The organism is Cyanobium sp. Lug-B (assembly GCF_024345635.1).
Lineage (GTDB): Bacteria > Cyanobacteriota > Cyanobacteriia > PCC-6307 > Cyanobiaceae > Cyanobium > Cyanobium minutissimum.
Genome location: NZ_JAGQBM010000010.1, coordinates 1 through 52622, shown reverse-complemented (window position 1 = coordinate 52622; position 52622 = coordinate 1). Strand labels below are relative to the sequence as shown.

The window sequence follows — 52622 nt, the reverse complement described above, 5'->3', positions numbered from 1 at the left end:
CCTGAGGCTGGTCTGCAGTTGGGCGATCTCGGTGCTGTCGTAGCTATTCACGCCCCGGCAAATCTCAAGGTTGAGTTTGTCGCTGCATCGGGACGCACCCAATCGCTGTTGACGCTTTCAAGCAGCAGCCTCCGAGCAATTGGTGATCAGGATCTGATCGCTGTGCGTTCATTGGCAACGGCCAATCCCTGAGATTCGACATCGTTCAGCCTCTCGCTTGCCAGGATCCGCCGGGCCACGTCGTGCGCCGGGGCGGGACTGGCTGTTGCCTGGTAAATCAGAGGCCCAGCAGTCCCTGCAGCATGAGCGGTGGGTCGATGTGGCTCATGCGCATCTGCTCGGCGGTGGTCTCGCGCAGGCGCTGGCGGGTGTGACAGGGGGTGGCACTTGCGGAGGAGAAGCCCTGTCGCGATGCCATGCCCTCCATCACCCCCCTCGGCCAGACCTGGCAGGTTGCCTACGATGAATCCACTGAAAGAAGCAGAGGCTGTGCATACGTTCTCCGCCGCCATCGAGCGCTGCGCGGACACAGGAATGCTTGTGGGCTATGTCCAGGGCTTCCCCGGCGCCCACAGCCAGGGGGAGACCCTTGATGAGCTGCAGGCCAACCTCCAGGAGGTGATCGCCATGCTCCTGGAGGACGGCGAGCTGGTCCTGGAAAGCGACTTCGTGGGCCTGCAGCAGATCGTGGTGCCGGCATGACCCTGGAGGAATTCCTCAGCCACCGCTGAACCACGAACCTCAAGCGTCTGCCTTCGGCGATGGTCTGCCCCCATGCAGTCCCCCGACCAGGAAGCGCTGCCAGAGTGGGCGGGCTTGCGGCATTCCATGCCCCACCACGGCCCGCCCCTGGCCCCACTGGTCGACCTGGCCCGCCTCCTGCAGGCCGGCCTGGGGGGCGATCCGGCGGCAGCGGCGCTGCAGGATCTGGACCACAGCCTCAGCTGGGCCGAGCTCGATCACCAGGTGGAGCAGCTGGCCCGGGCTTACCAGCGGCTGGGCCTCCGGCGGGGTGACCGGCTCGCCTCCCTGATCCCCAACCGGGTGGAGCTGGTCGTCCATTACCTGGCCGGGCTGCGCAGCGGCCTGGTGCTCACCCCTCTCAACTACCGCTATGTGCCCCCGGAGATCGACCATGCGCTGACGGTGAGCGGCGCCGCGGCCCTGGTGTTCCACGGCGAACGGCTGGCCGATGTGCAGGCCAGCGCCGTGGCGGGCCAACTGCCCCTCGGCTGCCACCGCATCGATGATCCCTCCGGTTTCGAGCCCCTGCTGGCCGCGGCCCCTACCGCCGGCGACGATCCGCCCTGGCCTGGGCTGGCCGGCGAGGAACCTTCCTTCATTTATTTCACTTCCGGCAGCACCGGCCGGCCGAAGGGTGTCACCCACAGCCGGGCCAGCTTCGCCGCGGTGCTCACCTCCTTCATCCAGGCCAGCGAACTGCGGGCCGGGGAGGAGGTGCTGGCCGGCAGCTCCCTGGCCCACATCGCCTCTTCGGCCCTCGTGCTGGCGGCCCTGGCCGCCGGCGCCTCCGCCGCGATCGCCAGCCGCATCGATGCGGCCACCGTGGAAAGCCTGTTGCGGCGCCACCGGCCCTCGCTGCTGCTGATGCTGCCCGCCGCCCTGTTCGAGCTGCTGCGGGATGCACGGCTGCTTCCGACGGATCTGGGCTCGGTGCGTCTCTGCATCAGCGGCGGCGACAAGGTGCCCCATCAGCTGCAGGAGGAGTTCCGCCGGGCCGCGGGCTTCGGCATCGACGAATGCTTCGGCATGAGCGAGATCGGCTACACCACCCTGGCGCCCCCGTCGGGACCGAACCGGATCGGCTCCGTCGGCCGGCTCTGCCCGGGGTTCAGCGCCAGCCTGCGCCACGAGGACGGCACCGAGGTGGCCCCGGGAGAGCAGGGCCGCCTCTGGATCCAGGCGCCTTCGATGATGGTGGGCTACTGGGACAACCCCCAGGCCACCGCCGACACCATCCAGCAGGGCTGGCTCGACACCGGCGATGAGATGCGGGTCGACGCCGACGGCTTCTTCTGGTTCTGCGGCCGCCGCAAACAGATCATCGTCCACGACAGCTCCAACATCTGCCCCCAGGAGGTGGAGGAGGCGCTCTCTGAACATCCGGCCGTGGATCTGGTGGGGGTGATCGGCATCCAGGACCCGGTGCACGGCGAGAACGTGTGGGCCTACGTCACCCTGCGCCCGGACCAGCCCGCCCCCAGCGAAGCCGAACTGATCGCCTTTGCCCGGGCCCGGGTCGGCTACAAGGCGCCGGAGGAGATCCGCGTGCTCGAGGAGCTGCCCCTCACTCCGGTGGGCAAGACCGACCGGCTGGCCCTGCGGCAGCTGGCGGCCGATGCACGGCACGCCTCCTGAGCTTCTCCCCATGGGCCTCTTCTTCGCCGATCCCCTCTTCGAGCGCTTCGCGTTCCGCGCCCTGTCGCACGCCCCCTACGGCGGGGCGGATTTCGGCGAGTGCCTCGTCACGGCGTCGCAGATCACCCCCGGGGATGGGGACAGCTGGTTCCGGGCCTGGAGCGCGACGGCGGATCGGGTGAGCGAGATCGCCGACGCCTGTGCGGCGGCCGGCCACGCGGTGAGTGCCCGGGAGGCCTGGCTGCGGGCCAGCAACTACTACCGCACCGCCTGGCTGCCGCTCTTCGGGGCGCCCGTGGATCCCCGGCTGCTGGAGGCCTTCGACCGGGAGGCCGGGGCGTTCGCCCGGGCGGCCGCCCTGATGACGCCGGCCGTGGAGGCCGTGGAGATCCCCTACGAGGGCACCACCCTCCCCGGCTACTTCCACCGTGCCGATGACTCGGGCCTGCCGCGCCCCACCCTGATCGCCACCAACGGCTACGACGCCACCGTGCACGAGGCGCACTTCGCCCATGCCGTGGCCGCCGTCCGCCGCGGCTACCACTGCCTCACCTTCGACGGCCCCGGCCAGGGCCGGCCCCTCATCCACCAGGGCCTGGTGTTCCGCCCCGACTGGGAGGCCGTGGTGGGCCCGGTGGTCGACTATGCCCTCACCCGCCCGGAGGTGGATCCGCAGCGGATCGCGCTGATCGGCTGGAGTTTCGGCGGCTATCTGGCGCCCCGCGCGGCCAGCGGCGAACACCGCCTGGCGGCCTGCATCGCCGATCCCGGCCAATGGGACCTGCTCGAGGCGCTGCGCACGTTCCTGCCGCTGGACCCGGCCGCGCGTGAGCGGCTGCCCCAGATCACCCCCGCCGATCTCGAGGCCTTCGAGGCCCTGGTCCGCTCCGATCCCTACCTGCACTGGACCTTTCGGCGGGCCCTCTGGGTGCACGGCCTCGATTCCATCGCCGACTACCTCCGCATCGCCGGCGACTACAGCCTCCGGGGGCGCGCCGAGAAGATCCGCTGCCCCACCTTCGTGGCCTGGGCGGAGGCCGATCCGATCGCCCGCTTCGCGGAACAGCTGCATGCCGCGCTGCGCTGTCCCCGCACCCTGGTGCGCTTCACCACCGCCGAGGGCGCTGGCGGCCATTGCGAGGAGACGGCACGCTCCCTGTTCCACCAGCGGGCCTACGACTGGCTGGAGGCGGTGTTCGCGAGCCCCCGCACCTCTGACCCAGGCCGATGACCGAGGAAGCCGCCCTGCTCGACTGGATCGGCAACCGCGGGCGCCGCTGCAGCGTCGGCGAGGTGGCCGCCGGCACCGGCCTGTCCCTGCAGGAGGTCGAGCCGGGGCTGCTGGCCCTGGTGGCCGAAGTGTCCGGCCATCTGCAGGTGGCCGAGGACGGCACCCTGCTGTTCGTCTTCCCCCCCGCGCTTCGGATGCGGCTGCTGGCCCTCAGCGGCCGCCGCCGGCTGCAGGCCCGGCTGCAGGCGACCCTGCGCCTGGCCGCCCGCCTGATCCGGCTCAGCTTCGGGGTGGTGCTGCTGCTGGTCACCACCCTGGTGGTGCTGATCCTGTCGGTGCTGCTGGTCGTGCGGCTGTTCACCAGCGACGACGCCGACGATGCCGGCCTGGCGTTGCTGCAGGGGCTGGCCCAGGTGCCCCTCTCGATCCTGGATCTGCTCGCCTCCGGCCTCCGGGCCCCGGCGCGCCAGGGCTCCGCCTCCGTCACGCCGCAGCAGCTGTGGAGCCTGCTCTGGGACCTGCCCGGTGAAGGCGCTGATCCGGCCTCCCTGGGCTTCCTCAGCGCCGTGTTCTCGATCCTGTTCGGCGATGGCGATCCCAATGCCCGCTTCGAGCCGCAGCGCTGGCGCCGCATCGGCGCCTTCCTGCGCAAGCGCGGTGGCGTGGTGATCGCCGAGGACCTCGCCCCTCTGCTCGATCTGCCCGACTGCCCCTCCGATCCCGACCGCCGCCGGGACCTCGCCGATGCCGCCATGCTGCCGGTGCTGCTGCGCTTCGACGGCCGCCCCGAGGTGAGTGAGGACGGGGACCTGATCTATGGCTTCCCCTCCCTTCCCGCCCGCGCCGCCGGCGGGGATGGGCCGGTGCCGCCCCTGCGCGAGCGGGCCTTTCGCTTCAGCCGGGCCGGAGCCGGGCAAAGGGTCGCCTATGGCGTCGCCGTCGGGGCCCTGCTGGTGCTCTCGCCGTGGCTGCTGGCGATCACCCCCGCCTGGCTGCCCCCGGTGGCCTGGCTGGCGCGCTTCGCCATCGGCTATGCCCTGTTGCTGCTGCTCCTGCCCCTGGCCCGCCTGCCGCTGCAGTACGGGCGCAACCGTGCCATCGCCGCCCGCAATCGCCGCCGCCAGGCCTGGGCCAAGGCGGCCCGCAGCGCCGATCCCCAGCTGAAGCGCCGCCGGGCCGTCGCCCGCCGTCTCGGCGCCACCGAGTCCGGCCGGCCGGCGCCGCGCATCGTCTACGACAGCGGCCGCGATCTGCTGGAGCAGACCATCGACGACCTGGACCGGGGACCCCGGCCGACCGCCTGAGGCCCCATGCGGGTGCCACCACGGCGCAGACCAAGCCGCTGCAGGCGCGCCTCAGCCGAGGTCGTTGATCAGCACGATGCGGTAGCGGGCTTTGCCGGCGCGGAGGTGATCCAGGGCTTCATTGACCCGCGACATCGGGAAGAACTCCGTGGTGGGGGCGATGCCGTGGCGGCAGCTGAACTGCAGCATCTTGTCGGTGGTGGATGGGCTGCCCAGGGGCGAGCCGGAGAGGCTCTTCTGCCCGAGAATCATCGGGAAGGCCGCCAGGGCGATCGGTTCAGGCACGGCCCCCACGGTGTGCAGCCGGCCCTTGGGTTTGAGGGCGGCGATGTAGGTGTTCCAGTCGAGGTTGGCGTTGGTGGTGTTGAGGATGAAGTCGAAGCTGCTTGCCGCCTGGGCCAGTTCTTCGGCGTTGCGGGAGTTCAAGGTGCGATGGGCGCCCAGCTGGAGCGCTTCCTCCCGTTTCGAGTCGCTGGTGGTGAAGGCGGTGACGTCGCATCCCCAGGCCCGCAGAAACTTCAGGGCCATGTGACCCAGCCCGCCGATCCCGATCACCGCCACGCTGTCGGTGGGTTGGATGCCGAGCTCCACGATCGGGTTGAAGACGGTGATGCCGCCGCAGAGCAGCGGGCCGGCCTTCTCGGTGTCGAGACCCTCCGGCAGGGGGGCCACCCACGTCCACTGGGCCCGCACCCGCGTGGCGAAGCCACCGTGCCGCCCGACGATGGTGGCCTCGGCGTTGAGGCAGAGGTTCTGGTTGCCGGAGAGGCACTGATCGCAGGCACCGCAACTGCCGGAGAACCAGCCCAGCCCAACCCGGTCACCGATGCTCAGGCGCTTGGTGTGCTCCCCGAGGGCGACCACCCGCCCGATCACTTCGTGGCCGGGAACAAACGGATAGGCGGTCATGCCCCAGTCGTTGTCGAGCATGGAGAGATCGCTGTGGCAGATGCCGCAGCTCTCGACGGCGATCTCCACCTCCTCGCAGCCCAAGGGGCCTGGGGTGTAGCTGAAGGGCTCAAGCGGTTGCCCGGCGCCGGGGGCGGCGAGGGCCTGGATCGGTGCGGACATGGAAGTTGCCGGGCGGCCGTGCCGAGCCTAGGAAGCCCTGCCCAGCCCATGGCCGCACCCCCATGGCCCCCGCAGGCCTGCCGCCTGAGACAATCCTCCATCGCCTGTGCCCAGCGAAAGACATGAGCGTTCTCGGCAGAGAGGCGATCCTGCAGGCGATCGAAGCGGGCACGATCGGGGTCACCCCCTTCGCCCCCGAGCGGCTGGGCCCCGCCTCCCTCGACCTCACCCTCGCCCGCACCTTCCGCGTCTTCCGCAAGGTGCATCAGGTGATCGAGGTGGGCGAGAACACCGACTACCGCCAGCTCACCGAGAAGATCGAAGTGCCGGAGGGCCAGCACATCCTGATCATGCCGGGCGAGACGGTGCTCGGGATCACCCAGGAGCGGCTGCGCCTCGGCCCCGGCCTCTGCGGCTGGCTGGAGGGCCGCAGCCGTTTCGCGCGGCTGGGCCTGATGGTGCACATCAGCGCCCCCTTCATGGGGCCGGGGATCGACAGCCAGCAGGTGCTGGAGATGAGCAACTTCGGCCCCGCTCCCCTGGCGGTGCATCCCGGCACGGCGATCTGTCAGTTCGTGTTCCAGAAGCTGCAGGGCATCGAGAGCTACGCCGGCCGCTTCGCCGGCCAGACGGAAGACAGCTTCTAAGGGTTCTCGGTGAGCTGCAGCAACAGCCGGGCGTCGGCGCCGGCGGCCACGCTCAGCACGGGGGCGTCCCAGCTGCCGAGTTGGTGGTCCACGCACAGATCCATGGCCCCGGCCAGCACCCCGGCCGTGGAATCCGCCACCTCCCGCAGCAGACGGGAGAAGGAGCGGTTGGCCTCCGCAGCACTCATCACGTCCACCAGCAAGGATCAGAAGTAGTGATGAGCACGACCTTGGCCCGCCTTTGTCGTTGCGGCCTGGCCCCTCAGAAGATCCCCAGCGTCTTCTTCTTGCAGTAACCCGCCCCGATGTTCATCCAGCCCGAGAGGCAGGGCTTGCCGTAGGTGGGCCGCACCTCGTAGTAGATCGGCGAGTTGCAGTGCTGCTTGAGGTCGTTGACATACCCCAGCGGGCATTCGTTCTGGCCCGGCAGCTTGGGAATCCGCTTCTGGGCCAGCGCCGGGTCCGGAGTGAGCAGAGGAACGCTCAGCAGCGGCAGGGCCATGAGCCCGGCGGCCAGGGCGAGGGATGGCTTCGGCACGGGGCGGACTTGCAGTTGATCAACCCTAGGGAGGTTGGGCCGCCGTGATCCGCACGGGTCCGCCGTCGCTGGCGCCATTCGCTTCGCCTGGCCAGGATCGGCGGGAACGTCGATGGCCCGCGCATCGCACCCCGCCCGCGCCGCCGCCGATGCCCCATCCCTCCCTGCCGCCGATCGCCGGCCGTGAAGCCGAGATCCTGGCCCTGGTGCAGCAGAGCGGGCCCGTAGCGCTGCCCCGCACCAACCTGCGGCTCGAGGCGATCACCTCGGCCTTTGCCTGTGCACTGCACATGCACCAGCCCACGATCCCTGCGGGTGCCGATGGCGCGCTGATCTCGCACCTGCAGTACATGCTCGAGCACCCCGGCGAGGGCGACAACCACAACGCCGAACCCTTCGCCCACTGCTACCGGCGCCTGGCCGACCTGATCCCCCAGCTGATCGGCGAGGGCGCCAACCCGCGGATCATGCTCGATTACTCCGGCAATCTGCTTTGGGGGTTCCAGCAGATGGGCCGCGCCGACATCCTCGAGGCGCTCACCGTCCTGGCCTGTGATCCCGCCGTCGTGCCCCATGTGGAGTGGCTCGGCACGTTCTGGAGCCACGCCGTGGCGCCCTCCACGCCGATCCCCGATCTGAAGCTGCAGATCCTGGCCTGGCAGCACCACTTCGCAGCCCTCTTCGGCAGCGAGGCCCTGCAGCGGGTGAAGGGCTTTTCGCCCCCGGAGATGCACCTGCCCAACCACCCCGACACATTGTTCGCCTTCGTGAGCGCCCTGCGGGACTGCGGCTACCGCTGGCTGCTGGTGCAGGAGCACAGCGTCGAGAATCCCGATGGCAGCAGCCTCACCCGGGAGCAGACGCTGCTCCCCAACCGGCTGGTGGCCCGCAGCTCCAGCGGCGAGGAGGTGTCGATCACGGCGCTGATCAAGACCCAGGGCTCCGACACCAAGCTGGTGGGCCAGATGCAGCCCTGTTACGAGGCCCTGGGGCTGGGCCGGCTGCCCCTGGGTGGCACGGCGGTGCCGGCGCTGGTGGCCCAGATCGCCGACGGCGAGAACGGCGGCGTGATGATGAACGAGTTCCCGCCGGCCTTCCTCCAGGCCCACCGGCGCCTGGCGGCCCAGGACGGCGGCGGCAGCGGCGGCACGGTGGCGATCAACGGCAGCGAATATCTCGAGCTGCTCGAAGCGGCCGGGGTGGGCGACGCGGCCTTCCCGGTGATCCAGGCGGTGGGGCAGCACCGGCTGTGGCAGCACATCGGCGCCACCCCCACCCCCCAGACCGTGGAGACGGCCATCACCGGGCTCCAGGCCGGCGACCCCTCCTTCTCGATGGCCGGCGCCTCCTGGACCAATGACCTCAGCTGGGTGGAGGGCTACGCCAACGTGCTGGAGCCCATGAACCTGCTCAGCGCCCGCTTCCACCAGGTGTTCGATCCCCTGGTGGCGGAGGATCCCGCCGTGACGCGCACCCAGCCCTATCAGGAGGCCCTGCTCCACCTGCTGCTGCTGGAAACCAGCTGCTTCCGCTACTGGGGCCAGGGCACCTGGACCGACTACGCCCGTGAGATCCACCGGCGCGGGGAGGCGGCGATCGCGAGGGGGGCCTCAGCCCTGGGCGCCCTCGCCTGAATCCCCTTCCGGGAGCGGAGCCACTTCGGGGAAGTACCGGGCCATGCAGGCATTGCAGACGCCGTGGGAGAACTCGACGTTGTCGTGGCTCTTGATGAAGGACTCCACGGATTCCCAGTAGCCCTGGTCGTTGCGGATGCCCTTGCAGTAGGAGCAGATCGGAATCAGGGTCTCCATCACCTCGATGCGCTGCAGGGCGGCGGCCAGCTGGTCGGAGATCCGTCTCAGTTCCAGTTGCAGCACCACCTGGTGGGCCAGGGTTTCGAGGGAGCGGATCTGCAGGTCACTGAGCTCACGGGGCCGTTGATCGATGACGCACAGCGTGCCGATCTTGGCCCCGCCCGGTGTGCACAGGGGCACCCCCAGATAGAAGACGATGTTGGGTTCGCTGCAGACCAGCGGATTGTCCCGGAAGCGTTCATCCACACGGGCATCCTTCACCACGAGGGTCCGGTCGCCGAGAATCGCGTGGGCACAGAAGGACACATCCCGGCTCGTTTCGCTGGCCGACAGACCCACCCGGGACTTGAACCACTGACGATCCGCATCCACCAGGCTGACCAGGGCGATCGGCACGTCGCAGAGCTGGGCGGCCAGGAAGGTGATGTCGTCGTACGACTGCTCGCTTTCCGTATCCAGGATGCGGTAATCGTTCAGGGCCTCCAGCCGTGCCGCCTCGCGGGGAGCCACGTTCGCGCGCATGGAGAGCCCTTCACCTGCCCAAACGTAGGCAAGGCCTTTCGGGGGCCTGAGGGAGGTTCACATCTCCTTACCCCTCCGGACGCTGCGCACCTGGCCGCAACCGACAGGGGTTCCGACCGGGTAGACAAGGATGGTGCACGTGCTGAGGACTCCTGGCTGGCCCGCTCTCCCGTGTGTTCGGCGGCTTCCCGTGGTCTGAACGCCCCAGCGGCGATCCCGAGGCCGGATGGAGCCGCCAGCGGATTCGCCGCGAGAGCGTGCTGCTGGCCGCCACGATCTTCGCCGTCGCGGGGGTGGCCCTCAGCGCCAACTACTGGAGCGCCACCCGACTGCTGCGCAACCAGGTGCGCGACAGCCTCCACAACCTGGTGAGCATCGCCGCCCGTGAGATGGATCCGACCCTCGTCGCCACCATCACCAGGCCGGAGCAGACGGGTGATCCGGACTATCGCCGCGCCACTGCGCCCCTGCTGAAGCTCCGCAGGCTGGTGCCTGACATCTATTACGCCTACGTCTTCATCGCCACCCCGGACGGGCTCCGCTTCACGCTCGACAGCACGTACTACATCCAGAACCCCGGGGCCCCCGCCAGCCCCGTCAGCGTCGGCGACCTCTACGTCAATCCCTCTGGCGATGCCCTGCGCGCCGCCCGGAGCGGCATGGTCACCGTCAGCACCAGGCCCTACACCGATCACTTCGGGTCCTTCATGAGCGGCTTCGCCCCCATTCGCGACCGCGACGGGGCTCTGGTGGGTTTCGTCGGGATCGACATCTCGCTGGCCCAGCTGCGACGCAAGGAGCTGCCCCTGCAGCTCACCTACCTGCTGGGCCTGATCGGCAGTGCCGGGTTCTCGGTGCTGGCCGCCAACTTCCATCGCCGCTCCCTCAAGGCGAGGGCCCGCGCCTTCCAGGCCATGGCCTCCGCAGAACGGGCCAAGAGCACCTTTCTCGCCACCCTCAGCCACGAGATCCGCACCCCGCTCAACGGCGTCATCGGCATGACAGGACTGGTGCTGGCCACGGAGCTCTCGCCCCAGCAGCGGGAGTGCCTCGACATCGTCCACAGCTCGGGGGAGTCCCTGCTCACCCTGCTCAACGGCATCCTCGACTACACCAAGATCGAGGCCGGCCACCTGGAGCTGGAGCTGGCCCCCTGCCGGCTGCGTCCCCTGCTGGAGGAGACCATCGCCGCCTGCTCCAGCCTCGCCCGGGTCAAGGCGATCGACCTGGCCCTGGTGCTGCCGCCTGAGCTGCCCGAGGCGATCCTCACCGATGCCATCCGCCTGCGCCAGATCCTGCTCAACCTGATCGGCAATGCCATCAAGTTCACCGATGCCGGCAGCGTCGTGGTCTCCGTGGAGGCCGGCGCTCCGGTGGCCGCCGGGGCGAACCTGCCGGAGAACGCGACGATCCTGTTGGCGTTCGCCGTCGCCGACACCGGTGTGGGCATCGCCGCCGACCACCTGGAGCGCCTGTTCCAGCCCTTCTCCCAGCTGGGCGCCACCGCCAACGCCCCCCAGGCCGGCACCGGGCTGGGGCTGGCCATCAGCCGGCAGCTCGTCGTGGCCCTCGGCGGCACGATCCAGGTGGAGAGCACCCCTGGCCGGGGCAGTGTGTTCCGCTTCCGCCTGCCGGTGCAGGTGGTGGAGGCCCCTGCCGCCCCTGCTCCCGCCGCCCCCCGGGTGGCCACTCCCGCTGTGGCGGAGCCGCCGCCGGCGTCCGCCGAACCGTTCGCCGCGCGCCATCCCCTGCGCATCCTGCTGGTGGACGACAGTGCCGTGAACCGGCGGCTCTGCGAGCTCATGCTGCGGCGCCTCGGCTACGAGCCCGATTCCGCCGTCGACGGCCAGGAGGCGCTGGAGCGCCAGCGGCTCCTCGAGCCGGACCTGATCCTGATGGATGTGCAGATGCCCCGGCTCGATGGCCTCGAGGCCACCCGCCGCATCCGTTCCTGCGGCGGACGGTCCGACCGGCCGTGGATCGTGGCACTCACGGCCTTCACCACCGCCGAGGACCGGGAGGCGGCCCTGCAGGCCGGCATGAACGACGTTCTCGCCAAGCCGCTCCGCAGTGAGGCCCTCCTGGCCAGCCTTGTCACCGCCCACGCCCATGCCGGCGGCCGGCGGCCCCCTGTCTAGGCGATCAGCCTCAGGGCAGGGTGAAACCGGAGGTGTTCAGGTGCTTGAGGTCGAGCATGACCACCGTGACCCAGACCAGCAGGGCCAGGCCGGCCAGGGAGCCGATCACCAGCAGCAGGCCGGCGATCACCGACCGGGGGGTATCGCTGTCGTTGGCCACGGGCAGGGGGCGAACTGGGGCCACTGTCCCACGGCCGGACCCGGGCCGCATCCTGCCCTCAGCCGGACGTCTCAAGCCGTCGCCTCGGCTGTTTCTTCGGTGTCGGCCAGCACCAGCCGCAGCAGCACCGGCGCCAGGAAGGTGGTGCCCATCACCATCAGCAGGATCGCCGCCTCCAGCGACGGCCCCAGCACCCCGGTCTGGGTGCCCAGCCCCAGGAAGATCAGGCCCACCTCGCCCCGCGGCATCATCCCCAGCCCCACCGCCAGCCGGTTGGTGGGCCCGCTGCTGCGGTAGCTCCAGCCGGCCGCCACCTTGCTGACCACGGCGGCCGCCAGCAGGAAGCCCGCCATCACCAGGCCCTCGTGGTTGGCCGCATCGAAGGGATTGAGCACCGAGAGGTCCATGCCGCTGCCGATCAGCACGAAGAAGACGGTGGCGAACAGGGCCACCAGGGGCTTCACCGCCTCCTCGATCGCGTGCCGGTGGCGGGAGCCGCTGAGGATCAGGCCGCCGGCGAAGGCCCCCAGGGCCGCCTCCAGCCCGAAGGCCTGGGCGGCGAAGCAGGCCAGCGACATCACCAGGAAGGCCGCCACCACCACCTCGCCCGGGGCCTTGAGGCGATCGAGCAGCCCGTCGAAGGGAGGCGCGGCGGTGCGGCTGAGGAACAGGGCCACCACCACGAACACCGCGGCCGCGGCGATCAACTTCAGGATCGGGCCGAGGCTGAAGCCTTCGCCGCCGGCCAGGGCCACCACCACGGCCAGGATCACGATGCCGAGGATGTCGTCGAGCACGGCGGCGCCGATCACCGTCTGCCCCTCCCGGGTGCGCAGGAACTTCAGCTCCCCGAGCACGCTGGCGGTGATGCCGATGCTGGTGGCGGTCATGGCGGCACCGGCGAAGATCGCCGGCAGCAGCGGCACGCCGAACAGGAACTGCAGGCCGAAGGTGCCCAGGGCGAAGGGCAGCACCACCCCGGTGAGGGCCACCGTGATCGCCTGGCCCCCCACGGCCATGAGCTCGTCGAGTTCGCTTTCCAGGCCGGTGAGGAACAGCAGGGCCAGCAGGCCGATCTTCGCCACCGCCTGCAGATTGCTGAAGCCGTGGTCGTAGATCTCCTGCACCTGGTCGGGGCCCACGTGGGCGAGGGCGGCGATCGTGCCCTCGGCGAGGGCGTTGAGCTGGGCCCCCAGTTCCGGCGCCAGGATCAGGTGCAGCCCCGATACGCCGATCAGCACGCCCGCCACCAGCTCGCCAAGGATGGCCGGCAGGCGGAAGCGCACCATCAGCTCCGCCAGGGCCCGGGCGGCGAAGAGGATGACGATGAAGCGGCCCACCTCGATCAGGGTCTCGGCCGCCTCGATCTGGTGGCCTCCGGTCGCGAGCAGCAGGGTGGGAGCGTCCATGGCGGACCGGCAAAGGCGATGCCGAAATCCTTTCATCCCTGCACAGGCCGCGGGCCCGGGATCAGCGGACCGGGATCGCGGGCGCCGGTGGCACCCCCCGGCAGACTGAAGGACCAGCCGTCTCCGCCGCCCGCATCGATGGCCAGGTTCAGCCGCACCCCGCGACCGCCCCAGGGCGGGCCGCCGGTCCCCCTGGGGGTGGTCGTCGCCATCGGCCTGCTGCTGGCGGGACTGCCGCTGCTGCTGCTAAACCAACAGCACTCGGGTGATCCGTTCAAGATCCGCCGCGAACTGCGCAAGTTCTGAGGCCGCCGCCCCGTGACCCTGCCCTGCCGCCGCCGCTGGTTCCTGCTCCTGCTGGGGAGCCTGCTCGCCACGATCCTGCTGGCCACCGTTGCCGCCATGGCCGGCGGGGCCCAGTCCGCCGATCCGCTGCCCTCCTGGAATCCGGGGGCGGCCCGGGACGGCATCGTCCGCTTCGTCCGCCAGACCACGGACCCCGCCAGCCCAGCCTTCGTGCCGCCCGCCGAGCGCATCGCCACCTTCGACCAGGACGGCACCCTCTGGGTGGAGCAGCCGGTCTACCCGCAGGTCCGCTTCATCCTTGAGAAGGTGCCCGGGGCGGTGACCACCCGCCAGGAACTGGAGCGGCTGGCCGCCACCGCCCTCAGCGGCATGCCCTTGGACACCTTCAAGGCCGATGTGCGCCAGTGGCTGGCCACGGCCCGCCATCCCCGCTGGCAGCGCCCCTACACCGAGCTCACCTACCAGCCGATGCAGGAGCTGCTCCGCTACCTGCGCGCCCATGGCTTCAAGACCTACATCGTCACCGGCGGTGGTCAGGACTTCGTGCGCGTCTTCGCCGAGGAGGTCTATGGCATCCCGCCCGAGCAGGTGATCGGCAGCGCCGGCGCCACCCGTTACGGCTACGACGCCCAGGGCCGGCCCTTTCTGACCAAGGAGCCCCGGCTGCTGCTCAACGACAACGACGCCGGCAAGCCGGAGGGCATCCAGCTGATGATCGGCCGACGGCCCATCGCCGCCTTCGGCAACTCCACCGGCGACCGGCAGATGCTGGAGTACACCAAGGCCGGTGATGGCGCGCGTCTGTCGATGCTGGTGCTGCACGATGACGCCCGCCGCGAGTATGCCTACGGCCCGGCCCTGGGGCTGCCGGACAGCCGGGTGGGGCCGTTCACCCAGGGGCTGTACGACGAAGCGCGCCGGCAGGGCTGGATCGTGATCAGCATGAAGAACGATTGGGGGCGCCTGTTCGCCTTTGAGCCTTGAAGGCTGCCCCGCCCGCGGTGGCCGGCTTCGGCCGATAGCCTCCGGCGCCCGATGCGTTCTAGGGTCGTTGTCTCTTCATCCTTCACCATGAAAGTCCTGGCCCTCTCCCTGCTGGGCGCTTCGCTCGTCGTCGCTGTCGGCCCAGCGGCCCAGGCCCAGCAGCGCTGCACCTTCCTGCAGCCGATTGGTGGCGATGGCACCACCCCGATCGTCTCCAAGCGGGTCGGGGCCGCCAAGCTGATCGGCAAGGAGAACTGGAACACGGACTTCATCGTCAACCAGCCCTACAGCAGCTTCAAGTTCTTCTTCACGGCCAATTCCTCCGACGCCAATGCCAAATATCCGGTGAGTGGCTTTATGAAGTTCAGCGACGGCAGCAATCTGCAGGTGATCAACGAAGTCATGAACCCGCCCATGGGCACCGGACGCATGTTCGGCCCCTTCCCCGCCATTCCGGGCAAGCAGGCCAGCCAGATGAACTTCAAGGTGGGAGCCAGCAGCGATCCCGGCGCCCTGGGCTTCAGCTACCGGATCTCGGTTCAGGGCTGCCAGTAGGCCCACGCCGATGCTGCTGCCCCTGCTGCTGGCCCTCTCACCGGCACCCGGTCCGGTGATCACCAACGGCCCTGTGGTGGCCGTGCTGGAGAACCGTCGCCAGCCCAGGCCCGATGGCATGGATGAGGTCCAGCCCGTGGCCACCGTGCGGGTGGACGGGAAGGTGGTGGGTCAGTTGATGGGGGCGCTGCGGATCGGCCCCGGCAGCATCGATTCGGTGCTGCAGGTGGTGGAGATGGATCCCTCCAATCCCTACCCGGAGGTGCTGCTTTCCTCGTTCACGGGCGGCGCCCACTGCTGCAACGACACCCGGGTGCTCACGAGCAGCCCTGACGGCCGCCGCTGGTTTGAGGTGCGCCGCGATCCGGTGAACGGTGGCCCTAATGGCGCCAGCGACCCGCTGGGCAACGGCCGCTACCTGCTGGTGGACGTGGACAACCGCTTTCTCTACCAGTTCGCCAGCTACGCCGGCAGCAGCGCCCCCAGCCAGATCTGGCAGCTGGACGGCCCCCGCTTCGTCGACATCAGCCATCGCCGCCAGATGCTGCCGCTGCATCGCCGCCGGCTGCAGGAGATGGAGAGCTGGTTCCGCCAGCCGGCCGATGAGCGCCCCGAGGCCAACGGTTTCCTGGCCGCCTGGGTGGCCACCAAGGCGCTGGTGGGGGAGTTCGACAGCGGCTGGAAACGGATGCTGGGCCTCTACGACCGGAGCTCCGACTGGGGGCTGACCTCCTGTGAGGCGGGCTACAACGCCAAGGGCGACTGCCGGCGGCCGGAGAAGCGCTATGCCAGCTATCCCGACGCGCTGCGGGCTTTCCTGGGACGCACCGGTTACCTGCCGGCGGCGCCCTGATTCAACCCAGAAAGGTCATGGTCAGGCTCACCAGGGCCAGGCCGGTGAGGCCGGTGGCGGTCAGCAGTCCGATGGATCGGTGCACGGGGATCTCCCTCATGGGCAAAATCTAGAGCAATCCTTAAGACGCGCAATCGCTCCGCCCGGGGCCGCAGCAATCCGTCATGGAGCCGGGCCTCGCGGTCGCCGTCCCGGCCCTGCCAGGCTGACCGCCCCGGCGACGCACCATGGCGCGCGGCCCCACCATCGCCCTGGCCCTGGAGGGCCAGTTGCGCCTCGATGACCAGCCCGTGCTGCACCGGGCCGTGGCGCTGGCGCGCCAGAGCGGCGGGCGCCTGCTGGTGCTGGCCTGCCGGCCGCAGGGTCAGCGGCTGCGGGGGCCCCACCAGCGGCGCCTGGAGGCCCAGGCCCTCACCTCTTTGCACGCCCGCCTGGCGGCGGCGGGGATCCCCCTGCTGGCCTTCCCGCAGCACACCACGGCGGCCGCCCTCGCCGAGCTCCGCCCCCTGGTGCAGCCCGAGGCGGTGCTGCACGCCCAGGAGAGCCGCCTGTTCAACACCTGGCCGGTGGCGGCCGAGCGCTTCCCGCGGGTGTTCAGCCAGTTCCGCCGAGCCCTGGAATGCTCTCCGGAGCCGCCCCTGCCCCCACCGGATCTCGCCGGCCTGGGGGACCGCTGGGACGAGCTCCCCCGCGCCTGGCTGGAATCGCCCGCTCCCCCACCGGCCTCCGCTGGCCCCGATCCCCGCAGCGCCTTCCCCTTTCCCGGTGATGAACCCACGGCCCTGGCCCGGCTACAGCACTACCTGTTCGGCTCCAGCGGGCTGCGCGATTACAAGCTCACCCGCAACGGGCTGGTGGGGACGGAGTTCTCCGCCAAGTTCTCCCCTTTTCTGGGGGTGGGCTCGCTGTCGGTGCGGCGGATCTGGCGGGAGGTGCTCCGTTATCAGGAGCTCCACGGCGCCGACGAGGGTTCCGAATGGATGCAACAGGAGTTGCTGTGGCGGGAGTTCTTCCTCTGGTCGGAGCAGCGCCACGGGGACGCCTTCCACGCCCCTGGCGGTCTCCAGAACCGTCCGCCTGCCGCGCCGGCCGGTCCGCAGGAGGCCAGGGAGCGCTTCGCCCGCTGGACCCGAGGGGATAGCGGCCATCCCCTGATCGATGCCCAGCTGCGCGAACTGCTCACCACCGGCTACCTCTCCAACCGCGGCCGCCAGTGGGTGGCCTCCCACTTCGTCAACGAGCTCCAGCTGCCCTGGACCTGGGGGGCCCGCTTCTTCGAGTGGGCCCTGATTGACGCCCACCCGGCCCTGAACACGGGCAACTGGGCCTACCTGGCCGGTGTCGGCTCCGACCCGCGCAGCTTCGGCGGCAGCCCCCGCCGCTTCGATCTGGAACGCCAGGTGCGCCTCTACGACCCCGAGCAGACCCACCGCCGGCTCTGGGCCGCCCCGGCGCCCCTCCCCTTGTGACCCTCCCCCTGTGGCCCTGACCCTGATCCTGGGCGACCAGCTTCATCCCGACTGGACGCGACCCTCTCCCCTGCAGCTCGCCCCCGGCTCCCGGGTGCTGATGGTCGAGGACCTGGCCGTGGCCTCCACCTGGCGGTACCACCGCCTGCGGCTGCTGCACACCTTCGTGGCGATGCGCAGCTTCCGCGACGCGCTGCTGGAGCGCGGTGTGGCGGTTCGCTACTGGGAGCTGCCGGAGTCGGAGGGGGTGTCCTTCTGGCAGCGTCTGGGGGCTGAGCTGAACGGCGGCCGCGAGCCCCGGGGCCGCGAACTGGAGGGCCGCGAACTTCAGGTGGCCGAGGTCGCCGACCGCAGCTTCGAGGCCCGGCTGCAGCGCTTCTGCGCTGAGCAGGGCGTGCGTCTCAGCGTGCTGCCCTCGCCGGCGTTCCTGGAATCGGTGGCCGAAAGCCGGAGCTGGTTCGAGGGCCGCCGGCGCCCGTTCATGAAGACTTTCTATGAGCGCCAGCGGCGCCGTCTCGGCCTGCTGCTGGAGCCCGATGGTTCCCCCACCGGCGGCCGCTGGAGCTTCGACACCGAAAACCGCCGCAAGCTGCCCAAGGGCTATGTGGAGCCCCCCCTGCCGGCGCTGGCGGCCAGCCCCCACGAGCCGGAGGTGCGCGCCCTGATCGAGCGCCATTTCCCCGACCACCCCGGCGCGCTGGGGCCCCTGTGGATCCCCTTCGATCAGGCCGGCGCCGAGACCTGGCTGCGGTGCTTCCTGGCGGAGCGCCTCGATGGCTTCGGGCCGTTCGAGGACGCCCTCAGCCGTCACCACGCCACCCTGCACCACTCCCTGCTCTCGCCCCTGCTCAACATCGGCCTGCTCACCCCCGCGGCGGTGGTCGCGGCCACCCTGGAGCACGCGGCGGCACGGCAGGAGCGCGGCCAGCCCGTGCCGATCGCCTCGTTGGAGGGTTTCCTGCGCCAAGTGATCGGCTGGCGGGAGTTCGTGCGCGGCATCGACCGGGTGCACGGCGAGCGCCAGGCCGCCGCCAACTTCTGGAAGCACCAGCGCCGGCTGGCCCCCTGCTGGGACGACGGCAGCAGCGGCCTGCCCCCCCTGGATGCGGCGATCGAGCGGGTGAACCGCCTGGGCTACAACCACCACATCGAGCGGCTGATGGTGGTCAGCAACCTGATGCTGCTTTGTGAGATCCACCCCGGCGAGGTGCACCGCTGGTTCATGGAGCGATACCTGGATTCCTATGAGTGGGTGATGGGCCCGAACGTCTACGGCATGGGCCAGATGAGCGACGGCGGCCTGTTTGCCACCAAGCCCTACATCGGCGGCTCCAACTACATCCTCAAGATGGGCGATTACAGGAAGGGCCCCTGGTGCGAGGTCTGGGACGGCCTCTACTGGCGCTTCATCGACCGCCACCGCGCCTTCTTCCAGGCCAATCCCCGCCTTTCGATGATGGTACGGATATTGGAGAAGCTGGACCCCAAGCGACGCGAGGCCTTGGAGGCCGCCGCCGAAGGGTTCCTGGCGCGGGCCACCCGCTAAGGGGCCTTGGGAACGACGACGCGGGGGGGCAGGTTCAGGTGGCGGATGCGCTGGGCGAAGCCCCGGTCGTCGAAGGAGGCGAGCGTGTCGCAGCCACGGCAGCTCGCGTGGTGGAGGGCATCGGCGAAGTCGAGCCCGGCGCGCAGCCCGGCGACGGCCTGCTCGAGGGCCGGGCGATCTTCCGTGGTCAGGCCAGGGTGGGCCAGCAGGTGGTCGAACACCAGCAGCACCTGCTCAGCCGCGAAGCCGTAGTAGCCCCGCAGCACCCACTCCAGCTCCAGGGCCACGGTCTTGGGCAGGAACAGGGGCTGCCCCGATTCGATCAGCTGCCGTGCTGCCTGGCGCTGGCGTTCAGTGGCGGCATCGGCCCCGTCTTCGGCGACGAAGTAGCGAGCCAGCACGTTGGTGTCGAGGCCGATCACGGCGCCAGCAGGCTGGCCGGGTCGAAGTCAGCCGGCACAGGAGGACGAGCGCTCCTGAGCAGGCCGAAGCCGCTGGTCGGCAGCGGTTGCTCCGGCTTGCAGGAGCGCACTTCGATGTGATCGCCCACCAGCTGGAAGCTGACCCGACCGCCTCGGGCCAGGCCGAGCTGCTGCCGCAGGGCCTTGGGGATGGTGACCTGTCCCTTGCTGGTGATCGAGCTGGTGGCGGCGTCTTCGGCTGGCATCGACACAGCCTCACGACGCAGGGTCTTACCTGGTAAGGATACGTCGATCAGTGCGGATCGACGAGCATGGTCCCGCCCTGACCCGCTCCCTTTCCGTGACCGCCTCCGCCGCCGACGCTGCCCCCCGGCCGCCCGCCCCCGCCTTGCTGCTGGAGCGCCTGGCGGCGGTGGAGGGCATGGGGCCCGGCCGGCGGCGGCTGGTGCTGCTGCTCAGCCAGCTGGGCGACTTCGACAGCCTCGAGTACGCCCAGGCTTTGGTGCCGGTGCTGCCGCAGCTGGAGGCCGCCGGCATCGCCGTGCTGGCGATCGGCATCGGCGACGCGGCGGGCCGCGAACGCTTCTGCGCCTTCACCGGCTTCCCGAGCGAGAGGCTGCTGGTGGATGCCGCGCCGGATCTGCATCGGGACCTGGGGCTCTACGAGGGCCTGAAGCAGGCGGGCGGGCCCTGGCCCAACCTGCTGCTGATGTGCGCCGGCCTCGGCTCCCCCGGCACCCTGGCCGAGGTGCTGCGCGGCTACACCGGCGATCGCAGCGCCCCCCAGCGCATCGCCGACGACGAGACGATCCAGGCGGGCCCCTTGCCGCCGATCAAGGGGTCGTTCTTCGCACGGGCCGGCGGCCGCGGCTTCCAGCGCCCCTTCGAGCTGGCCACCGTGCGGCTGCGCAACATGGCCGAAGTGCTGGGCCACTGGCGCACCTACGTCCCCTGCGACGATTTCCTCACCCAGCGCGGCGGCACCTATCTGCTGGAGGCCGACGACACCCTGCTTTACAGCCACCGCGACCCCGGCATCCTCGGCTTCTCGGCCACCATGGCCCGGCCCCTGAGCTTCCTGGAGCCGTTTCTGGGTTGATGCCCCTGGAGGCGCCGGCGCCGCAGCGTCTCCCCGGTCGTCTGCGCCACCTGGGTCTCCTCAGTCAGCCCGACACCCTGCTGGAGCCCATGGCGCCCGATCAGCTCGCCGACTGGGAAGCAACCTCCGTGATTCCGGCGTCAGCCCTGCCGTAAGCAGCCCATCCGCCTACCTGCTCGACAGCCACGCCCTGCTCTGGTGGTGGTTCGATCCGGAGCGGCTCTCCGGTGCTGTCCAGGCGCTTCTGGTCGACCCCACCAGCCGAATTCTGGTCAGTGCCGCATCGGTCTGGGAGCTCAGCCTCAAGCACCATCAGGCCAAACTCCCCGAGCTGGAGCAGGCCATGGATGATCTCCCTGGCCTGCTCCAGGCCGATGGCTTCCAGCCCCTGCCGATCTCCCTGGCCCATGGCCTCAGGGCCGGCGGCTACAGCCAGCCCCGCCGCGATCCCTTGGGCCGGATGCTGGCGGCCCAGGCCGAACTGGAGCGGCTGATGCTGCTCACCGCTGATCCGCAGCTGTCCGCCTTCCCGTGCCAGACGTTCTGGTAGACGGCAAGGCCAGCCCGCACTACGGCGTCTCCAGCAGGGGCCGTAGAGCTTCCACCGGCCCGCGCCCGGGCTCGAACAGGGGGCTATCGCCCTCGATCACCCGGCCGTCTGTCAGGACGATCCGGAAGAGGCCATCCCCCATGGAATCCACCGCGGTGAAGTGGTGAGTCCGTTCGCCGAGGATCGGTAGAAACCGGGCGAACCACTCCATGGTGGCCTTGATACGGCGGGCAGCCCGCTCGTTGTCCTCGAAGAAGCCCCCGTAGGGCAGCCGCAAAAACAGGCTGCCCCAGGGCTCACGGCGCTGGTAGTGGAAGGCACCGCTGTGCATGCCGTGGCCCCAGAAGCCCACGCTGAACGTGCCGAGGGGAGCCTCACTCAGAAACGCGTCGACCGTGTACTGGAACTGGTCGGGCGGCTCCAGCGCCTGGGCCGTCCCGAACAGGGTCTGCCCCTGCCAGTGCAGCGGCCGATCGGGAGGCAACAGGCTCAGGGGGAAGGGGCCACCGATCCGCTCGGCGTAGTGGGTCAGAAGGCTGTCGAGCGTGGGCTCCATCGGTGGGTCTGCGGCGGGATCCATCCTCACCAGCACGGCCGGATCGAGGCCGGTTTCCCTGCGAAGGACCAGAGGCGATCGCAGGCCGTCGCCGTCACAGCACCCCCAGCCCCGCCTTCAACCCCTCGGTGACAGCCGCCAGAAAGGGCAGATCCAGCGTGTCGACCGTGTCGCTCATCCGGTGGTAGTGCGGGTTGCGCAGAAAGGAGGTGTCGGTGACCATCAACGCGTCGTAGCCCGCATCCCAGAAGGGGCTGTGGTCGCTGAGACGCACATCGGGCAGCGAGCGGCCGGCATCGGGCACCGGCAGCACCTTGGTGAGCACGTGCTTCCCCATGCGGCTGGCCAGGCCCGGCAACAGCGCGGCGGCGCCCAGATTGCCCACCACGGCGATGAAGTCGCCCCGGTCGCCGTAGATGGCCCGCATCGCCGGATGGGGATAGCTCTGGGTGGCGGCGGTGTAGGCGAGCATCTCCAGGCTCACCATCAGTTTCAGCTTCTGGCCTCTGGCCTTGAGCTCACCGGCCAGGGCCGTGCTGCCGACCATGCCCCATTCCTCCTGGTCGAAGGCCACGATCCACACCGGTCTCCGGGGCGGCTCGGTGGCCCAGTGCCGGGCCAGCTCGATCAGGGCCGCCAGGCCGGAGGCGTTGTCGTCGGCGCCGATCGAGTGCAGGGGGCCGTCGTAGTGGGCCGCCACCAGCAGGGGATCAAGCTCCGGGCGCTGGCCGGGGAGCCGCAGGATCAGGTTGGTGCCCGCATCGATGCCCTCCCGGAAGTGGTGCTCCTGCACCGGCCCCAGGGCGCCGAGCTGTTCGATCAGGTAGGCGCGCACCGCCATCAGGCCCATGGGATCCCAGCGGGCGTGGCGGGGGCGGGCCAGCTGCTGCAGATGTTCCAGCAGGGGCGCGGGGTCGGGAGCGGGGTGATCGATGGCGAGGCAGTCGATGGGGCACGAAGCTTAATCGCTTGACACCTGCACTGCAAGTGTGCATAATTAGGGGATGGTCAAGGTCTCCGCTCCCGCTGATGCGCTCTACGGCCTCGAGGACCTCCTCGTTGCTGCCGGCGACCTGCTGGGTGAGGAGATCTCGCCGCGCACCGTGCGTCTCTATGCCACCCAGGGGCTGATCGATCGCCCCGGCAAGGAGGGGCGCAGCGCGGTGTACGGCCACCGGCACCTGCTGCAACTGGTGCTGGTGCGCGCCCTGGCCCGGCGCGGCCTGAGCCTCTCCGCCATTGCTCCTTTCTGCGTTCTGGCCGACGCCGATCTGGAGCAGCAGCTGGAGCAGCTCGATGGCGAGGGGGCGGCGGCCACCGCCCCCTCCGTCGCCACCGGCAACGAGGCCCTGCGGTACCTGCGTGATCTTTCGGAGCCGGCCGACGACGCTGATGCTGCGGCAGGCGAATCTCCGTCCTTCGCACGAAAAGCCGCGGTCATGGGCTCCGTCCTTGGGATGCTCAACAAACCCCTGTCCTCCCGCTCCCGTTCCGACCGCACCCCCACCGGATCCCGCTCCAGCGACAACGGCAGCCGCTGGCTGCGTTTCACCCTCGCCCCCGGCATCGAAGTCCACGTCCGCGACTCCGTGTTGCCTCCTCCTGCCGGCCCTCGGCGCCAGCAATGGCTCCAGCACCTCCTGGACCGCCTCAACGCCCTGCTCGACGACGCCTCCCGCTGAACCCGTTCCCCCCTCCCACCGCTACCCCCCACCATGACCCGTCCCACCCTGCGCTTCCGGCCCCTGCGGCCGGCGGTGGCCTCCGATCGCCCCTCGTTCCTCGATCTGCTGCTCACGATCACCCCACCGCCGGCGGCCGCCGATGCCACCCGCCGCGAGCGGCCGCCGTTCAACCTGGCCCTGGTGATCGACCGCTCCGGCTCGATGGGCGGCACCAAGCTCAGCTGTGCCCGCAAGGCGGCCCGCTTCCTGGCCGGGGAACTCACCGGCCGCGACCGCCTCGCCATCGTCAGCTTTGACGACGAGGTGCAGATCGTGGTGCCCTCGAGCCCTGTGGCCGATCCCCAGCCCTTCATCGCCGCGATCAACACGATCCACAGCGGTGGCTGCACCGCCCTCTTCGATGGCTGGCGGGCGGGAGCCACCCAGGTGGCGGAGCATCTGGACCCCGCGGCGATGAACCGGGTGCTGCTGCTCTCCGATGGCCAGGCCAACGAGGGTCTCACCAACCAGGACCAGATCGCCACCAAGGTGGCGGGCCTCACCCAGCGGGGCATCAGCACCAGTGCCTTCGGCTTGGGCGACGACTTCGACGAGGACCTGATGGGGGCCATGGCCGCCGCGGGCGACGGCACCCTCGCCCACATCGAAACCCCCAGCCAGCTGGCGGATCTCTACGCCTCCGAGCTCCAGGGACTGACCAGCACCTTCGGGCGGCGGGTGAGCCTTGGCCTGCGGGGCAAGCACGGTGCGGAAGTGGTCGATCTCATCAACGACCTGACGCCCACCGGCGCTGGCAACCACCAGCTCCCCAACCTGCGCGCCGGCCAGGAGCTCAACGTGGGCCTGCAGCTGGAGCTGCCTGCCTGGATCCCGAATCAGGAGATCCTCAGCGTGCGGCTGGCCTGGGAGTCCCCCGGCAGCGGCGACCGCCAGAGCCTGATCGAGCACTTGCACCTGCCGGTGATGGCCTCCGATGAGATCCAGCAGCTGGATCCCGATGGGGCAGTGGCCGAGCAACTGGCATTGCTGCGGTCCAACCGGGAGCGCAGACGCGTCATCGCCGAACTTGATCGCGGCGACGTCGGCAGCGCCAGCGCCAGCCTGGGCAAGCTGTTCGGCGACCTCTCGGCGATGCCTGCCACCCCGAGGCTCAGCCGGGAACTCGACCTTCTCAGCGAGAAGCTGGCTTTGCTCAAGAGCGACCCGAAGCGCAGCCGCAAGAACCTGCGCCGGGAATCGCAGCGCTCCAGCCTCAACGTGTGGGAGAGCGACGATGAGCAGACCTGAGGTGGTGGCGATCGGGGATGTGCACGGCTGCGCCTCCCTGCTGGAGCAGGAACTCGCCCCACACCTGGATTCCGGCGCGGAGCTGATCTTCCTCGGCGACCTGATCGATCGGGCCCCCGAAGCCGATGGCGACCGTCGGGTGCTGGAGCGGGTGTGGCAGCTGCAGGAGAACCCCGCCGCCTACGGCCTGTCGGCGGTGACGGTGCTGCGGGGCAACCACGAGCAGATGCTGTTGAAGGCGATGGCACCGCGAGCGCCGGATGAGGACGTGGAGTTGTGGCTGTGCAACGGCGCCAACCCCGACCTGCTGCCCCTGGCCCGCGAGCGCCAGACCTGGTTCGAGCAGCTGCCCTACACGGCGGTCCGCGGCCGCTATCTGTTCGTCCATGCGGGCGTGCGCCCCGACATCCGCCTGGAGCACCAGGCCACAGACGATCTGATCTGGATCCGGAAGCCGTTTCTGAGCCGGCCCCATGGGTTGCCGTACACCGTGGTGCATGGACATACCTTTCGCCATGACTTCAAGGTGACCCGGTTGCCTCACCGGATTGGGATTGATACGGGGGCTTATTTGAGTGGGGTGTTGACGTGTCTGGCTCTGAACCCAGACTCTGAATGACATTTATGATATAGTAGTAATGAGCCCGATGAATTGGCGGCCTCAGTCGCAAAGCTTCTCTGAATCAAGTAAAATCCATATTTCTCAAGGCAAATTCTAGTCCAACTTTTTCTTCGTTCTCCATGACCGTTGATCTCAGTCTGATCACAAAAGTTCGCTACATCAAGCTTGGCAACAAAGGCGATCGAGAGTCGGATTGCATTGCGAAGAACCTTTGCTATATTGGGTTTTGCTCGTCGGACCCAGATTGCTTTCAGCTGATACTAGAAGCTCTGCGACCCAGTAACAATGAGACCAAGAAAGAGGCTTGGAAGAGGGTAAGGCAATTCCATAAAGATAGAGTGTCGGGGACTCCCCAAAAGTGCGAATCGGAAGCGACTAAGCAAGTAAACCAATTGAGAGAATTTTTTGAATCTGGAGAGAAAACACTTTGGGTGACTTTTCACGCGCGCAAGCTCTACTACGCAGTTCTTGATCCCGCTATTCAGCCGAGACGATCTGAGGAAGATGGCGGTAGTTATCGCTCAGTGGTCGACCAGTGGCGCTGTGTCGATATCGAAGGCAACGAGCTGTTGGAAGATAAGCTTTCTGGCCGAATAACTCAAACGAAGTCTTTTCGGGGCACTTCTTGTGCCGTCAAGGATGATGTAATGGATTATCTTAAAAGGAAGATCGGTTGTCAGCCGCACTCCTATCGGCTCGTGATTGACAACGCAATGGCGGCCCTTCAAAACGGTCTCTCCTCCGCCATCAAATCTCTTACGCCTGGCGACTTTGAGCTCCTTGTCGAACTCATCTTTTCGCGAACGCTTCGACGGATCAGCACAACTGGAAAGGTTCTGGAGTTCATTGATATTGCTTTTGAGAATCCCTTGAACGGAGACTTGGTAAGCGTTCAGGTTAAAGCGAGAACCAATCCAAGGGAGTTTAAGCGATACATGCAATCTGCTGATCGTGGTGTCTATGATGCCTTTTATTGGGTCTTCCATTCTTCTGGAAGTACTACCTTGGATGATTTTTATCGTGAGCTTGAGCCTGACGATTCCACTACCACCATTCTTGACATATCTAGAATTGCCTCCATGGCAATTGAGGCAGGCCTTGTCTCCTGGGTCATCGACAAAGCTGGCTGATCTAATCACATCTCGCGTTTATGACCTCTCGCCTGATCACCCCCAGCCAGCTCGCCCTCTTCAGCCGCAGCCCCCGGATCGGTGCCTGGTGGGAGGAGCTCAAGGCCAGAGGCCTGTTCACAGGCGAACAACCACCCCCCTCCTCCCTTGATGAGCAACTGTTCGCCGATGGCCTGCGCCTGGAGCAGGTGTTGCTCAACCAACTGGAAGCCGAGGGCTATCGCATCGCCCGCCTCTCGGGCCATCAACGTGAGGCCGATTACGCCGCCACCAGGGCCGCCATGGCCGATGGCTTCGACTTCATCCACCAGGCCTCGTTGAACAACGGAGAGATCCGCGGCTCGGCCGATGTCCTGCGCAGGATTCCCCAGCCCTCCGATCTCGGCGACTGGAGCTATATCCCGATCGAATGCAAGTTGGCCAGCAAGCCTCGCACCACCTTCCTGGTCCAGGCCTGTGCCTATTGCGAACTGCTCACTCCCCTGCTGGGACACCGGCCCGATCGCTTCGAGCTGTTTCTCGGTGGTGGCCGCTTCCAGTCTTTCGACACCGATCGTTTCTGGGCCTGGTACCAACAGCTCCGCAACCGCTACCGCGCTTTCCGCGCCGCCTTCGATCCCGCCTCACCGCCGGAGGATGAACCCGGTGATCACGGCAGCTGGGGCGCCTTCATCGAGGAGCGCCTGGCCGCCGAGCGGGATCTGGTGCTGGTGGCCAACCTGCGCCAGAGCCAGCGCCTCAAGCTCAAGGCCGCCGGCATCCACACGATCGAGCAACTGAGCGCTCTGCCTCCAGGCACCACCATTCCTGGCCTGGCCCATGAGGCGCTCCATGAACTGCAGCAACAGGCCGAACTGCAGCTCACCCCCGCCGATGCCGCCGGCAGACCGGCCTATCGGGTGCGGCCCCTGAGGCCGGGCAAGGGTCTGTCCGCCCTGCCCGCTGCCGACCATGGCGACATCTGGTTTGACATGGAGGGGGTGCACGATGCCGTCGCCGCCAGGAAGCTCGAATACCTCTTTGGTGCCTGCTATCGCGATGAACCCGGCGGCGCACCCCAGTTCAAAGCCTGGTGGGCCCACTCCCCACTGCAGGAAAAGAAGGCCTTCGAGGGATGGGTTGATTGGGTGGAGGACCGCCGTCGTCAGTTTCCTGGCCTGCGCATCTACCACTACGCCAGCTACGAAAAGACGGCCATGCGCCGGCTGGCCCAGCAGCACTCCACCCGGGAGGCGGTGATCGATGAATGGCTGCGCTCAGGGCTCCTGGTGGATCTGCTGCCGGTGGTCACCAACGCGATCGTGCTGGGTGAGGAGAGCTACTCGATCAAGAAGGTGGAGCACCTCTACATGGAGGCTCGCTCTGCGGATGTCACCAATGCCGGGGATTCGGTGGTGGCTTACACCAACTGGCAGGCATCGGGTGAACCTCCCCTGCCGGGCCCAGCCCCTGAGGCCAGCCCGCAGCTGCAGGCGATCGAGGACTACAACCGGGAGGACTGTGAATCCACCGTCTACCTCCATGACTGGCTGCTCCAGCTGCGCTCCGACCAGGGCCTGCCCGAGCAACCCCTCCAGCTGGAAGAGGCAGAAAGGCCCGAGAAAGAACCCTGGCCCCTGGAGGCCCTTGCCGCAGAGCTGATCGCCGAGCTGCCGGAAACGCTCCAGAGCGATCCCGCCGCCGATGCACCAGAAGCAGTGCTTCAGGAGCAGGAGCAACGCGGGCCCCGAGGCTTGAGCTGGCGGGTGCAGCGGCTGTTGGCCCAGTTGCTCCCCTTTCACCACCGGGAAGCCAAGGTGGCCTGGTGGGCGTACTTCGATCGCAGGCAGAAAGCGCTGGAGTCCCCAGGGGATCTGGAGAGCGACGGCGAGGCCATCGAAGGGGCCGTGTGGGAATCGATGGAGAGCCGCTCCAGCGCCCGCACCGGCGCCGACTACCACACCTTCCGATTTGACCCCAGTCAACCGCTGAAGTTGCGCGCCCAACCTGGACACAGCGGGCTGACCCTCGAGATCCCGGACGCAGGCCTGCAGCTGGCGGTGGACGACCTCGACGCGGAGCAGGGTCTGGTGACGCTCAAGTTTCCCTGGCGCAAGCGGGACCGACTTGTCGCCGAGGGGCTCCGTGTGGACCTCCCCCGCGCGCCGGTTGCTCTGATCAAGGTGCCCGCCGACATCAGCGAAAGCCTGCGCGCGCGTCTCGATGAACAAGCCCAGGGCTGGGTCCATGCGCTACAGCCCCTGCCCGAGTCGATCCGTCACCTGCTCGAGCGTGAACCTGTGGCTGAGTTGGTGGCGCTCAACGCCCTCGTCCGCGCCGAGCCCTCAGCGGTGGTGGAGCAACTGGCCTCTTTCCTGGAAGCTAGCAGCGGCAAAACCCTTGCCTTGCAAGGCCCGCCCGGCACCGGCAAGACCACGGTCACGGCCCAGGTGATCGCCGAACTGGTGCGCCGTGGTCAGCGCGTCGCGATCAGTTCCAACAGCCATGCGGCCATCAACAACCTGCTGCTCAAGACCCAGGCCCTCATCACCGAGCAAGGCCTGCCTGTGGCCGCGGTCAAGGGCACGAACGACAAGCAGGACCCAGGTCTGACGGGTACCGCCATTGCCCTGGTGAAACCCGATCAGCTCACCGCGGCCATGGCCGTGGTGGGCGGCACGACCTTCACCCTCTGCCGACCAGACGTGGCCGACGCCTTTGACCTGCTGGTGGTGGATGAAGCGGGCCAGGTCTCCCTGGCCAACCTGCTCGTGATGGCCCGCTGCGCCCGTTCGATCCTGCTGGTGGGGGACCAGCAGCAACTGGCCCAGCCCTCCCAGGCCGATCACCCTGGGGACAGTGGTGATTCCTGCCTCGCGTACCTGATGCAGGACGCCCATGTCGTCCCTGCCGATCGGGGCGTGTTTCTGGCCACCAGCTGGCGCATGGAGCCCTCCCTCACCGCCATGGTCTCGGAGTTGTTTTATGACGGCCGCCTCCAGGCCAGCCCCGCCAATGACATCAACCGCATCGACTGGCAGGAGCCCTTCACCGGCAGCCATGGTGGAATCCTGCCCGGCCAGGGGTTGGTGTTCGAGGCGGTGGAGCACTGCGGGCGCAGCGTCTGCTCGGAAGAGGAGATCGAGCGCATCGCCCAGATGGTGGAGGTGCTGCTCGGCTCCAGCTACCGCCATGCCTCCGGCAGTGGTGAACGCAGCGGGGTGTTGACCCCTGACGACATCCTGGTCACCGCTCCCTACAACGTGCAGGTGAACCATCTGCAGCAACGGCTGGGCAACCGGGCACGGGTGGGAACGGTGGACAAGTTCCAGGGCCAGGAGGCACCGGTGGCCATCCACTCCCTCACCGCCAGCGATGGTGATGCCGCTCCCCGGGGCCTGGGTTTTCTACTGGAACCCAACCGGCTGAACGTGGCGATCAGCCGTGCCCGTTGCCTCTCGATCGTGGTGGGTTCGCCCGGCCTGGTGAGCGGGATTGCCAATACGGTGGCGGAAGCGGAGCAGATCAATCGGTTATGCCGCTTGGTCCAAGCATCGATGGAAACTGATCGCTGAGATTGCAATTGAACTGAGTGGGATTGCCTTCCCAATGCATTCAGGAACAGCCCGTCCTGATCCATCGTGTCACTGACTTGCCCCCTCGGAGAAACCTATGTCGTTCAACGTTAAATCTCGGCTGGCTGATGCGGTGGTCGACTCTGTCCTGGCCAAGCCATCTGGCTCACGCCATGGAATCACTGGGTTCTGGCTCGCATCGCTGGACCGGGTACGCCATGAGCGCATCCTGAGGATCGGCACGCTCCATGGGCGTCACTTCATGCTTGCCGCTGAAATTGATCCGATGGCGACGCACGTGATGGACCGAAAGCGTTTTGATGAGTACGTCGAGCACGAGATGCTCAAACACTCCAAAGACAAGGACTCCTATTCCATAGAAGCTGCTCGCGCCCACGTACAGGAATGCGTCGAGAAAGGGCGTATCGTCGTCGCCTTCCGGAATGCTCGTGCCTTCACTGAAGCATTCAAGAGCAATGGGCGTAACTCAGTCTGGTATGAGGAAGATCAGTGATCTTGAAGCCCAACCCAACAGCCCAAGACCTCACTCCATGCCTGCACACCCCAAGGTACGCATGACACCCATCAGCCGTGCCCATTGCCTCTCGAACACAGTGGCGGAAGCGGAGTCGAACAATCGGTTGTGCTGGATCAGGCAGAAAAGCCTACGTGATAGCAGCCAGTGGATTGGTAGCGAATCCGCTGATTGATCGCGTCCATGCTGAAGTCAAACAGTTCACCATCCTTGAGATCGATGAACTGACCGGCAAGGAAGAGGCCGTGTTCGATCGTTTCCACCAGCTGGCCATCGTCGATCCGGTAGAGGTGTGCGTGATTCCCATAGGAGTCCTTGATGGCCGCGAACAACGCGGAAAGGTTCTCGCTGAATTCCTCATCGAATACCTCCTCGGAGGTCACACCCTTCGGCAGGTTGTAGGCCGTGGGGCGCAGCAAGGTAATCCCGTCCGGCACCACGATGTCCTCCTCCAGTGCGTAGACCATCGGGCAGCTGCCACGGGTTTCGAGCATCCATTCCAGAAGCCTGTCCAACCCCTCCGCGTCAACGGTCATCAGCGCCACGTCACCGTCCTCGTCCGGCCGGCTCTTCACCCAGTCGATCGCTTCGATGGCGGCCAGGCCCTGGCCCCCGTCCAGCCAGGGCAGGAGATCCAGCAGGGAACAACCCTGGAATCCCTCCGCCACGAGGCTGTCGATGTTGCGGGTGCTGGTGGTGAGCTGGTCGAGCCACCGCTGGGCCACTGGATGGAGATCGGTCATGGGGCGGCCTGGGGCGAGGGGGCGCGCATTCCAACCTGCCCTTACAGTTGCAGTGGCACTGTTGCTGCTTTGGTTGGAGAGGTTCGGGCTGGTCCCAGGGATTGATCAGATCAAGGCCCAGGCCGCTGAAGTCGATCACGTTGCGGGTGGCCAGTTGGGCGCCCTGGGCCAGGGCGGTGGCGGCGATCACCTCATCGGCTCGCCATACCAGTGGGCGGCCTCCCGGTGGAAGGCCAGCACGCGATCGCCAAGCAGGGCCGTCACCAACGCTTGCCAGCTCTCCAGCAGGGCCTGTTTGCGGCGACCCTCCGGCAGCCGGATGAGGCCGTGCAGGATCTCCGCTTCGTTCATCGCCGTGATGCCCACCTCCGCGGGAACGAGACCATCCGCCCAGGCCAGCACCGCCGGCTCCGGCTGGGGCCGCATCAGCTCGGCGATCACATGGGTGTCGAGAACGATCACGTTGGCTCCTCGGTGAACACGGCGGCCCCCGCCATGGAAACCCGCGCGGGCAGATCCAGTTCCACGCCACCGAGGTCGGCGAAGTGGGCGTGGATGCGGCTCCCCAGACCTGGGCTGTCAGAGCCAGCGGGTTGCGGCAGCACCGCCTGGCGAAGGATCCTCCTGGCCTCCTCTTCCATTGAGTGACCGTGGCGGGCGGCCTGCAGGCGCAGCCGGGCCTTGGTGGCGTCGTCGAGGTTGCGGATCGTGAGGCTTGACATCACGAGGTCCGCGCAGGCCATGCTGTCAGTGCTTGCAACGCTAGCTCTGGCGGTCAGCTTCGAGCGGTGGGTCTTGGCACAGCCTGAACGCGCCCCGTTCAGCGCAGCAGGACCACCGCCAGCAGTCCCCAGACCAGGCCGAGCACATGCATGGCGAGGGGGACGGGCTCGTGTGGCGGGTAGGACGCCAGCAGGCGCGTGCGGCAGAGTTCCTGCTGGGCCAGGAACAGGGCGCAGACCAGTCCCACCGCGTAAACCACCAGCACCCCGAGGTGTTCGAGGGTTTCCGCCATGGCGTCCTGCCCCTGCCCGCTCAGGTGCTGGGCCAGGTGGAAGATCTGGCTGGGCAGCTCGGCGCTGAGCATGAACACGAAGAACAGGGCCACCCCTTGGCGCCCCAGGCGAGCGATCTGCGCGACTGACGGGTGCGCCATCGTTTCGGAGCATGGGTTGTGAAGTCTGACCCTGACTGCCCCAGGCCTGTGCAGCGGTTCGTCCCCCGGTGGTGGCGAGGCGGAACACAGCGGGGGTACAGCAGCCTTCAGGACTTGGGTCCCAACAGCTCGGCCAGGTAGCTGGAAAGGCGGAACCCGGCCGGATGGGAGTAGACGATGTCGGCAATCTTCCAGGTGCCAGCAGGGCCGCGCACCAGCTGATAGCGCAGCTGCTGGGGCGCCTCCGAGGGGCGGTTGCGCAGGCCGGCCTGCACCGCCACCCGGGCTTCCAGCCCACCGCCGGATAGGGCGGTGCAGCCCAGCACCTTGGCGCCGAAGGTCGACACCTGGGTGCCGCTGAACAGATCGAAGTCGACAAATCGGCCGCTGGCCGGATCGAGCCCGTAGGCGCGCCGCAGCTTCTGGTACAGCCCAGGGGTGAAGCGGCCTTGCTGGCTCTTGATCTCGGTCGGACCGGGACGCTCCTGCCCTGCCACATGCCAGCGGTAGAGGCCATCCAGCTGGGCCTTCACGGGAGCCGGGCAGGGGGCGATCGCCCCGGCCAGCAACAGCGGCATCAGCTGGGGCAGGGGCATGACGGCGTGCCGGTGTTGCATTGAATCCTGGCAGTGGGGGGCGAGCAGGGGGAGGGCTTTGGGCCTCCGGCGCACGATGCGCAGCCGTGGGTTCCATGCTCCGCCACGCAGGTCTTGACGCGAGGATGGACCTCCCCGACCCCTCCCAGATCCGCCATGTCTGCCCTGGCCCTGCCGCCTACGACGGCCTATCCCAGCGATCCAAAGGCCCTGGAGCGGGACCGGCTGGATGAGATCTATCTGGAGCTGCGCGGCAACTACAAGAGCCTGATGATCAGCCGCGGCATCCACCGAAGTCGGGCTGAACGCCAGGGTGAGCAACTGCGCGAGCTGAGCCAGCGGCTGCGAGCCCTGGCAATGCGGGAGGCGAGCGTCAAGGCGGAGGCCTACGCGATGCTCGAGATCGTCACCGATGTGGTGGAGCATCTGGAGGACGCGGGCGATGAGGTGAGCGTCGCCTTCGGCGAGTATCAGCTGGGCCGGCGGGCGTACAGCGGCGGCGGCGGCATCGCCAGACTGGTCCAGGCGGTGATCCGTTTCCTGAACCGCTGGCGGCTCGGCAAGGAGCGGTTCGAAGAGCTGTCGGCCCGGCAGCAGGCCCTCCGGGGCGCCCTTGAGACCAACGCCGAGCAGGACGATGGGCAGGATCGCTGAGGCGTTGCGCAGCAATCTGCGCGAGCTGGCCCAGGCGGATGCCCGGTTGCTGCGGGAACTGGATGGGGCGCTGCCGGCCGATGGGCTGGAAGAGCTCACCATCAAGCAGCTCAAGGAGCACTGCCGCCAGCGGGGGATCAAGGGCACCAGTGGCCTGCGCAAGGCTGACCTGATCCGCCGGCTACGGGCAGGGCCATCGGCACCAGCCGCCCTGCGGGAAAGCAAACCGATGGGGCTGGAGGCCCGCCTGGATCGCATGGAGGCCCTGCTACTGCGCATCGCTGCCCACCTGGGGGTGGAGTGAAGCGTCATCGGAGGCGAGCCGCCTTGTTCGATGTCGATGGATTCCGAATGGCCGCGACTGAGGCACGCTGGAACGGCGAACGAGGAAGCGGGTGGCCATTCAGGCCAGAGCCAGTGAGACCACCAGCGCCATCAATGACATCGTCCTGCTGCGCAAGGTGCTGCAGCGCGCCGGTGAGAAGCTGGGACTGGCGGCCCAGGACATGGCCCAGGCGATCGGCAGGACCCGAACGTTCCTGATCCGGCACTGGCTGGAGACTGCCAACCGCCACCCCGGCTGGAAACCCTGCAGCAACTGCAACATCCGGAGCAGCAGGGGAACTGGTGCAGTCTCTCGATGGGATGCGCGGGCGGCCGTGAGCCGGGCGGGCGCCACAGGTTGATCCCACGGCCATCACCCGGCTGGACGAGGCGGTGGTGCCGTGCGGCGCGATCAGCGGCTACGTGTTCCCGAGCACCCCCTTGGATCAGGTGGATGTGTGGCTGGAAAGCCATGCCGAAGCCGTGGCCTTCCGATGCATGGATGACAACAGCGAAGGACAGTTCCAGCGGGCGCCATTTGATGTGAATGGCGACTTGCCGGAACCTTGTATCTCCATCCCTGGCCATGATCTGCGCTCAGCCCTGCCGCCCCATGTCCTTCCGCTTCCGCCGCAGCGCCCGCCTCGGCCCCCTGCGCTTCAACTTCGCCGGCAGCGGCCTCAGCTCCATCTCGGTGGGGGGCCGCGGGGCGTCGTTCAACATCCCGGTGGCCCGCTCCGGTGGCGCCCGCACCACCGTGGGACTGCCGGGCACCGGGCTGAGCTGGAGCGTCGAGCACGGCCCCGCTGCGGGCCTGCCCAACAGCCGCCGCCTGCGGCCCGGCCAGCTGGACGCCTTCCAGCAGGAGTGCCTGGGCCTGCTGCAGGAGCAGCTGTTCGCGGCCGGCACCCAAGGCCACCGGCTCTGGGAATACAACCTGATCACCCGCCTGCTGGCCGATCCCGCCATCGGCATCCGCACCCAGGGCCTGCTGGCCGTGATCGAAACGCCGGAAGCGCTGCAGGCCTACCTGCTCCGCGCCCGCAGCCAGGATGACGTCAAGCGCCGGTCCCATCGCTGCGTGGAGGCGGTGCAGGCGGCGGCGCGTCTGGCGAACGCCCGGGGCTGGCTCAGCGACCAAGCCGGCGGATAGATCACCCCCCCAGCACCCCCCGCACAAACCGATCACTCCATGCCACCGCCGTGGCCCAGTTCTCCGCCTCGCTCAGCCCCGAGCTGCGGGTGGGCTTGAAGCTGTGGTCGCCGCTAGGCAGCCACTCCACCTGCACCTGTGGCGAGAGGCTGTAGGTCTCCACCTCCTCGCGGCGGCCGAACGTGTCCCTCTCCCCCTGCAGGATCAGGGTGGGCGTGCGCAGGGCGGCCAGGTGCTCGGTGCGCAGCTGCAGCGGCTTGCCGGGCGGGTGGAAGGGATAGCCCAGGCACAGGCAGCCCCGCACCCCGTCGCTGGCGGCCAGTTCATCCACCAGCAGGCTGGCCACCCGCCCGCCCATTGACTTGCCGCCGATGAACAGGGGCCGCTGCGGGCGCTCGCCCGTCTCCAGCCGCACCTGCTGGCGGAACGCCTCCTGCAGCACCGGCATCCGCTCGGGCCCCTGGCGGCGGCCCGTTTCGCGCATCCGGGCCATGTAGCCGAACTCGAAGCGCACCACCCGCCAGCCCACCGCGGCCAGGCCGCCGGCGATCGCCGCCATGAACGGGCTGTCCATCGGTGCCCCGGCCCCATGGGCCAGCAGCACGGTGGCCGGCGCGTCGTCGGGGCCGTCGATCAGGCGGGGGTCGGAGCTGGCGCCCATACAGTCAGACCATGACACGCCGGATCGACCACGCGCTGCGTCGCGCTTCACGGCTGGGGGCCATGGGGGCCCTCCTGCTGTTGGCGCCCGGATCGGCGTTGGTGCCCGGATCGGCATGGGCCGATGGACGCGGATCCACCCCGTTGCTCCGCCTCGACGGCATCGGCCCGTTGCGTCTCGGCATGACCCGAGCCGAAGCCGTCGCCACCGGCTGGCTCTCCGATCCGGGCCCCGGTTGTGAGCTCGGCGGGCCGCCGCTGCCTGTCGTCTACAAGCTCAAAGGGCCCAAGGCGCCGGCAGGCATCGTCGGCACGGCCCAGTTCGAACGGGGCACGTTGCGGGTCTTCGCCTTCACGGCCGGGGTGCGGACGACGTTCGGCGTTGCCATTCCCGGCGGCACCGTGAACGATCTGCTCAAGCGCGCCCGCGCCGCCGGCCTGTCCGCCACCTCGGTCTACGACGAGACCTTCGCCGGGCGGTTCGTCACGGTGAACCGGGGCGGCAAGCAGGTGCTCGGTGCGTTTGCCGAAAAGAGCGCGATCGCCACGATCGCGGTGCCCTTCGTGCCTGTCTGCGAATAGGGGCGAACCTGCGGGCGGAGGGCAGGGGCGATTGGCGGCTTCAGGGAATCAACAGTTTCCTGTAATCGCCGCTCATGGTGGTCGCAACAGCAGCCCGGATGGCTTGCGTGGCCCGGCGAATCCTTGGCCAGCTGGTGGTGGTCAGGACCAGGATCGCGATGCTGCGGTCCTGGAGGTTCTGCTGATAACGAAGGTTGGTATCGGTCGTGATCAGCAGCTCGTAACCCTCCTGCTCCGCCAGCCGGATCAGTTCGCCATTGGTGACGGTGGACCAGCCCAGCTCGTAGGCCGTGGCCACGACGTGGCCTTCCAGATACCTGCGCAGGGGAACCGGTGTCCCCTGATCGAACAGGATCCGCATTCAGACCACCGTCGCCGCCGTGCTCCGGGCGACATGCTCCAGAACTAGACGGGCCTGCGCGACGCTGACGCCAGGAAAGAGCTCGACGAACTCCTCAAGGGAAACGCCGTCTTCCAGATTTTCGAACAGGGCCGCCACCGGAATCCGGGAGCCGCGAAACACCCAGGCACCACTAACGCGCAGTGGATCGTGCTCCACGGCTGAACAATCCGCCCAGTCCAGATCCGATCCAGTGGCCATGGGTCCAGCCGGCAGCCGACGTCTTCAGGGTAAACAGCTCGCCCGTGGGTGGTCGTGGCGCGGCTGTCTCTTCACGGCAGCTCCAGCCAATCGCGCAGGGTCAGATCCAGAGGGTCATGCCGTCCAGTCGTTCCCCCCTGGCACCAGAATCCGAGAGCCTGCCTTCCAACCATGGGCGCGATCCTGCTCACCGTTGTCACTGTGCTGCTCGGCTACGGCCTGGGTAAGGGCGTGCCCCGCCTGGTGCAGGGCTCGGGCCGCCTGGCGCGCCGCTCGCGCTTCAGCCAGCTGGCCTTCGGGTGCCTTCTGCTCGTTCCCTGGCTGGTGGGCATCGCCCTGGTGGTGCAGATCCCCCTGAACCTCGGGCTGCTGCTGCCGGCGATCGGCTATGCGGCCGGCATGGTCTGGGGCCGCCGCAAGGTGGGGTTGTAAGCGGGCGCCACCAGCCCCTCACTCCATCCCATGGCAATAGGCCATGGGCTTGTCCTATTGGTTCTTCCCTGTAGCGATGGCCATGCGTGCCGTGAGCGTCAGTGGCCTCAAGAACAATCCGTCTGAGGCCCTGCGCCAGGCCAAGACGGACATCGTCGTGGTGCTCAACCGCGACCATCCCGACGCGCTGCTGATGGGCCTCGACCAGCAAGGTCTCCTGCAGGCGCCGGGAGTCAGGCCAGCCCTGGCCACGGCCCTCATCCGCGAAGGCGAGCTCTCCCTGGCCAGGGCCGCCCGCGTGGCCGACATGGACACCGCCACCTTCATCGCCCATCTCTCGCGCCTCGGCATCGCGGCGATCCGCCTGACGGAAGCCGAAAGCCGCGCCGATCTCGACACCCTGGAGCAGTGGCTGCAATCGTCATCAGCGACGCCAGCCCCCTGATCGGCCTGGCCCAGGTCAACGGGATCGACTGGTTGCGCGAGCTGTTCGGAACCTTGCTCCTCCCCGCCACCGTGGCCGATGGGGTGCTCACCGGCAGGTTCACCGATCAGGAAGCCAGGATCACCGCCGCGGTTGAGGCCGGTTGGCTGACGATCACGCCGGACCCTGCTGGGGGTCCGGCGTTGCCCGACCTCGACGAAGGCGAAGCGGCCGGCATCCGCCTGGCCCTCTCCAGACCCGGACCGGTGCTGCTGTTGATCGATGAACGGGCCGGCAGGGCCGTTGCCCACGAGCTCGGCCTGAAGGTTGCCGGCACCGCCGCGGTCATCGGCTTGGCCCGTCTGCGGGGCCTGATTCCTTCGGCCCGGGAAGTGTTTGATGCGCTGCACAACAGTGATTTCCGCATCGCTCCGGCCGTGATCACCACCGTTCTGAAGCGCTGTGGCGAGATCGACGACGACTCCGTCAGCTGAACCCTCACCGCGGCAACTGCGATTCCAGCTCCCGCAGCCGCCCTTCGAGGGCCTCGATCCGCTCCAGGTAGGTGAGGGCCAGGGCCATCCCGGAGACGTTGAGGCCGAAGTCGTCGCGCAGGCGGGCGGCGCGGCGGGCCAGGCGCACCGTGCGCACATGGAAGGTCCAGACGGGCGCATGCTGGGCGCAGCGGAACACCCCGAACTGCACCAGTTCGATCACTTCCTCGTGGCCCAGCCCGGAGGCGGCCAGCAACTCCTCGAGGGCGACGGTGCACCCCTCGTCGTCGTCGGGAATCAGCAGGTCGTCAGCCATCGGTGGGGGGGGCTTCGAGGTGGTGGCGGGGGCTGAAGGCGGAGGCTTCGGCGAGTTCGCGGTACAGCGCCTGCTCCCGTTCGCCGATCGTTTCGGGCAGCACGATCTGAATCACACCGTAGAGATCGCCCGCCCCTTCGCGCCGGTGGGGCAGGCCCTTGCCGGCCAGGCGCAGCTTCTGGCCGCTGCGCATCCCCGGCTTCAGGGTCACCGCGACCGGGCCATCGAGGCTCGGCACGCTGATCTCGGCCCCCAGGGCGGCCTCCCAGGGGGCGATCGGCAGCTCCAGGTAGAGGTCGTGTCCCACGGCCCTGAAGCGGGGATGGGGCGCCAGCCGCACCTCCAGGTAGAGATCCCCGGGGGCGCCGCCGGCGATGCCGTCGCCGCCCTTGCCGGGTACCCGCAGCCGCTCCCCTTCCACCACGCCGCGGGGCACCCGGATCCGGCCGCTGCGGCTCTGCTTCTCCACCCGGCCATCAGCTCCCAGCACCGGAACGCTGAGCGAGAACGCCACCTCGGTGCCATGGGCGGCCTGCTCCAGGGTCAGCTCGGTGGCCACCTCCACGTCCTGGCCGCGGATCGGGAACGCGGCCCCCTGCCCCCGGGGGCCGCCGGCGCCACCAAAGCCCCCGCCACCGAAGCCGCCTGCGCCCCGGCCGAAGCCCATCTGCTCGAACAGGTCGGCCAGGTCCACCTCCTGCTGACGGCCGCCGCCGCGCGAGAAGCGGGTTTCCCACTCCGGCGAAGGATGGAACTCATCGCCGGGACGGTGGCGGCCGAGGTCGTCGTAGGCCTGGCGTTTCTCCGGATCCGAGAGGGTCTGATAGGCCTCGCTGATCTCCTTGAACGTCTCTTCGGCGCCCTCCTCCTTGGCCACGTCGGGGTGGTACTGGCGCGCCAGTTTTCGGTAGGCCTTCTTGATCTCCTCGGCGCTGGCGCCTCGCTCCACCCCCAGGCTGGCGTAGTAGTCCTTGAACTTCATCGCAGCGTCCCTGCCCGGTGCCCGGGATCGGGGCCATCCTCCTATGCCCCCGCTGATCGCCCCGGCGGCGATGGTCTTTCTCCATGCCTCGGTGGGCCACGCCAAGCGATCCGGGGGCGATGCGGGTGCCCCGCCGCCTGGAAGCGGCTGACGGCCGGTTCCAGGCGGCGACGAACCACGCCCTGACGCGTCCGGTGTTCCCTTGGCGAGGGTGAAAAAAAGGGGGCCCAGCCCCCTTTCTGATCTTCAGCACTCTTGCGGGATGGGGCTGGGGATCATTCCTTGATCTTTGCGATCTCGGCCTTGGCCCGCTCCAGCACCTCGCCTTTGATCGGCACGTAGCCCAGTTCGGCGGCTGTGGCCTGGGGTCCCTCCTGCAGGGCCCAGGTCAGGAACGTGCGCACGGCCTCCGCCTTTTCTTTCCCCTGTCCGCTCTGGTAGGCGAGGATCCAGGTGAAGGCGGCGATCGGGAAGCTGTCGGCACCGGCGGGATTGCATTCTTCCCCACCCAGACGCTCATCAAGCTTGATTCCGTTCAGGGCGGCAGCACCACTTTCCCCAGTGGCGAGCACAAAGTTGCCGGCCTTGTTCTGGAGCTTGGCGGGTTTGATCAAGCCTTGCACGTAGGCCTGGTTCAGGTAGCCGAGGGACCCTGGGGTGTTGCTGATCAAACCGGCTACGCCTTCATTACCCTTGCCACCCACGCCAACAGGCCACTGCACGGCTTTGCCCTTGCCGACTTTCTCTTCCCACTCCTTGGAAAAACAGGACAGGGAGTTGGTGAACACGTAGGTGGTGCCGGACCCGTCAGAGCGGTGGGCCACCGTGAGGGGCCTGTCAGGACAGCCAAGCTGCTTCCAGTTGGTGATCTTGCCGAGGAAGATGTCGGCGAGCTGGGCCTGCGTGAGCTTCAGATCGGGACAGTCAGGATTGTTGTAGGCCGGGGTCACCGTGCCGCCGAGCATGGGGATCTGAACGGCGCCACGCTCACCAGCGGCACCTTTCTTGAAATCCTCCTCGGAGAGCTGCTCATCCGTGGCGCCGAAATCAACAGACCCGGCCAGGAACTGGCGCACACCGGCGCCGGAACCCACCGACTGGTAATTCATCTTGTTTCCGGTTTCCGAGGCAAAATCGCCGCCCCAGCGTTGGTAGGCCGCGGCCGGGAAGGTGGCTCCCGCCCCACTGATGGAGGGCAGCGATTTGCTGCCGCCTCCCCCCCCGCCACCGCAGGATGTGGCCACCAGGCCAATCAGGGCGATGGAGGCCGGTGCGGCAAGGCGCACAGACCGGCTGCGCAGGGAGATCGAAACCATTCGGCGATGCATGGAAAGGCCTCCTGACAGCCTCCACTCCTAAGCGACGCGCTCAGGAATGTCTTTATGGAAACATTATGGTCACCACCCAGGCGGGGCTCGGTCGTCTTCCGGCAGGCGTCGACGGGGCCGTCAGGCTTACCTCCGCTGCCCTGGGGTATCCCTAGTCGGTCGCCTGCTCCTCCTCCTCCTCCTCCTGCGGCAGGGGCGGCAGGGGCGGGGGCGGCGGCAGCACCTCCAGCCCGGGTGGGTTGGGCGCGGTGTCGGGGCCGATCAGATCCACGGCGGTGCGCTGCATCACCAGCCGGAAGCGCAGGGGGGCCTGGGTGCGGTTGATGAACTCCTGCACGGCGGCCACCTGTTTGGGCGTGGGCAGCTCCGGATCGGTCACCCGCACCCGGGCCCGGATCAGCGGAGGGTTCCGCTGCCAGTCGATGTTCAGGCCCACCATGTCGATGGCCGGATCGCCGCCGAGGGTGATGGTGCTGCTGCGCAGACGCTGCTCGATGGCGGCCTCCAGCTGCTGGGCCTTGTTCTCCTGCCGGGTCTGGTTCACCAGCCGGAAGAAGCTGCTGCCCAGGGGGATCACCAGCAGGGCGGTGAGGGCGACGCTGGTGAGGCCCAGGCGGCTGTGGAACAGCCGGCGCCGGTACACCTTCTCAAGGGTTCCGAGGGACGCCATCGCCCCCACCATGATCCCGAGCAGGTTGGTGGCGAACAGCAGCAGCGCCCCGTAGGCCTGCGCCCAGTCGGCGGAGGACAGCAGGATCCCCACCACGCACATGGGGGGCACCAGGGCCACGGCGATGGCCAGGCCGGCCAGGGCCGAGATGGCGTCCTTGCGCAGCTTGGCGTACATCGCCACCGCCCCGGCCACCAGGGCCACCCCCAGATCCAGCAGGTTGGGGCTGGTGCGGTTCATCACCTCGCTGCCGAAGCTCGGAAACGCCACCAGATGGCCCACCGCCATCGCCAGCAGCACGCAGATCACCACCCCGAGCAGCAGGGTGCGCAGGGCCCGCAGGAACATCGGCAGGCGCCCCCGCAGGATCTCGAAGGCCATCGCCTGCAGCGGCATGATCCACGGGGCCACCACCATGGCGCCGATCACCACCCCGGGGCTGTTGGCCAGCAGGCCCAGGCTGGCGATCAGGGTGGCGCCCACGGTGAGCACCACGAACACCTGGCTGAAGCTGGCGTCGTGTTCGAACTCCTGCTGCAGGGCGGCCAGACGCTCGTCGGCCGCAGGGGCGGGGGGGGAGGTCATGGCCGTGGCGGACTGTCGCACCGGACCCCATCCTGATGGCCCGCCGAGATACGTTCCAGAGCCACGCCATCCCGTTCCCCTTTCGATGACACGGTGGAGGCCGGGACCGGCCACCCTCTGGCCGCTGGCCCTGGCGCTGCTTGTGCCCTCGGCGGCCCGGGCCGACAGCTGGCCCTACCAGCGGCTGGTCGAGGCCTTCGAGCAGCGCGGCTTCCGTGTGCTCGGCAGCCATCCCCGCTGCGCCGAGCGGGGCCTGTACGGGCTCTACCTGCGCGAGAGCCGCCGCATCGTGGTCTGTCCCCGCGGCAACCTCGCCGACACCCTGCTGCATGAGGGGTGGCACGGGGTCCAGTCCCGCTGTCTGCGGGGCGCCCCGTTCCTGGGCGAGGACGACCTGCGCCGGGGCCTGAGTCGGCGCGACCAGCGCGATCTGGCCAGGCTCTATGCAGGGGAGCGCTGGCAGCGGGAGGCCGAGGCCCGGGTGATGGCCCGCCGGGACCCGTCCGATTACTTTCGCCTCGTGGACGAGCTCTGCGGTTCAGCCGCTCCCCCACCGGCCGTCCCGCCGGCCCCGGTTTCTCCGGCCGGCGCGCCTCAGGGCCAGGCGGTGAAGCGCACTGGCTCATAGCGGGCGATCGACACCCCCCAGCCCCGGATCGCAAGGGCTCCCAGCTCGGTGTGGAACGCGGCGGTGCTGCCGCCGCCGACCCAGCGGGCCTTGAGCCGGGGCAGCTGCTCCTGCAGGGCCTCCAGCGGCAGCTCCACCAGCAGCAGGCTGCTGTCTCCGGCGGCGCGCCGCAGGGGTCCCTCCTCGCTGCGCTGCCAGAGGCGCAGCAGCAGTTCGAGCACCAGGGTGCGGCCGTCGTCGCCGGGATCCGGGGCCTCCGCCGCCGCCACGGCCAGCGACTTGCCGTTCAGGGGCAGGGCCCGGGTCCCCTCCTGCTCCAGCAGGGCCAGCGCCACCAGGTAGGGAGCCTCCGCCATGACCATCTCTCGTACAGAACCCCCAGCCTGCTGGATCTCCTGTAGGAATGGATTCAGATGGTGATCGGGCCTTGGGCCATGCCGACGTCACGGTGGTGGTCGTTCCGCGTGAACGGTTCAGCTATGCGCTGCGATCGCTGGATTCCATCGAACGGAACACCGACCCTCCGTATGAGCTGATCGTCATCGACGGGAACTCCCCCCCCGACCTGGCCGCGGCGTTGCAGCGGCGGGCGGCGGAGGGGAACGTCCGCCTGATCCGCAGCGAGCAGCACCTCTCCCCCAATGCCGCCCGCAACCTGGCCCTGCCCCACGTCACGACGCCCTATCTGGTCTTCATCGACAACGACGTGATCGTCAGGCCCGGCTGGCTGCAGGCTCTGGTGGCCTGCGCCGAGCGCCACGGCTGCACGGCCGTCTGCCCCCTGACGTTCGAAGATGAGGCCTTCAGCGTCGTCCACCACGCCGGCGGGCAGCTGGTCTGGAAGTCCATGCCCAACGGGCGCCGCTGGCTGACCGAACGGCGTCCCTGGAACCATCTGCCGCTGGCCAAGGTGAACCAGCCCCTGGTGGCCGGTCCGACCGAACTCAACGAATTCCACTGTGTCCTGGTGCGTACCGATTTCTTCACCCGGCACGGACCCCTGGACGAAGCCCTGCTGAGCATGGCCGAGGAGACGGATTTCTCGATTGCCGTTGCCAGCAGTGGAGGGTCGATGTTCTTCGAGCCCGCCAGCCAGGTCAGCTACATCCCGCCATCGCCCGACCAGCTGCTCCCCTCCGATCTGCCGTACTTCCAGCGGCGCTGGTCCAGCGACTGGGCCCGCCGGAGCGTGGCCCACATGGCGGAGAAGCACCAGCTGGATGCCACGGCCCCGGTGTGCCGGCACTGGCTGCGCTTCGTGTTCCAGCACCGCCATGTCTGCGCCACCGGATCCCGCACGATGCCGGCGCTGTCGATCCTCTTCGGCGACTACGGCACCACCCTCAACAGGCGGGAGAAGCTGGATCAGGTGCTCCGCCAGCTGTCCCCCGCTCCCGTCCGCGAACGCTGAGCGATCCGGCCAGCCCCCGGTGACCGTCGACAACCCCGGGACGGCCGGCGAGCATGGGTCTTCGTGGGCCCGTCCCACGCCCCCCGCCCCGGAGCCATGGACAGCGTCGACGGCAAGATCATCGTGGGCAGCGAGGAGTGGTGCAGCTTCCCGGACGCCGGGCTGCCGGCGATCAAGGCCCGGGTCGATTCCGGTGCGGCCACCTCCGCCCTCCACGCCATCAACATCGTTCCCTTCGAGCGGGACGGCCAGCCCTGGGTGAGCTTCGAGGTGCACCCCCTGCAGGGCGATCGGGTCGTGGTGGTGCGCCATGAGGCCCCCGTGGTGGCCCGGCGTGAGGTGCGCAACACCAGCGGCGTTCCGGAGAGCCGCTACGTGATCCGGGAGCGGCTGGTGCTCGGCGAGCAGAGCTGGGAAGTGGAGCTGACGCTCGCCAACCGGGATGCCATGGGCTACCGGATGCTGCTCGGCCGGCAGGCGATGGTGGGCCGGATCCTGGTGGATCCGGAGGGCAGCCAGCACCTGCGCAGCCTCAGCGCCGAGGAGAGCCGGGCCCTCTATGCCCACGTCCGCCCGCGCGATGCCGGCCTGCGGATCGTGCTGCTGGCCAGCAACCCCGATCTCTACAGCAACCGCCGCCTGATCGAGGCCGGCGAGGAACGGGGGCACCACATGCAGTTCCTCAACATTCGCCAGTGCTACATCCGCCTGGATCCCCGCAACCCGGAGGTCCACTACCGCGGCGGCGACGTGCTCGGCACGGTGGATGCGGTCATCCCCCGCATCCGCCCCAGCGTCACCTTCTACGGCTGCGCCGTGACGCGGCAGTTCGAGTCGATGGGGGTGCCGTCCCTCAACAGTGCCCAGGCGATCACGGCCTCCCGCGACAAGCTGTTCGCCTCCCAGGAATTCGTGCGCGCCGGACTCAACACCCCCGTGACGGGGTTCGCCGATTCCCCCCTCGACACCGTCGACCTGATCCGCATGGTGGGCGGCGCCCCCCTGATCGTGAAGCTGCTGGAGGGGGCCCAGGGCAAGGGCGTGGTGCTCGCCGAAACCCAGAAGGCGGCCGAGAGCGTCATCAATGCCCTCCAGAGCCTTGACGCCAACCTGCTGGTCCAGGAGTTCATCAAGGAGGCCGGCGGCACGGACCTGCGCTGCTTCGTGGTCGGCGGCAAGGTGGTGGCCGCCATCGAGCGCACGGCCGCCGAGGGGGAGTTCCGGGCCAACCTGCACCAGGGGGGAACGGCCCGGACCGTGCAGCTCGATGCCCCCGAGAAACAGATGGCCGTCAAGGCCTGCAAGGCCCTGGGGCTGGATGTGGCCGGTGTCGACATCCTGCGCTCCCACCGCGGTCCCCTGCTGCTGGAGGTGAACTCCAGCCCGGGGCTCGAGGGGATCGAGACCGCCACCGGCCTGGATCTGGCCGGCAAGATGATCCGCCAGCTGGAACGCAAGCTCGGCTGGGGCCGCTCCACGGGGCCGGAGGGCGTCAAAGAGGCCCAGCCCCTGGCCCCTGCATGAGCACCGTCCCATCGGCCTACCTGGAGCTGGAGGCCGTCGAGGCCTGGCTGGGGCCCCGCCGCGTCTTCGAGGACCTCTCCCTGCGGCTGCACCGCGGCGAGAACACCGTGGTGCTGGGCCCCAACGGCTCCGGCAAGAGCTCGCTGGTGAAGCTGCTCAGCCGCGAGCTCTACCCCGTGGTGAAGCCCGGCTCCTGCCTGCGGATCTTCGGCAGCGAAACGGTGAACCTCTGGCAGCTGCGCAGCCGCATCGGCCTGGTGTCCCAGGACCTCCACGCCGCCTACGTCGGCCGGGTTCCCGCCGACGATGTGGTGCTCTCCGGTTTCTTCGGCTCCGTGGGCATCGGCCGCAGCCAGGTGGCCACCGGTGCCCAGCGCCGGCGCGTGGCCGAGCTGATGGAGCAGCTGGGGCTGGCCGATCTGGCCGGGCACCCCTACGGCCAGCTCTCCGAGGGCCAGCGGCGCCGCCTGCTGCTGGCCCGGGCCCTGGTGCACGGCCCCGAGGTGCTGGTGCTGGATGAACCCACCAATGGTCTGGATCTGAAGGCGAAACACCAGTTGCTGGCGATCCTGCGCGGCCTGGCCCGCGCCGGCACCACCCTGCTGCTGGTGACCCACCAGATCGAGGCGGTGCTTCCCGAGATCCGCCGCTGCGTGCTGCTGCGGGAGGGCCGGGTGGTGGGCGACGGCCCCAGCGACGCTCTCCTGCAGGACGCCCCCCTCAGCGCCCTGTTCGCCACCCCCCTGCGGGTGTGCGAGGCGAACGGTTACCGCCAGGTGCTGCCGGCGGACTGAGCCGCCATCATGCGGGACATGTGCCGCGGCTTCCGGGTGCCCCTTCTGCTCCGACCGCTGCTGGCGTTCCTGATCGCCTGCCTGCTGCCGCTGCTGGGCCTGTCCCCGGCGGCGCTCTCCGCCGGCCAGGGGGCCCCCGCCGCCGGCGCGGGCCGGAACACCTATGTGCCCCTGGCCAGCCAGCCGTTCCACGGCCAGCTGCTGGAGCTGAAGCAGCAATGGACCGATGCCCCCCTCAACCAGGTGGTGGGGGACAGCCCCAGGGCCACCCTGCTCAACTTCTACGTGGTGATGGCCCAGGTGAGCCGCGACATCGCCCGGATCGAGGCCAGGGCGGCGGCCACACCCGGGCTGTTCTGGTCGAGCGCCGTGCGCCGGGAACTGGCGCTGATCAACAGCTACTTCGAGGAGGCGGTGAAGGCCCTGGATGTGTCGGAGATTCCCCAGAGCATCCGGGCGGATTTCGCCGATGAATATGCCCTCAAGCTCAAGGTGATCCTCGATTACGTCTTCACCCACAGCCGCAAGCCTTTCGAGATCCCTGATGCGGCCGGGATGAAGGCCCTGAACGGGGAACGGGTGAATCCCGGCGCCAGCTGGACCATCCCGGGCACCTCCATCACCCTCACGGACGAGGGGACGGAAGAGGGCCGTGATCGCGGCTACCGGTTCTCGGCGTCCACGGTGGCCCAGATCCCCGGTCTCTACGAGGAGATCAGGACGCAGCGAGCCCCCTCCGACGGCCCTGCCGGCCTGCTGACGCCGGCCATCTATGACGCCTTCAGCCTCAGACCCGGCCATATCCTGCCGCCCAAGTGGTACCTGAGCCTCCCCGAGGGCCTGCGCCGCAACGTGCTGGAGACCCATCTCTGGGACCAGACCGTGTTCCAGATCGGGCTGGGGCTGGCGGTGATGGCGGCCTTCGCCCTGGTGCAGTTCCGGCTGGTGCTGGCCCTGCTGGGCACCTATCGGATGACCGAACGGTCCGCCCGGAGGAGCCTCACCCCCATGGAGATCTGGCGACTGGACAACATCGCCTGGCACCGGGTGCTGCTGGCGGGGGTGGCCCTGCCCATCACCCGTCTGGTGGAACTGGTGCTCGATCAGGACGTCAACGTCACCGGCCTGCCGCTGCAGGTGCTGATGTATCTGCTCTACACGCTGTACTTCACCTGGGCCGGGTTGTTCAGCTTCTTCCTGATGGAAGCCCTGGGCCGCAGCCTGGCGGAGTGGATCACGATCCTGCGAGGACGGCGCAACGCCCTGCAGCTGAGCCGGGTCAGCAACCTGGTGATGCCCGTCTGCCGGGTGCTGGGCGCCGTCATCGGCATCTCCCTGATGTACCGGCTGCTGATCCTGCTGGGCCTGCCGGCCTCCACCGTGCTGGCCTTCTCCGCCGTGCCCGGGCTGGCCATCGGTCTCGGCGCCTCGAAGCTGCTGGGCAACCTGTTCGCCGGGCTGTCGATCCAGACCGACCGTCCCCTGCGGGTGGGGGAGTTCTGCCGCATCGGCAGCAACCTCGGCTATGTCACCAAGATCGGGCTGCGGTCCCTGGAACTGCAGACCCACGAGAGCCGCATCACCATCCCCAACTCGGTCGTCGATGAGGAGACGATCGTCAACTACTCCCTGCGCTCGGGTCAGGCGCAGGATGCGGTGCTGCACGTCTTCGAGCTGCACCTGCCCCTGCCGGCGCAGCTCACGCCCGATCAGCTGGACGACCTGGTGCATTTCGGCCGTCTCTATCTCACCGATCTGCCGGGACTGTCCGCCGCCCAGGTGTTCCTCGACCAGGCGACGGACGACGGGGACCTGCTGCTGCGCTGCTGCGGACAGATCCACGCCCCCAGCTGGACCGACTACCTCACCCTGCGGGAGGCGGTGCTGCTGCGACTGCGCCAGATCCTCGATCAGGTGATCCGCTCCCGCATGGTGATCGGCGTGGCCTACACCACCAGCCCCGAACAGCTCCAGCGCATCCCGGAGCTGATCGCCTCCCTGTTCGCGCGCGAGCCCCTGGCGGCCTTCCGGGCCTGTCGCCTGATGGCCATCAGCGACTTCAGCTACGACTTCACCTACGACTACCGCTCTGCCCAGCCCACCTACGCCGCGTTCAAGGACGAGGTGGCCCGCCTCAACCGGGCCCTGCTGGCCCTGTTCGCCGCCGAGGGGATCGAAATCCCCTACCCCACCCAGGCGGAGGTCCAGATCGATGCCTGAGCTGACGCTCCAGACCCAGGCGGGCTGCGGCCTGGCGATCGGCGCCTATCCCCGCTTCCGCTACGACGCCCGCGGCGGCGGCGGGCTGGGGGTGCTCGCCGCGCCGGATCCCGCCGGCACCGGCACCCTCCACTTTGCTCCCACCGGCCTGAGCATCCCGCCGCTCGACGGGCGCTCCACCCGCTTCCTGGGTCTGCCGTTGCCCCCCGGACTGGCGATCACGATCCACCCCGAGCGACTCGAGGGCCGCCTCGACGGCGCCACCGGGGCGATGGCGCTGGAGTTCGCCGCCCGCTTCCGCTTCGCCATCGGCAGCCTTTACCGCGCCCCCGACCTGATCGTCGCCACCACGCTCGTCACCGGCCCGGTGCAGGGCCGCCGCCACCGGGCCAGCGGCCAGCCCCTCGACGGCGACGGTCGGGCGGTGCTGGTGGGCGTGGCCACCATCGCCCCCAGCGGCGATCGCTGGCTGGACCGCTTTCTGGGGTTGCCGGATGAGGCCCTGGCCCTGCTGCGCTGCCGCCTGGTGCCGCTGGCGACGGACGTCCAGGACTTACCTTGACCCCCTCTCCCGTCCCGGTCCGCCATGCACCCCCTGCCGTTGCATCTCGGCCCGGGCAGTGACCTGCGCGCCAGCCTTGAGCAGCTGGCGATCAACGCCGGCGCCTCCGGGTTCGTGCTCGGCGTGGTGGGTGACCTCTCCCAGGCGGCCTTCCAGTGTCCGGGCCTGGAGGAACCCACCGTGCTGCAGGGACACCTGGAGATCATCACCCTGCAGGGCACCGTGGCGCCCCAGGGGGTGCATCTGCACCTGAGTCTCTCCGACGGCGACTGCCAGGTGTGGGGCGGCCACCTCGAGCACGGCAGCCTGGTGCTCAGGGGTGCCGACCTGCTGGTGGGGTTCCTGCCGGAGGCCGGAGCCCCCCGGGATCCCTCGGTGGCCGTGGCGGCCGCGGCGGCCCGCCCCAGCGCTCCCGCCGCCCCGTCCCATCCCCGGGTGGAGATCGCCGTCCGCAGCGGCTGCCCCTACTCGGCACGGGCCCTGCGCATGCTGCGCACCCTCGGCATCCCCCATGAGGTCCAGCTCGCCGATGATGCGGCGGCGCGGGCGGCGGTGGCCAAGCGCAGCGGCCTGGCCTCCATGCCCCAGGTGTTCATCGATGGCGAGCCCATCGGCGGCTACGACGCCCTGGCCGATCGTCACGGCCGCGGTGAGCTCGACCACCTGCGCTGAGGGGCTGACCCCCCGCCCCGGCCCGGCCTAGGTTCAACACCAGAGACGCGACTGTCATGGCTGCCCGCCTCGCCATCGGCCCGGTGGACGTGAGTCCGGAGGTGCGCGAGTGGGTGGATGCTGAAACCCTGCAGCGCCTGGTGTCCCGGCACCGCCGGGGCGACTGGGGCGTGGTGGATGCCCGCGACGCCCGTGACAACACCATCGCCGCCTACCGGCAGCAGGGATCCCTGCGCAGCGTCTTTGATCTCGGTCAGGGACTGCAGGTGTGGATCCTCACCCATGGTCTCGGCACCGACCAGCTCCATACCCTGGTGCTGCTGCCCAGCGACGAGTAGCCCCGGGGGGTTGGGGCGGTTCCAGGCGGATTTCAGCGTTTTCCCCGTGGTCATGTCTTCAGAATTTCTTTCGTCAGCTTGTGTTGCCTCCCCTCTGGACGCTGCCACCGGATGTTGTACAAGGGTCAGAAAGGTGGTGGGAAGACAGGTGACCATCGAGCTCCCGCAGCCCAGGCGCCAGAACCGCCCATCGGGGGAAGCACGACCGTCCGCCACGGGCTGGTCTCCGGCCGACGAGCTGGCCGCCCTTGAAACCGTCTGGGCCAGCCTCTGCCAGGACGCGGCGAGCCCCGCCCCGTCCCTGCAACTGCCGGTCCTTTCCCGCTCCAGCCTCAGCCGTGACGCGGATCGGCGGCCCCTGCGCCAGGTCCAGCGCCGCGGCAACGATGCCGACCGCAACGATGCCGACCGGATCGCCTCCTGAGGAGGGGCGTGCGCTGGCGCCTGCGTTTTCTTTCGCAATCTTTCGTGGTGCAGGCGTCATCCTTCGTGGTGAAGGAATGTATGGATCCTTTTCCTGGCACTGAGCGCTGTAACGATTCTGGCTGAATTCAGGGGAATCCGCTGAGAATCGCAGCTTGACATCGTCGGCGGGCACGGCCTTCCGGGGAACCACGTCCCGCTGTTCCCCCGCACCGGTTCCTGTCTGAATCCGCCAGGTGGGCCGCCCCCGGCGATGCTCCTCCCTCTGCCCTTTGCCCTGTTTCCCCCATGGCCCTGGTCCAAGCCCCGTCCCTTGGCATCGAGCGTTTCGCCGATGACCGCAACAAGGAGAACTGGTCAAAAGCCTCCCAGCAGGATCGTGACGCCATCATCCGCCTGGTGTATCAGCAGGTGCTGGGCCAGCAGTATGTGATGCAGAGCGAGCGCCTCACCGGTGCCGAATCCCTGTTCCGCAACGGTTATCTCACCGTGCAGGAATTCGTGCGCACCCTCGCCAGGAGCGGTCTGTATCGCTCCCGCTTCTTCGAGAACTGCAATCCCTACCGCTTCATCGAACTCAACCACAAGCATCTCCTCGGCCGGGCTCCCCACAACAAGGCGGAGATGCTGCACCACTTCACGATCCTGCAGGAGCAGGGCTACGACGCCGAGATCGATTCCTATATCGACAGCCCCGAGTACCAGGAGCGCTTCGGCTCCGACGTGGTGCCCTATCTGCACGGCTGGGACTACTCCGCCGGCCACCAGGGGCAGCAGTTCTCCTGGCTGATGCAGCTGGCCGGCGGGGCGGCGGCGTCGGTGAAGGGAGACAGCGCCGGCACCCGCTTCAAGCTGGGCCGGGCCCTGCACCAGGACCGGGCCGTGACGGTGACGGTCCTGCGTCCCCGCTTCAGCGGTGAATCCTTCTTCCAGGCCAACCTGGCCCAGGGCGGAGCCAGCGTCGATGGTCCGATCTCCCGCAGCGGCCAGAGCACCGATCCCGCCCGCGGCCACCGCGAGGAGGCCCTGGTGGTGTCGGCCGGGGTGCGTGGCACCAGCTCCCCCAGCGGCCGGGTGGCCACCATCACCGCCACCGGGCTGGTGAACAACGCCGTGGTGCGCAGCGGTGCCTATGTGATGCGGGTGCCCTACAGCCGCATGAACGAGGCCCTGCAGCGGGTGCAGCGTCTCGGCGGCCGGGTGGTGCGCGTCAGCGTCAACTGAGGTCCTGTGGCGGGGGGTCAGGGCCGCAGGTCCACCCCCCGCCCGGCCAGCAGCTGGCGGCAGGCCATCAGGGCCGAGAGGCTCACCCCGGCCGTGCCCTCGCCCGGGTGGATGGCATCGCCGCACAGCCACAGCCCCGTCAGGGGGGTGCGGCTGGCCAGGCCGAAGGGCCCGAAGCGGCTGGGGTGCTGGCCCAGGCCGCCCACATAGCCCCAGGGCCTGCCGGTCCAGCCGGCAAAGCCCCGGGGGGTGGCCAGCTCCCCGTGCAGCCAGTCGGCGGGCCCCACCCCCAGCAGCCGCTCCAGGCCCCCCTGGATGGCGGCCATCGCCTGCTGCTTCTGCGCCTGATAGGCGGCCTCGTCCCCGCCGAACCAGGGGCGGGCCGGGGTGAACACGCTGGCGATCACCGTGGCGCGCCCGGCGGGCGCCCGACCGTCCCCCTCCTGGCTGACCGACACGAACAGGGAGCCGGGGTCAGGGGCCTCCAGCTGCAGGTGGCTGGGGCACCCCGGCGGCAGCCGGTCCCGCTCGACGGCTCCGTAGAACACCAGGGCACCGCTGGGTTCGCTCAGGGCCTCGAGCCGCCGCCGGTAGCCGGCGGGGAGCGCATCCCCGAGCAGGGCCGGCAGGGTCTGGGGAGGCAGGCTGACGACCACCGCGGGGGCGCTGAGGTGGAACGCCTCCCCCGCTGGGTTCCTGGCGCCGGGGGGGCCACCGCCACGCCGGCCCGCGATCCGCCACTCGCCCCCGGGCCGCTCCT

General features: G+C 68.7%; 64 protein-coding genes and 2 pseudogenes (1 of these 66 running past the window's edge). 41 read left to right on the top strand and 25 right to left on the bottom strand.

All coding sequences use genetic code 11. From position 1 onward, the window contains the following. Nucleotides 1–192 carry the 3' portion of a DUF4926 domain-containing protein gene (locus KBY81_RS04270; RefSeq protein WP_254975727.1) on the top strand. It extends 42 nt beyond the left edge of the window, so 192 of the gene's 234 nt are visible here — the last part of the coding sequence; its start codon lies off the left edge, out of view; the stop codon is at nucleotides 190–192. Between the two features lie 85 nt (nucleotides 193–277). Here the strand turns inward: KBY81_RS04270 and KBY81_RS04265 are convergent, their stop codons facing one another. Next, on the bottom strand, nucleotides 278–418 hold the full coding sequence (locus tag KBY81_RS04265) for a hypothetical protein (RefSeq protein ID WP_254975726.1): 141 nt from the start codon (nucleotides 416–418) through the stop codon (nucleotides 278–280). 44 nt (nucleotides 419–462) lie between these two features. Here KBY81_RS04265 and KBY81_RS04260 point away from each other — a divergent pair, with 44 nt between their 5' ends. The 4 genes from KBY81_RS04260 (at nucleotide 463) to KBY81_RS04245 (ending at nucleotide 4914) form a co-directional block, all read left to right on the top strand. Beyond that, nucleotides 463–702 carry a type II toxin-antitoxin system HicB family antitoxin gene (locus KBY81_RS04260; RefSeq protein ID WP_106221760.1) on the top strand — a complete coding sequence of 80 codons (240 nt, stop codon included), beginning with the start codon at nucleotides 463–465 and terminating at the stop codon, nucleotides 700–702. Nucleotides 703–828: 126 nt separating this feature from the next. Beyond that, nucleotides 829–2379 (top strand): class I adenylate-forming enzyme family protein, encoded by a 1551-nt coding sequence (locus tag KBY81_RS04255; protein WP_254975725.1) that lies wholly within the window; start codon nucleotides 829–831, stop codon nucleotides 2377–2379. Nucleotides 2380–2389: 10 nt separating this feature from the next. Then, a complete protein-coding gene (locus KBY81_RS04250; RefSeq protein ID WP_254975724.1) occupies nucleotides 2390–3610 on the top strand; it encodes a S9 family peptidase in 1221 nt (406 codons plus the stop codon). Next, nucleotides 3607–4914, top strand: a complete 1308-nt coding sequence (locus KBY81_RS04245; protein WP_254975723.1) for a hypothetical protein — start codon at nucleotides 3607–3609, stop codon at nucleotides 4912–4914. Before KBY81_RS04250 ends, KBY81_RS04245 begins: the two co-directional genes overlap by 4 nt. A gap of 51 nt (nucleotides 4915–4965) precedes the next feature. On the opposite strand, the gene KBY81_RS04240 is transcribed toward KBY81_RS04245, so the two are convergent. Next, nucleotides 4966–5985: an NAD(P)-dependent alcohol dehydrogenase gene (locus tag KBY81_RS04240; RefSeq protein WP_254975722.1), complete on the bottom strand. Its 1020-nt coding sequence runs from the start codon at nucleotides 5983–5985 to the stop codon at nucleotides 4966–4968. A 122-nt stretch (nucleotides 5986–6107) separates the two neighbouring features. Here KBY81_RS04240 and dcd point away from each other — a divergent pair, with 122 nt between their 5' ends. Further along, the gene (gene dcd, locus KBY81_RS04235) at nucleotides 6108–6632 is read left to right on the top strand and encodes a dCTP deaminase (RefSeq protein ID WP_106221768.1); all 525 of its coding nucleotides are present in this window, start codon (nucleotides 6108–6110) and stop codon (nucleotides 6630–6632) included. Here the strand turns inward: dcd and KBY81_RS04230 are convergent. Together KBY81_RS04230 and KBY81_RS04225 are read right to left on the bottom strand one after the other, a co-directional pair. Next, the gene (locus tag KBY81_RS04230; protein ID WP_254975721.1) at nucleotides 6629–6820 is read right to left on the bottom strand and encodes a hypothetical protein; all 192 of its coding nucleotides are present in this window, start codon (nucleotides 6818–6820) and stop codon (nucleotides 6629–6631) included. The genes dcd and KBY81_RS04230 overlap by 4 nt on opposite strands. A 74-nt stretch (nucleotides 6821–6894) precedes the next feature. Next, a complete protein-coding gene (locus KBY81_RS04225; protein WP_106221772.1) occupies nucleotides 6895–7134 on the bottom strand; it encodes a hypothetical protein in 240 nt (79 codons plus the stop codon). A 185-nt stretch (nucleotides 7135–7319) separates the two neighbouring features. Here KBY81_RS04225 and KBY81_RS04220 point away from each other — a divergent pair, with 185 nt between their 5' ends. After that, complete coding sequence (locus KBY81_RS04220) at nucleotides 7320–8804, top strand: glycosyl hydrolase family 57 (RefSeq protein WP_254975720.1); 1485 nt, start codon at nucleotides 7320–7322, stop codon at nucleotides 8802–8804. Here KBY81_RS04220 and KBY81_RS04215 read toward each other — a convergent pair. Continuing rightward, entirely contained in the window at nucleotides 8781–9506 is a 726-nt protein-coding gene (locus KBY81_RS04215) for a GAF domain-containing protein (RefSeq protein WP_254975719.1), read from the bottom strand. The two genes, KBY81_RS04220 and KBY81_RS04215, sit on opposite strands and share 24 nt — an antisense overlap. 173 nt (nucleotides 9507–9679) lie before the next feature. Here KBY81_RS04215 and KBY81_RS16590 point away from each other — a divergent pair, with 173 nt between their 5' ends. Further along, the gene (locus KBY81_RS16590; RefSeq protein WP_254975718.1) at nucleotides 9680–11644 is read left to right on the top strand and encodes an ATP-binding protein; all 1965 of its coding nucleotides are present in this window, start codon (nucleotides 9680–9682) and stop codon (nucleotides 11642–11644) included. Between the two features lie 10 nt (nucleotides 11645–11654). Here KBY81_RS16590 and KBY81_RS04205 read toward each other — a convergent pair whose 3' ends face one another. Together KBY81_RS04205 and KBY81_RS04200 are read right to left on the bottom strand one after the other, a co-directional pair. Further along, the gene (locus tag KBY81_RS04205; protein WP_254975717.1) at nucleotides 11655–11828 is read right to left on the bottom strand and encodes a hypothetical protein; all 174 of its coding nucleotides are present in this window, start codon (nucleotides 11826–11828) and stop codon (nucleotides 11655–11657) included. Nucleotides 11829–11875: 47 nt separating this feature from the next. Further along, complete coding sequence (locus KBY81_RS04200) at nucleotides 11876–13213, bottom strand: cation:proton antiporter (protein ID WP_254975716.1); 1338 nt, start codon at nucleotides 13211–13213, stop codon at nucleotides 11876–11878. A gap of 138 nt (nucleotides 13214–13351) precedes the next feature. Here KBY81_RS04200 and KBY81_RS04195 point away from each other — a divergent pair, with 138 nt between their 5' ends. The 6 genes from KBY81_RS04195 to KBY81_RS04170 all read left to right on the top strand — a co-directional run bounded on the left by KBY81_RS04195 (nucleotide 13352) and on the right by KBY81_RS04170 (nucleotide 18926). Further along, entirely contained in the window at nucleotides 13352–13519 is a 168-nt protein-coding gene (locus KBY81_RS04195; protein WP_181280149.1) for a hypothetical protein, read from the top strand. Between the two features lie 12 nt (nucleotides 13520–13531). Continuing rightward, nucleotides 13532–14503 (top strand): HAD family phosphatase, encoded by a 972-nt coding sequence (locus tag KBY81_RS04190; RefSeq protein WP_254975715.1) that lies wholly within the window; start codon nucleotides 13532–13534, stop codon nucleotides 14501–14503. 87 nt (nucleotides 14504–14590) lie between these two features. After that, the gene (locus KBY81_RS04185; protein WP_254972429.1) at nucleotides 14591–15058 is read left to right on the top strand and encodes a hypothetical protein; all 468 of its coding nucleotides are present in this window, start codon (nucleotides 14591–14593) and stop codon (nucleotides 15056–15058) included. A gap of 10 nt (nucleotides 15059–15068) precedes the next feature. Next, nucleotides 15069–15911, top strand: a complete 843-nt coding sequence (locus KBY81_RS04180) for a hypothetical protein (protein WP_254975714.1) — start codon at nucleotides 15069–15071, stop codon at nucleotides 15909–15911. A gap of 227 nt (nucleotides 15912–16138) precedes the next feature. After that, the gene (locus tag KBY81_RS16475) at nucleotides 16139–17380 is read left to right on the top strand and encodes an FAD-binding domain-containing protein (protein ID WP_261357055.1); all 1242 of its coding nucleotides are present in this window, start codon (nucleotides 16139–16141) and stop codon (nucleotides 17378–17380) included. 10 nt (nucleotides 17381–17390) lie between these two features. Continuing rightward, nucleotides 17391–18926 (top strand): cryptochrome/photolyase family protein, encoded by a 1536-nt coding sequence (locus KBY81_RS04170; RefSeq protein WP_254975713.1) that lies wholly within the window; start codon nucleotides 17391–17393, stop codon nucleotides 18924–18926. On the opposite strand, the gene KBY81_RS04165 is transcribed toward KBY81_RS04170, so the two are convergent. Both KBY81_RS04165 and KBY81_RS04160 read right to left on the bottom strand, forming a co-directional pair. Further along, entirely contained in the window at nucleotides 18923–19348 is a 426-nt protein-coding gene (locus tag KBY81_RS04165; protein WP_254975712.1) for a type II toxin-antitoxin system VapC family toxin, read from the bottom strand. The genes KBY81_RS04170 and KBY81_RS04165 overlap by 4 nt on opposite strands. Further along, a complete protein-coding gene (locus tag KBY81_RS04160) occupies nucleotides 19345–19593 on the bottom strand; it encodes an AbrB/MazE/SpoVT family DNA-binding domain-containing protein (protein ID WP_254975711.1) in 249 nt (82 codons plus the stop codon). Before KBY81_RS04160 ends, KBY81_RS04165 begins: the two co-directional genes overlap by 4 nt. Before the next feature lie 176 nt (nucleotides 19594–19769). On the opposite strand from KBY81_RS04160, the gene KBY81_RS04155 reads away from it, so the two are divergent. Together KBY81_RS04155 and KBY81_RS04150 are read left to right on the top strand one after the other, a co-directional pair. Further along, nucleotides 19770–20447: a peroxiredoxin-like family protein gene (locus KBY81_RS04155; RefSeq protein ID WP_254975744.1), complete on the top strand. Its 678-nt coding sequence runs from the start codon at nucleotides 19770–19772 to the stop codon at nucleotides 20445–20447. 112 nt (nucleotides 20448–20559) lie between these two features. Continuing rightward, entirely contained in the window at nucleotides 20560–20997 is a 438-nt protein-coding gene (locus tag KBY81_RS04150; RefSeq protein WP_315858469.1) for a type II toxin-antitoxin system VapC family toxin, read from the top strand. Nucleotides 20998–21016: 19 nt separating this feature from the next. Here KBY81_RS04150 and KBY81_RS04145 read toward each other — a convergent pair whose 3' ends face one another. Then, a complete protein-coding gene (locus tag KBY81_RS04145; RefSeq protein ID WP_254975710.1) occupies nucleotides 21017–21553 on the bottom strand; it encodes a hypothetical protein in 537 nt (178 codons plus the stop codon). A 94-nt stretch (nucleotides 21554–21647) separates the two neighbouring features. Continuing rightward, nucleotides 21648–22403 carry a M20/M25/M40 family metallo-hydrolase gene (locus KBY81_RS04140; RefSeq protein ID WP_254975709.1) on the bottom strand — a complete coding sequence of 252 codons (756 nt, stop codon included), beginning with the start codon at nucleotides 22401–22403 and terminating at the stop codon, nucleotides 21648–21650. 154 nt (nucleotides 22404–22557) lie between these two features. On the opposite strand from KBY81_RS04140, the gene KBY81_RS04135 reads away from it, so the two are divergent. The 6 genes from KBY81_RS04135 (at nucleotide 22558) to KBY81_RS04110 (ending at nucleotide 30345) form a co-directional block, all read left to right on the top strand. Next, complete coding sequence (locus tag KBY81_RS04135; protein ID WP_254975708.1) at nucleotides 22558–23235, top strand: MerR family transcriptional regulator; 678 nt, start codon at nucleotides 22558–22560, stop codon at nucleotides 23233–23235. A gap of 33 nt (nucleotides 23236–23268) precedes the next feature. Beyond that, complete coding sequence (locus KBY81_RS04130) at nucleotides 23269–24525, top strand: VWA domain-containing protein (protein WP_254975707.1); 1257 nt, start codon at nucleotides 23269–23271, stop codon at nucleotides 24523–24525. Next, on the top strand, nucleotides 24512–25144 hold the full coding sequence (locus KBY81_RS04125; protein WP_254975706.1) for a metallophosphoesterase family protein: 633 nt from the start codon (nucleotides 24512–24514) through the stop codon (nucleotides 25142–25144). Before KBY81_RS04130 ends, KBY81_RS04125 begins: the two co-directional genes overlap by 14 nt. 122 nt (nucleotides 25145–25266) lie before the next feature. Beyond that, nucleotides 25267–26277: a restriction endonuclease gene (locus tag KBY81_RS04120; RefSeq protein WP_143594045.1), complete on the top strand. Its 1011-nt coding sequence runs from the start codon at nucleotides 25267–25269 to the stop codon at nucleotides 26275–26277. A 20-nt stretch (nucleotides 26278–26297) separates the two neighbouring features. Continuing rightward, entirely contained in the window at nucleotides 26298–29831 is a 3534-nt protein-coding gene (locus KBY81_RS04115; protein WP_254975705.1) for a TM0106 family RecB-like putative nuclease, read from the top strand. 97 nt (nucleotides 29832–29928) lie between these two features. Then, complete coding sequence (locus KBY81_RS04110) at nucleotides 29929–30345, top strand: hypothetical protein (protein ID WP_254975704.1); 417 nt, start codon at nucleotides 29929–29931, stop codon at nucleotides 30343–30345. A gap of 137 nt (nucleotides 30346–30482) precedes the next feature. On the opposite strand, the gene KBY81_RS04105 is transcribed toward KBY81_RS04110, so the two are convergent. From KBY81_RS04105 to KBY81_RS04085, 5 genes are all read right to left on the bottom strand, one after another. Further along, nucleotides 30483–31109, bottom strand: coding sequence for a hypothetical protein (locus KBY81_RS04105; RefSeq protein WP_254975703.1), 627 nt, complete (start codon nucleotides 31107–31109; stop codon nucleotides 30483–30485). A gap of 186 nt (nucleotides 31110–31295) precedes the next feature. Further along, entirely contained in the window at nucleotides 31296–31571 is a 276-nt protein-coding gene (locus tag KBY81_RS04100) for a PIN domain-containing protein (RefSeq protein WP_254975702.1), read from the bottom strand. Continuing rightward, the gene (locus KBY81_RS04095; protein ID WP_254975701.1) at nucleotides 31568–31852 is read right to left on the bottom strand and encodes a FitA-like ribbon-helix-helix domain-containing protein; all 285 of its coding nucleotides are present in this window, start codon (nucleotides 31850–31852) and stop codon (nucleotides 31568–31570) included. Before KBY81_RS04095 ends, KBY81_RS04100 begins: the two co-directional genes overlap by 4 nt. A gap of 77 nt (nucleotides 31853–31929) precedes the next feature. Then, nucleotides 31930–32265, bottom strand: coding sequence for a hypothetical protein (locus KBY81_RS04090; RefSeq protein ID WP_254975700.1), 336 nt, complete (start codon nucleotides 32263–32265; stop codon nucleotides 31930–31932). 107 nt (nucleotides 32266–32372) lie between these two features. Next, nucleotides 32373–32861 carry a hypothetical protein gene (locus KBY81_RS04085; protein WP_254975699.1) on the bottom strand — a complete coding sequence of 163 codons (489 nt, stop codon included), beginning with the start codon at nucleotides 32859–32861 and terminating at the stop codon, nucleotides 32373–32375. 156 nt (nucleotides 32862–33017) lie between these two features. Between KBY81_RS04085 and KBY81_RS04080 the strand changes: the two genes are divergently transcribed. The 4 genes from KBY81_RS04080 to KBY81_RS04065 all read left to right on the top strand — a co-directional run bounded on the left by KBY81_RS04080 (nucleotide 33018) and on the right by KBY81_RS04065 (nucleotide 34992). Further along, nucleotides 33018–33515: a hypothetical protein gene (locus KBY81_RS04080; protein ID WP_254975698.1), complete on the top strand. Its 498-nt coding sequence runs from the start codon at nucleotides 33018–33020 to the stop codon at nucleotides 33513–33515. Nucleotides 33516–33519: 4 nt separating this feature from the next. Further along, nucleotides 33520–33819 (top strand): Rho termination factor N-terminal domain-containing protein, encoded by a 300-nt coding sequence (locus KBY81_RS04075; protein WP_254975697.1) that lies wholly within the window; start codon nucleotides 33520–33522, stop codon nucleotides 33817–33819. A 91-nt stretch (nucleotides 33820–33910) separates the two neighbouring features. After that, a complete protein-coding gene (locus KBY81_RS04070; RefSeq protein WP_254975696.1) occupies nucleotides 33911–34201 on the top strand; it encodes a hypothetical protein in 291 nt (96 codons plus the stop codon). 251 nt (nucleotides 34202–34452) lie between these two features. Beyond that, the gene (locus tag KBY81_RS04065; RefSeq protein WP_254975695.1) at nucleotides 34453–34992 is read left to right on the top strand and encodes a DUF4236 domain-containing protein; all 540 of its coding nucleotides are present in this window, start codon (nucleotides 34453–34455) and stop codon (nucleotides 34990–34992) included. Between the two features lies 1 nt (nucleotide 34993). On the opposite strand, the gene KBY81_RS04060 is transcribed toward KBY81_RS04065, so the two are convergent. Then, on the bottom strand, nucleotides 34994–35653 hold the full coding sequence (locus tag KBY81_RS04060) for an alpha/beta family hydrolase (RefSeq protein ID WP_254975694.1): 660 nt from the start codon (nucleotides 35651–35653) through the stop codon (nucleotides 34994–34996). A 62-nt stretch (nucleotides 35654–35715) separates the two neighbouring features. Here KBY81_RS04060 and KBY81_RS04055 point away from each other — a divergent pair, with 62 nt between their 5' ends. Continuing rightward, nucleotides 35716–36234, top strand: coding sequence for a hypothetical protein (locus KBY81_RS04055; protein WP_254975693.1), 519 nt, complete (start codon nucleotides 35716–35718; stop codon nucleotides 36232–36234). 40 nt (nucleotides 36235–36274) lie between these two features. Here the strand turns inward: KBY81_RS04055 and KBY81_RS04050 are convergent, their stop codons facing one another. Beyond that, nucleotides 36275–36595 (bottom strand): DUF5615 family PIN-like protein, encoded by a 321-nt coding sequence (locus KBY81_RS04050; RefSeq protein WP_254975692.1) that lies wholly within the window; start codon nucleotides 36593–36595, stop codon nucleotides 36275–36277. Continuing rightward, nucleotides 36596–36835: a DUF433 domain-containing protein gene (locus KBY81_RS04045; RefSeq protein ID WP_094584985.1), complete on the bottom strand. Its 240-nt coding sequence runs from the start codon at nucleotides 36833–36835 to the stop codon at nucleotides 36596–36598. Between the two features lie 171 nt (nucleotides 36836–37006). On the opposite strand from KBY81_RS04045, the gene KBY81_RS04040 reads away from it, so the two are divergent. The 3 genes from KBY81_RS04040 (at nucleotide 37007) to KBY81_RS04030 (ending at nucleotide 38185) form a co-directional block, all read left to right on the top strand. Then, the gene (locus KBY81_RS04040) at nucleotides 37007–37267 is read left to right on the top strand and encodes a hypothetical protein (RefSeq protein ID WP_254975691.1); all 261 of its coding nucleotides are present in this window, start codon (nucleotides 37007–37009) and stop codon (nucleotides 37265–37267) included. Between the two features lie 76 nt (nucleotides 37268–37343). Then, nucleotides 37344–37712 carry a UPF0175 family protein gene (locus KBY81_RS04035; RefSeq protein WP_254975690.1) on the top strand — a complete coding sequence of 123 codons (369 nt, stop codon included), beginning with the start codon at nucleotides 37344–37346 and terminating at the stop codon, nucleotides 37710–37712. Then, nucleotides 37676–38185: a DUF3368 domain-containing protein gene (locus KBY81_RS04030; RefSeq protein WP_254975689.1), complete on the top strand. Its 510-nt coding sequence runs from the start codon at nucleotides 37676–37678 to the stop codon at nucleotides 38183–38185. Before KBY81_RS04035 ends, KBY81_RS04030 begins: the two co-directional genes overlap by 37 nt. A gap of 4 nt (nucleotides 38186–38189) precedes the next feature. On the opposite strand, the gene KBY81_RS04025 is transcribed toward KBY81_RS04030, so the two are convergent. From KBY81_RS04025 to KBY81_RS04010, 4 genes are all read right to left on the bottom strand, one after another. After that, nucleotides 38190–38501, bottom strand: a complete 312-nt coding sequence (locus KBY81_RS04025) for a chaperone modulator CbpM (protein ID WP_216910599.1) — start codon at nucleotides 38499–38501, stop codon at nucleotides 38190–38192. Continuing rightward, nucleotides 38494–39483, bottom strand: coding sequence for a DnaJ C-terminal domain-containing protein (locus KBY81_RS04020; RefSeq protein ID WP_254975688.1), 990 nt, complete (start codon nucleotides 39481–39483; stop codon nucleotides 38494–38496). Before KBY81_RS04020 ends, KBY81_RS04025 begins: the two co-directional genes overlap by 8 nt. 275 nt (nucleotides 39484–39758) lie before the next feature. Then, a complete protein-coding gene (gene pstS / locus KBY81_RS04015; RefSeq protein ID WP_254975687.1) occupies nucleotides 39759–40799 on the bottom strand; it encodes a phosphate ABC transporter substrate-binding protein PstS in 1041 nt (346 codons plus the stop codon). 163 nt (nucleotides 40800–40962) lie between these two features. Continuing rightward, complete coding sequence (locus KBY81_RS04010; protein WP_254975686.1) at nucleotides 40963–42066, bottom strand: DUF389 domain-containing protein; 1104 nt, start codon at nucleotides 42064–42066, stop codon at nucleotides 40963–40965. A gap of 85 nt (nucleotides 42067–42151) precedes the next feature. Between KBY81_RS04010 and KBY81_RS04005 the strand changes: the two genes are divergently transcribed. Continuing rightward, nucleotides 42152–42694: a hypothetical protein gene (locus KBY81_RS04005; RefSeq protein WP_254975685.1), complete on the top strand. Its 543-nt coding sequence runs from the start codon at nucleotides 42152–42154 to the stop codon at nucleotides 42692–42694. On the opposite strand, the gene KBY81_RS04000 is transcribed toward KBY81_RS04005, so the two are convergent. Beyond that, nucleotides 42661–43050, bottom strand: a complete 390-nt coding sequence (locus tag KBY81_RS04000; RefSeq protein WP_106221993.1) for a hypothetical protein — start codon at nucleotides 43048–43050, stop codon at nucleotides 42661–42663. The two genes, KBY81_RS04005 and KBY81_RS04000, sit on opposite strands and share 34 nt — an antisense overlap. Nucleotides 43051–43121: 71 nt before the next feature. Here KBY81_RS04000 and KBY81_RS03995 point away from each other — a divergent pair, with 71 nt between their 5' ends. The 10 genes and pseudogenes from KBY81_RS03995 (at nucleotide 43122) to KBY81_RS03955 (ending at nucleotide 51862) form a co-directional block, all read left to right on the top strand. Then, the gene (locus KBY81_RS03995) at nucleotides 43122–44105 is read left to right on the top strand and encodes a glycosyltransferase family 2 protein (RefSeq protein ID WP_181280153.1); all 984 of its coding nucleotides are present in this window, start codon (nucleotides 43122–43124) and stop codon (nucleotides 44103–44105) included. Nucleotides 44106–44201: 96 nt separating this feature from the next. Continuing rightward, a pseudogene (locus tag KBY81_RS16685) lies at nucleotides 44202–44603 on the top strand (ATP-dependent zinc protease); the annotation flags it as partial. Between the two features lie 90 nt (nucleotides 44604–44693). Beyond that, nucleotides 44694–45629, top strand: a complete 936-nt coding sequence (gene rimK, locus KBY81_RS03990) for a 30S ribosomal protein S6--L-glutamate ligase (RefSeq protein ID WP_396103655.1) — start codon at nucleotides 44694–44696, stop codon at nucleotides 45627–45629. After that, nucleotides 45626–46423, top strand: coding sequence for an ABC transporter ATP-binding protein (locus KBY81_RS03985; RefSeq protein ID WP_254975684.1), 798 nt, complete (start codon nucleotides 45626–45628; stop codon nucleotides 46421–46423). Before rimK ends, KBY81_RS03985 begins: the two co-directional genes overlap by 4 nt. A gap of 36 nt (nucleotides 46424–46459) precedes the next feature. Next, nucleotides 46460–48643, top strand: a complete 2184-nt coding sequence (locus KBY81_RS03980) for a mechanosensitive ion channel family protein (protein WP_254975683.1) — start codon at nucleotides 46460–46462, stop codon at nucleotides 48641–48643. After that, nucleotides 48636–49205: a hypothetical protein gene (locus KBY81_RS03975; protein ID WP_254975682.1), complete on the top strand. Its 570-nt coding sequence runs from the start codon at nucleotides 48636–48638 to the stop codon at nucleotides 49203–49205. Before KBY81_RS03980 ends, KBY81_RS03975 begins: the two co-directional genes overlap by 8 nt. A 24-nt stretch (nucleotides 49206–49229) precedes the next feature. Continuing rightward, nucleotides 49230–49877, top strand: a complete 648-nt coding sequence (locus KBY81_RS03970; protein ID WP_106221852.1) for a PCC domain-containing protein — start codon at nucleotides 49230–49232, stop codon at nucleotides 49875–49877. Between the two features lie 56 nt (nucleotides 49878–49933). Beyond that, entirely contained in the window at nucleotides 49934–50215 is a 282-nt protein-coding gene (locus KBY81_RS03965) for a hypothetical protein (protein ID WP_106221854.1), read from the top strand. Between the two features lie 148 nt (nucleotides 50216–50363). Continuing rightward, nucleotides 50364–50639, top strand: a complete 276-nt coding sequence (locus KBY81_RS03960; RefSeq protein ID WP_254975681.1) for a hypothetical protein — start codon at nucleotides 50364–50366, stop codon at nucleotides 50637–50639. A gap of 287 nt (nucleotides 50640–50926) precedes the next feature. Next, nucleotides 50927–51862: a phycobilisome rod-core linker polypeptide gene (locus tag KBY81_RS03955; RefSeq protein ID WP_106221858.1), complete on the top strand. Its 936-nt coding sequence runs from the start codon at nucleotides 50927–50929 to the stop codon at nucleotides 51860–51862. Between the two features lie 17 nt (nucleotides 51863–51879). On the opposite strand, the pseudogene KBY81_RS03950 reads toward KBY81_RS03955, so the two are convergent. Further along, a pseudogene (locus tag KBY81_RS03950) lies at nucleotides 51880–52622 on the bottom strand (C-3',4' desaturase CrtD); the annotation flags it as partial.

Coding starts and splice junctions, on each gene's coding strand:
- KBY81_RS04010 (WP_254975686.1), bottom strand. CDS start 42,066: ATGACCTCCCCCCCCGCCCCTGCGGCCGACGAGCGTCTGGCCGCCCTG.
- KBY81_RS04265 (WP_254975726.1), bottom strand. CDS start 418: ATGGCATCGCGACAGGGCTTCTCCTCCGCAAGTGCCACCCCCTGTCAC.
- KBY81_RS04040 (WP_254975691.1), top strand. CDS start 37,007: ATGGGCGCGATCCTGCTCACCGTTGTCACTGTGCTGCTCGGCTACGGC.
- KBY81_RS04085 (WP_254975699.1), bottom strand. CDS start 32,861: ATGCCCCTGCCCCAGCTGATGCCGCTGTTGCTGGCCGGGGCGATCGCC.
- KBY81_RS04155 (WP_254975744.1), top strand. CDS start 19,770: ATGGGGCCCGGCCGGCGGCGGCTGGTGCTGCTGCTCAGCCAGCTGGGC.
- KBY81_RS04225 (WP_106221772.1), bottom strand. CDS start 7,134: ATGGCCCTGCCGCTGCTGAGCGTTCCTCTGCTCACTCCGGACCCGGCG.
- KBY81_RS04220 (WP_254975720.1), top strand. CDS start 7,320: ATGCCCCATCCCTCCCTGCCGCCGATCGCCGGCCGTGAAGCCGAGATC.
- KBY81_RS04120 (WP_143594045.1), top strand. CDS start 25,267: ATGACCGTTGATCTCAGTCTGATCACAAAAGTTCGCTACATCAAGCTT.
- KBY81_RS04135 (WP_254975708.1), top strand. CDS start 22,558: ATGGTCAAGGTCTCCGCTCCCGCTGATGCGCTCTACGGCCTCGAGGAC.
- KBY81_RS04005 (WP_254975685.1), top strand. CDS start 42,152: ATGACACGGTGGAGGCCGGGACCGGCCACCCTCTGGCCGCTGGCCCTG.
- KBY81_RS04185 (WP_254972429.1), top strand. CDS start 14,591: ATGAAAGTCCTGGCCCTCTCCCTGCTGGGCGCTTCGCTCGTCGTCGCT.
- KBY81_RS04020 (WP_254975688.1), bottom strand. CDS start 39,483: ATGAAGTTCAAGGACTACTACGCCAGCCTGGGGGTGGAGCGAGGCGCC.
- KBY81_RS04230 (WP_254975721.1), bottom strand. CDS start 6,820: ATGAGTGCTGCGGAGGCCAACCGCTCCTTCTCCCGTCTGCTGCGGGAG.
- KBY81_RS04260 (WP_106221760.1), top strand. CDS start 463: ATGAATCCACTGAAAGAAGCAGAGGCTGTGCATACGTTCTCCGCCGCC.
- KBY81_RS04130 (WP_254975707.1), top strand. CDS start 23,269: ATGACCCGTCCCACCCTGCGCTTCCGGCCCCTGCGGCCGGCGGTGGCC.
- KBY81_RS04245 (WP_254975723.1), top strand. CDS start 3,607: ATGACCGAGGAAGCCGCCCTGCTCGACTGGATCGGCAACCGCGGGCGC.
- KBY81_RS04060 (WP_254975694.1), bottom strand. CDS start 35,653: ATGGGCGCCAGCTCCGACCCCCGCCTGATCGACGGCCCCGACGACGCG.
- KBY81_RS04160 (WP_254975711.1), bottom strand. CDS start 19,593: ATGCCAGCCGAAGACGCCGCCACCAGCTCGATCACCAGCAAGGGACAG.
- KBY81_RS04145 (WP_254975710.1), bottom strand. CDS start 21,553: ATGGAGCCCACGCTCGACAGCCTTCTGACCCACTACGCCGAGCGGATC.
- KBY81_RS04250 (WP_254975724.1), top strand. CDS start 2,390: ATGGGCCTCTTCTTCGCCGATCCCCTCTTCGAGCGCTTCGCGTTCCGC.
- KBY81_RS04095 (WP_254975701.1), bottom strand. CDS start 31,852: ATGGCCTGCGCGGACCTCGTGATGTCAAGCCTCACGATCCGCAACCTC.
- KBY81_RS04240 (WP_254975722.1), bottom strand. CDS start 5,985: ATGTCCGCACCGATCCAGGCCCTCGCCGCCCCCGGCGCCGGGCAACCG.
- KBY81_RS16475 (WP_261357055.1), top strand. CDS start 16,139: ATGGCGCGCGGCCCCACCATCGCCCTGGCCCTGGAGGGCCAGTTGCGC.
- KBY81_RS04045 (WP_094584985.1), bottom strand. CDS start 36,835: ATGGCCACTGGATCGGATCTGGACTGGGCGGATTGTTCAGCCGTGGAG.
- KBY81_RS04125 (WP_254975706.1), top strand. CDS start 24,512: ATGAGCAGACCTGAGGTGGTGGCGATCGGGGATGTGCACGGCTGCGCC.
- KBY81_RS03965 (WP_106221854.1), top strand. CDS start 49,934: ATGGCTGCCCGCCTCGCCATCGGCCCGGTGGACGTGAGTCCGGAGGTG.
- KBY81_RS04105 (WP_254975703.1), bottom strand. CDS start 31,109: ATGACCGATCTCCATCCAGTGGCCCAGCGGTGGCTCGACCAGCTCACC.
- KBY81_RS04090 (WP_254975700.1), bottom strand. CDS start 32,265: ATGGCGCACCCGTCAGTCGCGCAGATCGCTCGCCTGGGGCGCCAAGGG.
- KBY81_RS04050 (WP_254975692.1), bottom strand. CDS start 36,595: ATGCGGATCCTGTTCGATCAGGGGACACCGGTTCCCCTGCGCAGGTAT.
- KBY81_RS04055 (WP_254975693.1), top strand. CDS start 35,716: ATGGGGGCCCTCCTGCTGTTGGCGCCCGGATCGGCGTTGGTGCCCGGA.
- KBY81_RS04180 (WP_254975714.1), top strand. CDS start 15,069: ATGCTGCTGCCCCTGCTGCTGGCCCTCTCACCGGCACCCGGTCCGGTG.
- pstS (WP_254975687.1), bottom strand. CDS start 40,799: ATGGTTTCGATCTCCCTGCGCAGCCGGTCTGTGCGCCTTGCCGCACCG.
- KBY81_RS03975 (WP_254975682.1), top strand. CDS start 48,636: ATGCCTGAGCTGACGCTCCAGACCCAGGCGGGCTGCGGCCTGGCGATC.
- KBY81_RS04255 (WP_254975725.1), top strand. CDS start 829: ATGCCCCACCACGGCCCGCCCCTGGCCCCACTGGTCGACCTGGCCCGC.
- KBY81_RS04110 (WP_254975704.1), top strand. CDS start 29,929: ATGTCGTTCAACGTTAAATCTCGGCTGGCTGATGCGGTGGTCGACTCT.
- KBY81_RS04195 (WP_181280149.1), top strand. CDS start 13,352: ATGGCCAGGTTCAGCCGCACCCCGCGACCGCCCCAGGGCGGGCCGCCG.
- KBY81_RS03985 (WP_254975684.1), top strand. CDS start 45,626: ATGAGCACCGTCCCATCGGCCTACCTGGAGCTGGAGGCCGTCGAGGCC.
- KBY81_RS04025 (WP_216910599.1), bottom strand. CDS start 38,501: ATGGCTGACGACCTGCTGATTCCCGACGACGACGAGGGGTGCACCGTC.
- KBY81_RS04140 (WP_254975709.1), bottom strand. CDS start 22,403: ATGGGCCTGATGGCGGTGCGCGCCTACCTGATCGAACAGCTCGGCGCC.
- KBY81_RS04080 (WP_254975698.1), top strand. CDS start 33,018: ATGTCTGCCCTGGCCCTGCCGCCTACGACGGCCTATCCCAGCGATCCA.
- KBY81_RS04115 (WP_254975705.1), top strand. CDS start 26,298: ATGACCTCTCGCCTGATCACCCCCAGCCAGCTCGCCCTCTTCAGCCGC.
- KBY81_RS04215 (WP_254975719.1), bottom strand. CDS start 9,506: ATGCGCGCGAACGTGGCTCCCCGCGAGGCGGCACGGCTGGAGGCCCTG.
- KBY81_RS04035 (WP_254975690.1), top strand. CDS start 37,344: ATGGCCATGCGTGCCGTGAGCGTCAGTGGCCTCAAGAACAATCCGTCT.
- KBY81_RS04000 (WP_106221993.1), bottom strand. CDS start 43,050: ATGGCGGAGGCTCCCTACCTGGTGGCGCTGGCCCTGCTGGAGCAGGAG.
- KBY81_RS03970 (WP_106221852.1), top strand. CDS start 49,230: ATGCACCCCCTGCCGTTGCATCTCGGCCCGGGCAGTGACCTGCGCGCC.
- KBY81_RS04065 (WP_254975695.1), top strand. CDS start 34,453: ATGTCCTTCCGCTTCCGCCGCAGCGCCCGCCTCGGCCCCCTGCGCTTC.
- KBY81_RS04200 (WP_254975716.1), bottom strand. CDS start 13,213: ATGGACGCTCCCACCCTGCTGCTCGCGACCGGAGGCCACCAGATCGAG.
- KBY81_RS03955 (WP_106221858.1), top strand. CDS start 50,927: ATGGCCCTGGTCCAAGCCCCGTCCCTTGGCATCGAGCGTTTCGCCGAT.
- dcd (WP_106221768.1), top strand. CDS start 6,108: ATGAGCGTTCTCGGCAGAGAGGCGATCCTGCAGGCGATCGAAGCGGGC.